The sequence below is a fragment of the Variovorax fucosicus genome (genome assembly GCF_030316825.1).
GTDB lineage: Bacteria > Pseudomonadota > Gammaproteobacteria > Burkholderiales > Burkholderiaceae_C > Variovorax > Variovorax fucosicus.
This window is the reverse complement of the sequence record NZ_JASZYU010000001.1, coordinates 1,297,067-1,353,722: the sequence shown is the minus strand read 5'-3', so window position 1 is coordinate 1,353,722 and position 56,656 is coordinate 1,297,067. Positions and strand designations below refer to the sequence as shown.

Sequence of the window (56,656 nt, the reverse complement as noted above, 5' to 3'; positions counted from 1 at the left end):
GCTTCGTGCTGATCTACAAGGCCACCGAAACCGTGAGCTTCGCGCAGGGCGACCTGATGATGCTCGGCGCCTTCGCCGCCTTTGCCGGCATGGCCATGTTCGGCATGCCGTTCTGGCTGGCCGCCGTGCTCGCGGTGCTGGCGATGGCGGCGCTGGGCGTGCTGCTCGAGCTGGTGGTGATCCGGCCGATCCTCGGGCAGCCGCAGTTCTCGATCGTCATGCTCACCATCGGCATCGCCTATGTGGCGCGCGGGTTGATCACGATGATCCCGGGCATCGGCACCGACACCAACACGCTGCCGGTGCCCTACAAGGACCAGGTCTGGAACCTCGGGGCGCTGGTGCTCAATGTCGAACAGATGGTGATCATCGCGGCCACCGCCGTGCTGTGCGGTCTGCTGTTCGCGATGTTCCGCTACAGCAAGCTCGGCATCGCGATGCAGGCCTCGTCGCAGAACCAGCTCGCGGCCTACTACATGGGCATTCCGGTCAAGCGGCTCAACGGGCTGGTGTGGGGGCTGGCGGCGGCGGTCGCGGCCATCGCCGGCATGCTGCTCGCGCCCATCACCTTCGTGCACGCCAACATGGGCTTCATCGGGCTCAAGGCCTTTCCGGCCGCGGTGGTGGGCGGCTTCGGCAGCCTGCCGGGCGCGATCGTGGGCGGCCTGGTGATCGGCGTGGTCGAGTCGTTCGCCGGTTTCTACCTGCCCGACGGTTTCAAGGACACGGCGCCCTACATCGTGGTGCTGCTGATGCTGATGATCAAACCCAACGGGCTGTTCGGCGAGAAGCTGCGCAAGAAAGTATGAGCCCCCACGTTCGGCACTTCGTGTCTTCTCTGCCCATCGGGTGGGAGGCCTGAATGCGCTTCATCTTCAAGACCAGCTACGCGCAAGACATTGCGCTTGCCAGGCACGGCGGGCACCGGCTCTGGTACGGGCTGCTGTGCGTGGCGCTGGTAGCGGCGCCCTGGCTGGTGCCCGAGTACTGGCTCGCGCAACTCACCTTCGTGCTGATCTACGGCATCGTCGGCCTCGGGCTGATGCTGCTGGCGGGCTTCACCGGGCAGTTCTCGATCGGGCATGCCGCGTTCCTCGGCACCGGTGCCTACACGCAGGGCGTGCTCACCAACATGGGCGTGCCGTTCCCGATCGCGCTGCTCGCGGCGGCGGCGCTGTCGGCGGGCGTCGGCGTGGTGGTGGCGCTGCCGGCGCTGCGCGTCAAGGGCATCTATCTCGGCATCGCGACGCTGTCGTTCGGCTTCATCGTCGAGGAGGTGTTCGCGCGCTGGGAGAGCGTCACGGGCGGCAACTCGGGCCTGCACGTGAAGGCACCGTCGCTGTTCGGCTGGCAGCTCGGGTCGGGCGAGGGCTTCTACTTTCTGTGCCTGGGGATCGCGCTGCTGGCCACGCTCGGCATCCTCAACCTGCTGCGCTCGGCCACGGGCCGCGCCTTCGTCGCGATCCGCGACTCGGAGATTTCGGCGCAGAGCATGGGCATTCATCTGGCGCGCTACAAGACGCTGTCGTTCGCGATCTCGGCTGCGCTGGCGGGCGTGGGCGGCGCGCTCTATGCGCACAAGCTGAGCTTCATCTCGCCGGATCAGTTCAACATCCTGCAGTCGATCGATCTGCTGCTGATGGTGGTGATCGGCGGGCTCGGGTCGGTGCACGGCGCGTTTCTGGGTGCGATCTTCCTGATCGCGATGCCGCAGTTGATCTCGCTCGGCAAGGATTACTTGCCTGCGTTCATCGGCCAGGCGCCGGGGTTGCAGGGCTTTGTCTACGGCGCGGTGCTGATCGCGTTCGTGCTGTTCGAGCCGCTGGGCCTGTACGGCCGCTGGTTGAAGGTGCGCACCTGGCTGCAGTTGTTTCCGTTCTACCGCAAGGGGTTGTTCAAGCGGCAGAAGTCGTTCACCAAGTCGGATCGGCTGCGATGAGAACCCGATTTTCGATTTCACGCGTGCTGGGCTACTTGGGTCGCTTTGGGCGCTGTGGGCGGGATCGCGCCGACGGCGTACTCTGCTCCGCGAATGTCCCCCGGCCTGCGGCCTCCTCCTTTATTTCGCTGCGCAGAGCACGCCATCGGCGTGATCCATCAGAGCGGTGGTTGATAGGCGGAACTGCCGCAGCGTGTCCCGTGCCGAGGGCATCGGGTGCCTCCCGCAGCGAAATAAAGGAGGAGGCGAAGCCGGGGGACATTCGCGGAGGGAGGTACCCGGTGTCCTCGGCACGCACCCCGAACGTCAGCGCCACCAAGTGGGCGCACCTGCCATGACCAGCACCGATGTCCTACTCGAAGCCAAAGACCTGAGCGTGCGCTTCGGTGGCGTGCTCGCGGTCAACAAGGTGAGCTTCGACGTGCGGCGCGGCGAGGTGTTCACGCTGATCGGGCCGAACGGCGCTGGCAAGACCACGGTGTTCAACCTCATCAGCCGCATCTACACGCCAACCACCGGCGAGATCACCTGGCATGGCGATGCCGCCGGGCCGATCGCATTGACGCACCAGGCACCGCATGAGATCGCCGCTTTGGGCATTGCGCGCACCTTCCAGAACATCGAGCTGTTCGAGCACGCGACGGTTTTGCACAACCTGCTGATCGGCCGCCACACGCACCGCCAAACCGGCTTCTGGAGCGAGGTGTTCTTCACCCCCGCCACGCGCCGCGCCGAGATCGCCGCGCGCGAGAAGGCCGAGCAGGTGATCGACCTGCTGGACTTGCAGCACCACCGCGACTCGATGGTGGCAGGCTTGCCCTACGGTGTGCGCAAGGTGGTGGAACTGGCACGCGCGTTGTGCACCGAACCCAAGCTGCTGCTGCTGGACGAACCGTCGTCGGGCCTGAACGTCGAAGAGACGGCCGACATGGCCTTCTGGATCCAGGACATCCAGCATGAGCTCGGCGTGTCGGTGCTGATGGTGGAGCACGACATGTCGCTGGTGTCCAAGGTGTCCGACCGGGTGCTGGCGATGAACATGGGCGAGGTGTTGGCGACCGGTACGCCGCGCGAAGTGCAGTCGGACGGCAAGGTTATCGAGGCGTATCTCGGGACTGTGGACGACGTGAGCAGCTTGAGGAGGGTGGCGGCGTGATTGGCGCTTCAATCTTCGTTTCCCATGGCCGGGGCGCCCGGTGTGCGGTACGGGCTGTCCGACCCTGCTGCGCCGGCCGCTTCGCGGCTGCCCCAGCGCATACCGCCCGCCGACGCACCCCGAGCACCAGGGGGGCCCAATGACCGAAGTCGTCCTCCAACTGCTGAACGTCGAAAGCGCCTACGGCCCCATCAAGGCCATCCGGGGCGTGAGCCTGAAGGTGCGCGCCGGCGAGATTGCCACGGTGCTGGGCTCCAACGGCGCCGGCAAGACCACCATCCTCAAGACCATCTCCGGCATCATCGATCCGCGCAAGGGCAGCATCGAGTTCAAGGGGCACAACATCACGGCCAGGGATCCTGCCTTCATCGTGCAGCAAGGCCTGAGCCATGTGCCCGAAGGACGCGAAGTCTTTCCGCTGCTGTCGGTGAAAGACAACCTCCTGATGGGCGCCTACACCCGCAGCGATCGTGACGGCGTCGCGCGCGACATGGAAACGGTGTTCCGCTACTTCCCGATCCTGCACGAGCGCGCCACGCAGGACGCCGGGCTGCTCTCGGGCGGCCAGCAGCAGATGCTGGCCATCTCGCGCGCCATCATGGCCGCACCGGCGCTGATCCTGCTCGACGAGCCCAGCCTCGGCCTCAGCCCCAAGCTCACCAAGGAAATCTTCGAGATCGTGGTGCGCATCAACCGCGAGCGCGGCACCACCATCCTGCTGGTCGAGCAGAACGCCAACATGGCCCTCAACGCCGCCGACTACGGCTACGTGCTGGAGAACGGCCGCATCGTCATGGAAGATACCTGCGAACGGCTGCGCGAGAAAGACGACATCAAGGAGTTCTACCTCGGCCTCAAGGACGACGGCGTGCGCGGCGAGCGGCGCTGGAAGAAAAAGAAGACCTGGAGATAAGCCGCATGCAAGGACTCTGGGATCTCTCCACCATCCAGCCCGGCAAGGACGTCGTGGTGCCGGGTGACACGCTGCCCGCGATGTTCTGGAATGCAGTGGCCATGCGCGGCGATGCCACCTGGATGCGCCAGAAAAAGCTCGGCATCTGGCGCGCCTGGAGCTGGAAGCAGACCGCCGAGGCCGTGCGCGAAATCGCCGGCGGCCTCATGGCGCTCGGCTTCGGCCCGGGGCAGTCTGCGTCGATCCTGTCCAACACCGTCATCGAATGGGTACTGTGCGATCTGGCGGTGCTGAGCTGCGGCGGCGTGTCGAACGGCATCTACCCGACCGATGCCGCGTCGCAGGTGCAGTACCTCTGCGAAGACTCGCGCACCACCGTGCTGTTCGTCGAAGACGACGAGCAGCTCGACAAGGCGCTCGAAGTGCGTGCCGGCCTGCCGCTGCTGCGCAAGGTCATCGTGGCCGACATGGAAGGCCTGCGCGACCTCCACGACCCCGGCGTGATGAGCCTCGACGCGCTGCGCACGCTGGGCCGTGAATACCTGCAGGCGCACCCCGACGCGGTCGAGCGCGGCGTGGCCTCCTGCCGGCCCGAAGACCTCGCCATCCTGGTCTACACCTCGGGCACCACCGGCAAGCCCAAGGGCGCCATGCACAGCCACGCGGGACTGGTCTACACCACGCGCGGCTACAACACGCTGGTCGCACAGGACGAGCGCGACGAGCGCATGTGCTTCCTGCCGCTGTGCCACATTGCAGAACGCATGGGCGGCGAGTACTTCGCGATGTACACCGGCGCGATCCTCAACTTCGTCGAGAACCCGGAAACGGTGCCTGAGAACGTGCGCGAGATTGCGCCCACCGTGTTCACTGCCGTGCCGCGCGTGTGGGAGAAGTTCTATTCCGGCGTGATGATCGCGCTCAAGGAGGCCAGCCCGCTGCAGCAGGCCGCCTACAAGTGGAGCATCGGCGTGGGCGAGGCCATCGCCGCGAAGGTGATGGCGGGCGAGGCGGTGGGTGGCGGGCTCAAGCTCAAGTTCCGCCTGGCGCGCCTGCTCGCCCTGGACAACGCGCGCAAGCTCATCGGCATCCACCGTGCGCGCTTTCTGGTCACCGGCGCGGCGCCGATTTCGCCGGAATTGGTCAAGTGGTACCTCGCGCTCGGCGTGCCGATGCTCGAGGTGTGGGGCATGACCGAGTCGTGCGGCGCCTCGACCGCGGTGCCGATCCAGCGCATCAAGCCGGGCTCGATCGGGCCGGCCACGGCCTACAACGAGGTGCGCATCGATGCGGCCACCGGCGAGATCCTGGTGCGCGGCCCCAACGTGTTCATGGGCTACCTGAACCTGCCCGAGAAAACCGCCGAGACCATCGACGCCGAAGGCTGGCTGCACACCGGCGACGTGGGCGTGATGGATGCGGACGGCTACTTCCGCATCACCGACCGCATGAAGGACATCATCATCACGGCCGGCGGCAAGAACGTGACGCCGAGCGAGCTCGAGAACGAGCTGAAGTTCAGCCCCTACGTCACCGACGCGGTGGTGATCGGCGACGCCAGGCCCTACCTGACGGTGATCATCATGATCGACCAGGAGAACGTCGAGAAGTATGCGCAGGATCACGACGTTCCCTTCAGCAACTACCAGAGCCTGACGCGCGCGCAGGAGGTTCTGGACCTGATCCAGGGCGAGCTGGATCGGGTCAACACCAAGTTCGCGCGGGTCGAGCAGATCAAGAAGTTTTTTCTGCTCGAAACCCAGCTCAGCGCCGAAGACGAAGAACTCACGCCCACGATGAAGCTCAAACGCAAGCTGGTGCAGACCAAGTATGCGGAGCGCATCGAGGCCATGTACAGATGATTTTTACAACGAAGGAGATGGTGATGAAGACATTGACAGCGTTGACCATGGCCGCTTCACTCGCGCTCGGTGCGGGTATCGCGTCGGCACAGCAAGGTGTGAGCAAGGACGAGATCCGCGTCGGCTCGATCCAGGATCTGTCGGGCCCGCTCGCGGGCTACGGCAAGCAGGCCCGCAACGGCATGCAGTTGCGGGTGGACGAAATCAACGAGCAGGGCGGCGTCAACGGCCGCAAGCTCACGCTCTTCGTCGAGGATTCGGGTTACGACCCCAAGAAGGCGGTGCTGGCCGCGCAGAAGCTGGTCAACCAGGAAAAGATCTTCATCATGGCCGGCCACATCGGCACCGCGCAGAACATGGCGGCAATGCCGGTGCAGTTCGAAAAGAACGTGATCAACTTCTTCCCGATCACCGCGGCGCGCGAGATGTACGAGCCCTTCCACAAGCTCAAGTACTCGTTCGCCGCCACCTACTACGACCAGGTCCGGCACGCGCTGCCGAAGATGATCAAGGACAAGGGCGCCAAGAAGGTCTGCACCATCTACCAGGACGACGACTTCGGCCTCGAGGTGCAGCGGGGTGCCGAGGCCGGCGTCAAGGTGGCCGGCATGGAGATCGCCGAAAAGACCTCGTTCAAGCGCGGCGCGACCGATTTCAGCTCGCAGGTCGCGAAGATGAAGGCCAGCGGCTGCGACCTGGTGGTGCTCGGCACGATCATCCGCGAGACCATCGGCACCATCGGCGAGGCGCGCAAGACCGGCTTCAACCCGACCTTTCTGGGCACCAGCGCCGCCTATACCGACCTGATCCACAAGCTCGGCGGCAAGCCGATGGACGGCATGTACGCCACGATGACGGTGCAGAACCCCTACACCGATGAGCAGTCGCAGCCGCTGCGCTTCTGGGCCAACAAGTACAAGACCAAGTTCAACGAAGACCCGACCGTGTTCAGCGTCTACGGCTACTCGATCATCGACTCGTTCATCAAGGTGGCGCAGAAGGCGGGCCCCAACCTCACGACCGAAAGCTTCATCAAGGTGATGGACTCGATGACCTTCGAGCCCGACATGTTCGGCGCGGCCAAGAGCACCTATACCGCCACCAAGCGCCTGGGCAACGACCAGTCGCGCCTGTCGCAGATCGTGGACGGCAAGTGGAAGGTGATCTCGGACTACGTCACGCCCTGACGCTCTCTTCGCCGGGATGGGCGCATCGTCGGCCGCGTGCTAGCTGACGATGCCCATGTGCCAGGGCACGAACTCGTGGTTGCCCAGGCCCAACAGTTCGCTCTTGGTCCTGGCGCCGGAGGCAGCGCGCAGGATCTGCTCGAAGATGCGCTGGCCCATCTGCTGCACGTCGACCTCGCCGTCGAGCACCGCGCCGCAGTTGATGTCCATGTCCTCTTCCAGCCGCGTGAACATCGGCGTGTTGCTCGCGAGCTTGATCGTCGGCGCCGGCTTGCTGCCGAACATCGAGCCGCGGCCGGTGGTGAAGCAGATCAGGTTGGCGCCGCTGGCGATCTGGCCGGTCGAGGCGACCGGGTCGTAGCCGGGGGAGTCCATGAACACGAAGCCGGCCTTGTCGATGGGCTCCGCGTACTCGTACACCGCCTGCAGCGGCGTGGTGCCGCCCTTCATGGCCGAGCCGAGCGATTTCTCGAAGATGTTGGCCAGGCCGCCCGCCTGGTTGCCGGGGCCCACGACACCGTTGAACTGGCCGTTGTGGCCGCGCGTGTACTCTTCCCACCAGGCCAGCCGGTCGAGCAGCTTCTGGCCGACCTCCGGGCTGACCGCGCGGCGGGTGAGCATGAATTCGACGCCGTGGATCTCGGGTGTCTCCGACAGGATCGCGGTCCCGCCGTGGCGCACCAGGATGTCCATCGCCGCGCCGAGGGCCGGGTTGGCGCTGATGCCGGAAAAGCCGTCCGAGCCGCCGCACTCCAGTCCGATCTTCAGATGCGCGGCACTGACCGGCTGGCGCTCGATGTCGTTGGCCGCCGGCAGCATGGCTTCGATGGCCGCGACGCCCGCTGCGATCGTGGCGCGGGTGCCGCCCGTGTCCTGCATCACGAAGGTCTTGACGTGGCTGCCCAGCGTGAGCCCTTGCGAGGCGACGAGGTCGGCCACCTGGTTGCGCTCGCAGCCCAGTCCGACGATCAGCACGCCGGCCAGGTTGGGATGGCGCGCGTAGCCGGCGATCGTCCTGCGCAGCACGTCGAAGTGCTCGCTGGGGGACGACATGCCGCAGCCGCTGGTCTGCGCAAACGCCACCACGCCGTCGATGTTCGGAAAGGCCGCGAGCCGCTCGGGCGTGAAGTGCGCCGCGATGTGGTGAATGGCGGTGGCCGAGCAGTTCACCGACGAAATGAGGCCGATGAAGTTGCGCGTCGCGACGCGCCCGTCGGGCCGCACGATGCCCATGAAGGTCGCGCGCTCGGCCTCCGGCACGTAGTCGACCGGCCGCACGTCCTCGCAGAAGCCGGGGTCGCGGTCGAAGTCGATCAGCGCGAGGTTGTGCGTGTGCACGTGTTCACCCGCTTCGATGTCGCGCATTGCCGCGCCGATCACCGTGTCGTACTTCTTCACCGGCTCGCCGGCCGCGATGCGGCATGCCGAGATCTTGTGGCCGGCCGGCACCTGTGCGCGCATGCGCAGCCCGAACTCGGGCAGCTCCTGCCCGAGGCCGATCGGCGAGCGCGCGATCAGCACGTTGTCGTTGGCATGCAGCCGGATCAGGGCAGAAGCGGGAGCGATGTTCGGGGTCGCAGGGGCGAGGGCGGCAGTCATGCGGGTCTCCAGTTCGGCCTAGGGTTCAGCTCTTGCTGATCAGTTCCTTGAGCTTGAGCCGCTGGATCAGCGCCTTCTCCTTCTCGTAGCTCGCGGCGACGTATTTCTCGTACTCCGGCGCATCCAGGTACAGCAAGGGGGCATCGATCCTGGCGCAGGCCGCCGTGAACTCGGGGCTCGCTGCCGCGACCTTGAAGGCGGCGCGCAGCCGGGCCAGCACGTCGGCCGGCAGCCCCTTCGGAGCACCGATGCCATTGGGCGCATCCACCACCACGTTGTAGCCGGACTCCTTGAGCGTCGGCACGTCCTGGAACTCGGTGGTGCGTTGCTCGCCCCAGGTGGCCAGCAGGCGCAACTTGCCGGCCTTCACGTGCGGCGCCCATGAACTCGAATCGGCCAGCACGTCGACGTGGCCGCCCATCAAGCCCTGCAGCGCTTCCGATCCGCCCTTGTAGGGAATCGCATTGAACTTGGCGCCCGCCGCGAGGGCGAACTCCTCCATGCCGACGTGCGTGGCCCCACCGAGGCCGGCCGTACCGTAGGTGATCTTGTCGGGGTTGGCCTTGGCGTCGGCCACCAGGTCCTTGAGCGTCTTCCAGGGCGCCTCGGCCCGCACGGCGATGCCGAAGGTCTGGCCCGAGACGCGCGCGATGTACGCCAGATCCTTCGTCGGATCGATCTGCACCATGCCCAGCTGCGAGAAGCGCGTCACCGAGATCGGGATCTGCCCGATGGTGTAGCCGTCTGGCTTGGCCGAGGCCAGCGCCTTCAGGCCGATCATGCCGGAGGCACCGGCCTTGTTGTCCACCACCACCGATTGGCCGAGTTCCCTGGAAGCGGCCGTGCACAGCGCGCGCATCGTCACATCCGCGGTGCCGCCTGCCGGCCACGGACAGATGAAAGTCACGGGGCGATCCGGGTAGCCGGCAGCGAATGCGCGTGCGGTGGACAAGGGAAGGATGGCAGCGGCGAGGCTGCCGAGCACGAGCTGGCGGCGATTGGATCGCATCGGTTTGTCTCCTGATGTTCGGTCGTGGAACTCCGATTGTTCGTGGGTAGAACATTACAATCCAATGAAATAAGCGACTCTCTTTATTCCCTTTGGGTTATGGAGCCGACATGGCCGATATCGACCGCGTGCTGCGCTCCAACCTGAAGCTGCGGCACCTGCAGCTGCTGGTGGCGCTGGATGAATTCCGCCACCTCGGGCGCGCCGCCGAGTTCCTTTCGGTGAGCCAGCCGGCGGTGTCCAAGACGCTGGCCGAGATCGAGCGCATGTTCGGTCTCGACCTGTTCGTGCGATCCACGCGCGGCACGGAACCCACTGCCTACGGCAACGCCGTCGTTCGCTTCGCCCGCTCGGTGCTGGCAGACTACGGCCGTACGCGCGACGAGATCGCCGCGGTGGCCGGCGGCGCAGCCGGCCGCACCAGCGTGGGAGCGATGGTGGTGGCGATGCCCTCGCTGCTCGTGCGTGCCGTCACGCTGCTCAAGCACCGTTCGGCACGCACCACGGTGCTGGTGGAGGAGGGCGACCTGACCCGGCTGCTGCCCAGGCTGCGCGTCGGCGAGCTCGATCTCTTCGTCGGCCGGCTCGAACCTGGCTATGCGTCGCCCGATCTGGACACCGAGGCGCTGTATGCCGAGCCGATGTGCATCGTGGTGCGCCCCGACCACGCACTTGCGCGCGACACACGAGTCGACTGGAAAAAGCTGGCCGACGCTCCCTGGGTCGTTCCGCCACCGTGGGCCTCGTCGCGCGTCAAGCTCGAGCAGATGTTCTACAAGCATGGCCTCGCGCCCCCCGTCGACATCGTGGAGACGGCGTCGTTCCTTGCCACGCTGACATTTGTGCGCGAGCGGCCCGCGGTCGGGTTCCTTGCGCGCGGCGTGGCGCGTCACTTCGAGTCGGAGGGGCTCGTCAAGATCCTGAAGCTCAAGGTGCCGATCGAGCTGCCGCCGGTGGGAATGATTACCTTGCGCGGACGTCTTCGCACCCCCGCGACGGAGCAGCTGATGGACTGTCTGCGTATCACGGCGCTCACCGTTGGCGCCTGATCAGGTGCGCATTGCCATCAGCGCTTTCCAAGATGCTCGGCGATGGTCTGGGCAGAAACGCCGACCTCGGCCACGGCCTTGCGAAGGTCGGCTTCGCTGACATCGAGGTGCTGCGTCCAATACCGGATTTCGTGAGGCTCGTTGATGTCGATGCGGCTGCGGTCTTGCGCGCCGGTGTTGGCGAAGTCGTCGGACATGGTGGGTGTTCTCCTTGGAAAAGTGCCACCTTCTCACGCATCGGCGCCTTCACCATGACGGCCGGCGGGCAACTTCGTGCAGGACGAGTGCCCGTCTTGGCGGAGCGACAAAATTGTTACCGGTATTGTTACTTTCGACTGACGCGGTTACAACCCTGCCTTTGTCTGCATTAATACCGCTTGAGGTCGCTCGTGCTTCCGAATGATTCGATCTACCGCTTCGACAACATCGAATTGCGTCCTTCCACCCGGCAGCTGCTGGTAGAGGGCCAGCCTGCCAGCTTGGGGGCCCGCGCCTTCGATGTGCTTTCGGCCTTGATTGCCCACCGTGAGCGGATGCTGACCAAGAACGAGCTGCTCGAGATGGTGTGGCCGAACCTGGTGGTGGAGGAAAACAACCTGCAGGTCCATGTGAGCGCACTGCGCAAGCTGCTGGGGCCCCAGGCCATCGTCACGATTCCGGGCCGTGGCTATCGCTTCGCTGCCGCGCTGGACGCGCTGCCTGCCTCGGCCACGGCCGCGACGGCCGCTGCGGCCGCCGCACCCGCACGGAGCCCCAGAGATGCCCCCATGGCATCCGCCGCCAGGGCCCTGCGTTCGGACACCGGCAACCTGCCCGCCCTGCTGCCGCCCTTGCTGGGCCGAGATACCGAGCTGGCGATGCTGCGCGAGCTGGTACAAAAGCATCGGCTGCTCAGCGTGCTGGGGCCGGGCGGCATCGGCAAGACCAGCCTCGCCCGCACCGTGGCCCGCCAGGTGGCGCATGACTTCCGGGACGGCGCCTGGATGGTGGAGCTGGCCTCCATCTCGGATCCGGCCGCGCTGCCCGGCGCGGTGGCGCTGTCCCTGAGCATCAACCTGCCCGAGCGGGCCGACGCGAGCATCGAGCTGGCCGAACGCCTGCGCGGCCACGAACTGCTCGTGCTCGACAACTGTGAGCACCTGATCGAGCCCGTGACCGCGCTCGTGGGCCACCTGCTCGAAGCCGTGCCCAACCTGCATGTCCTGGTCACGAGCCAGGAGCCCTTGAAGCTGGCCACCGAGCGGCCGGTCCGGCTCGGCGCCCTGGCAGTGCCGGACCATGCCGTCCTGGCCGATGCGGCGACGCATGGCGCCGTGGCGCTGTTCGTGGCCCGCGTCGACGCCATGCAGCCGGGCTTCCGGCTCGACGAAGGCAACCTCGACGCGGTGGTGGACATCTGCCGCGAGCTCGACGGCCTGCCACTGGCGCTGGAACTCGCCGCCGCGCGCGTGCCGCTCCTGGGCGTGCAGGGCGTGCGGCAGCACCTGGCCCAGCGCCTGCATGTGCTGAAGAACGGCGTGCGCGATGCGCCCTCGCGCCATCGCACCCTGCGCACAACGCTCGACTGGAGCCATGCGCTGCTGAGTCCGGACGAGCAGAAGGTGTTCCGCCGGCTTGGCGTGTTCGTCGGCGGCTTCGGCCTCGAGTTGGCGCAGCAGGTGGCGTTCGACGAGCACATCGATGTCTGGGCCGTGCTGGACCATCTTGGCAACCTGGTCGACAAGTCGATCGTGGTGGTCGATGCCGGGCCGGTGCCGCGCTACCGTCTGCTGGGGACGGCCCGCGCCTATGCCCGCGAGCAGTTGGAGGCGGCCTCCGAATGGGACACCCTGCGGCAATGGCATGCGCGCTGCATGCATTCGACGCTCGACCGTCGCGCCCGCACCGACCGCCTGGGCCACGAGACGACGGACCAGTGGGTGCTGGCCTGCAGCCCCGAGATCGACAACCTGCGCAGCGCGATCGAATGGGCCTGCGGCCCCGACGGCGATGCCGCGCTGGCGCTCGACCTGGTGAACATCGCCGCCGTGCTGATGTACCAGGCCGGCCGCTACCCCGAGTGCGTCCGCTGGATGCTGATGGCCGAGCCTCTGATCGACGAGGCCACGCCGGCGCAGGTGGTGGCCGAATTCAGCCTCGGCCTGGCGCTGGTCGGTCTGCACGGCGGCATCAGCGCCCAGCGGCGGATGCAGCTGCTCGACCGGGCCTGCGACATCTTCGAGCGGCAGCCGCCGCACGGCCTGCTGGCCCTCACCCTGTGCTCGAACGCCTACGTGGCAGCCGTGAGCGGCGATTTCGACAGCGCCGAGCGAAGGCTGCTGCAATGCCGCGCGCTGGTCGAGCAACCCGGCCTGCGCGCCTTCAAGGGCACCTGGCTGTTCTGCACGGGCCTGGTGCAGCGCTACCAGGACCAGCCCGTCCAGGCGCTGGCTGCCTTCACCCAGGCGCTGCCGCTGGTGCGGTCGGAGGGCAACGCGCGCACGCTGTTCCATGTGCTCAACAACCTGGCTGCCATGCATCACGAACTGGGGCACGTCGACGAGGCGGTCGCCCAGTTCCGCAGGCTCATCGACCATTTGCAGCGCTCGCCGCTGACCGATGCGCAGATGATGGCCTTCGCGCTGAACTGGTATGCGCACGCGCTGACCGGCCAGGGTGCGCTCGAGGAGGCCCAGGTCCAGGTGCTTCGAAGCCTGCCGCATTGCCGCCGTTCGGTCGGGCTGCGCCACTTCGCGGGCATGCTGGCGCTGCTGGCGGCGCGCCAGGGCCGGCTGCGCGAGGCCGCGCTGTTGATCGGCTGCGACGACGCCGCGCGCCAGCGGCGCGGCGAGCGGCGCGCGCCCAGCGACATCCGCACGATGGCGGCCGCCCTGGCGCTCATCGGCGCTGCGCATCCGGCGACCCTCATCGAGGCCTGGCGCCTCGAAGGAACCGGCCTCGACGAGGACGCCACCGTCGCGCTGGTGACCGGACCCGGTTGATCGACTGAGCTTCACGCAACTTGCGGCGCAGAAAGCCGCGTGCCCCAGTCGTGAAACACCGCGGAACCGGCTTCGCCGGGCCGCTGGTGTTGCCCCCGGAGAGGGGGTTGGCGGACCACACGAAGTGGGGGAGCCTGGGGGAGAGCTTCATCCTTTTTCGAGCTGCGCGATCAGGTAGGGGAAGACGTCCCGCGCCGCATCCCGCCCGATAAACAGATCCATGTGGGCGTAGCCGTCGAAGATGTGGCGCGTGTACAGCGCCGGGTCGTTGAAGGCCGACAGCCAGCTCTGCGTGCGGATGCAGGTTTCCGGGAAGAAGAGCTGGTTGCCGGCGCCGGCCACGAAGCTGATCGGCAGCGCCAGCCGCGGCGCTTTCTCCGGCACGACGTAGACGTTGCGCCCCTCGCTGTCCACCGCCTTGGCCTGCTGCATCATCAGGCTCAGCTGCTCGAAGGGGCGCAGCGACACGCAGCCGAACATTTCCGCCAGCGCCGTGTGGGTGGCGTTGTTCAGCTGCGCATGCGTGTACGAGGGCCCGAAGATGGAGAACACGCGGCGGCACAGCGGGTTCTTGCATTCCTCGCCGGCGGGGATCGGCACCTTCCAGGCGAGCGTGTCGATTTCGCGATCCAGGTCGGTGGTGCCGGGCACGTTGTCGAAGCGGTCCCCCAGTGGTGCATAGCCTCCCAGCAGGCGGGCCAGGCCCAGGTCGGCCTTGGCGTAGTTGAGCCAGTTCGTCACTGGATGCAGCGTCAGCTGCGAGGAGACGATCGACCGCACGCCAGTCATGCCGTCGAGCAGGGCCATCATCAGGCTCATCGAACCGACGCAGTGCGCGATCGCCTGCAGATCCCGTGCGCCCGTGGCCTCCAGGATGAAGCGCACCGCGGCCGGCCAGTCGATGCGGGCGATGTCGTCGATGGTGAAGGGGGCGATCGGGCTGCCGGAATCGGGGCTGGCCCGGTAGTCGAACAGCCACACGTCCCAGCCGCGCGCGCAGAGCGCCTCCACCAGGTTCTGCTCCACCGTGTCGGTGGCGAAGGACGACGCCCGCACCGAGAAGCCCGGCGCCAGCACCACCGGCCCGCGCGCGCCGCCGGCATAGCGGGTGAGCTTGACGCGGAAGCCATCGCCGACGTCCAGGCTGTGTGGCACCGGCGTCGGCGCGTGCAACGCGCGTCGCTGCAGCTGGGGCAGGTCGAGGGCCGGGAAATTGTTCAGATCCGCCAGCAGGCCGCCGTAGGCGCGGAACAGCGTCGTGCCGAAGAAGCCGCCGAACTTGGCCAGGTAGACGGCGTTGATGGCGTCGCGTGCGGCCGGCACCTTCCGCTCCAGCTCGCCCAGCAGGTTTGCGGGCGGCTCCAGCCGGATGGACGACGACTGCCACAGGAGGTCTTCGAGGTCGAGCGTCAGGATGCCCTGCGCGACCATCGGGCTCTCGGCGCTTTCCACGTCGTGCACCCGCACGAACAGCGTGGTGGTGTCGGTCCAGGGTGAGGATCCGGCCCACTGGTGCAGCACCTTGTGGCCCTTGAAGCGCAGCCGCGAGTCGCCGCGCTGCAGCATCATCTCGTAGGTCATGGTCCAGGTTTCCACGCGCTGCGCGTCGGCCGGCAGGAGGTGAAACACGCCGCTCGCTACCGGCATCGGCTCGTGCCACAGCGCCGGGCAGGTGACGGTGCCGGAGATGGTCGCGGCGTGGGTCGGATCCGAGACCATCGCGTACAGGTCGTGCGTGTGGATGGTCAGCTCGAAGCACATCGTCTGGTTGCGCATGCGGCCCCAGGCGCAGGCGACTTCGTAGTCGTCGGCAATGCGGCGTGCCGCGTCGGGGCGCGCGACCACCGCATCGGTGCTGATCCAGCCTTGCATGGTCTCGGTGAACTGGAAGCTCGGGCTGAGCAGCGCCGGATCCTTCTCGATGATCAGCTTGATCGCGTGCTTCGCCAGATCGATGGCGCCGGCTTCGATCTGGCCGGTCACGCTGTGGAGGAGCGCTTCGGCGTCGTGCGCGATCGACGAGATCTCGCGCTCCAGCCGCTCCAGCAGGCTCGAAGGAGGCGCGGCGGCGGGCTCGGCGGGAGGTTCAGCAGGAGGCGAGGATGCGTTGCGCGCCGGCAAGAGCTGGCGCGGCTTCAGGCCGAATTCGGTCGCCCAGCCCCGCGCGTCGCACAGGTTCTGGCAGGCGCGCTCGGCCAGCGCAGTGATGGTCAGCAGCGGATTCACGCCTGCCGCGCCCGGCAGCACCGCGCCGTCGCAGACGTACAGGCCCTCGTGCACCGCCTCGCCTTCGCTGCCCGAGAACACTTGGCTCTGGTGATTGACCACGCCATCGCGCGCGCTGTCGCCCATGCCGCAGCCGCCGAGCGGATGCACGGTGATCAGCTTGCGGCCGAGTGATTCGCTCGACAGCGGATTCGGGATGAACTGGCCCTGAACCGCGTCGTTGGCGGCCCGCAGCCACGCCTCGTCCCTGGCGATCGTGGAACTGGCGCCGGCGTTCGGCCAGTCGATGCGCAGCCGGTCGTCCTCGAGGTGCAGGCGGCCGGCCGCCTCGTCCACGCTCATCACCAGGTAGGTCTGCGTGCGGCCCACCGCGCCGCTGTAGGCCAGCCCGGTCAGGCTGCCGGGGTCGTTCTGCACCGCCTCGCCCAGAACCTGGGCATCGAGCAGACGGGGCTTGGCCTGCGCGGCGCCGTACGCGAACTCGCCGCCCAGCATCGCGTCGGCGAAGAACAGCGCGGGCGTCAGCATCGTGGCCAGCGCGCCGGGGATCACGCCTTCTTCGATCACGAGCCCGTCGCCCACCTCGGCCGTCTGGCGCATGTCGATCACGCCGGTGATGCATGGCCCTGGCAGATCGGCCGGCGCAACCTCGTTGCGCCCCATGCCGACACCGTTGATGTTGCGCTGAACCGCCTGGCCCTGTGCATCGGCGTCGGACTGCCAGTAGCTGTTGTAGCCCAGGGCGAGCACGTCGCCGTTGCCGGAGAAGCGCTGGCCGAGCCGGTCCGACAAGGGCAGGCCTTTCGCCTTGGAGCGCAGCAGGATCTCGGTCGAGCCCAGGGCGCCTGCGCCCAGCATCACCACATCGGCGGTGACGCTGCGCCGGCCGGTGGCCTCCTGCGCGGCCGGGCCCTCCGAACCCCGCAAGGCGACCTCGTCGAAGAACACACGCCAGCGCGCGCCGTCGCGCTCGACGTGGCTAACCCGCGCGCCCGTGAAGATCTGCGCGCCGTGGCTGTGCGCGTCGGGCAGGTAGTTCATGCGCGTGGTGTTCTTCGCACCCACGTTGCAGCCGCTGGTGCAATCGCCGCACAGGTTGCAGCGCGGCTGCGTCACCCCGAACGGATTCACCTGGTCGACGAAGTTCACGGCGATCGGTGGGCGCTTGAAAGGCTTCTTCATCGTCGCTGCCGATTTCTGCAGCGCCAGCAGCTTGTTCAGCGGCGGGAAGTCTTCCGAATCCTCGGGATAGGGCGAGGGGTCGAGCATCTGCCGGGCCCGTGCAATGAACGGGTCGAGCAGCTTCGGGTCGCGGCGGAACTCGGCCGGCCAGGGCGTGGCATCGAACAGGCGCGGATCGATCTCCAGCGCGACGTTGGCATTGATCAGCGAGGTGCCGCCCAGGCCGCAGCCCACCATCGCCAGCATGTCGTCGTTCAGGTGCAGGTTGTACAGGCCGTCGGGCGCGCCGAGCTTGCCGCGCGCACCGTCGATCTGCATGTCGGCCTGTGCGGTGGAGAGGTCGTTCGGGAACTGGCCGGGCAGGATCTCGCGGCCGCGCTCCAGCACGCAGACCGTCTGGCCGGCCCGCGCGAGGCGCGAAGCCGCCACGCCGGCGCCATAGCCGGAACCGACCACGACCACCGCGTAGTGCGGGGCGATCTCGCCGAGCGGGCGGGAAATGGGCTTCATCGTCATGCCTTCGCCTTTGCCATCGTCCTGGCTCCGGCCGCCATCACCGCGACCGAGGCGGTGAAGAATTCGTCGAGCAGCAGCGTGGCGCGACTCTCGGTGGCCTGCTGCGCGTTGCGCGAGAAGGCCTCCCAGGCCGGTGCTGTGCGTTCGATGCCGGCGGCCAGCGCCGCCAGCATCGGGTTGTCGCGGTCGCGGAAGCCGCCGCCGCCCCGCGCGTGCACCGGGGGCACGCGGCCGTTCACCGGGTCGTTGAAGAGCCGCAGCGACGCGATGTTCAGCGCATCGTCGATGAACATGGCCGAGGCGCCCTGCGTGGAGGTCATGGTGGGCTGGTCCATGACCCAGCCGCCGGTGTTGAAAATGCCGACCGGCCGGTCGAAGCCCGCCACCGGCAGTTCGTCCTCGAAAGGCTTGTGGCTGTGGCCGAAGACAAAGCTGAAATCCAGCTCCGACGGCTTGAGCCCGGCCTGCTCGAGCTGCAGCTTCACCGGCCCCGACAGGTACCAGCGCAGATCCGCCACGTCATCGGCACTCATCACTTCGGAGTAGCCGTCGCGCTGCGACTCGGCGCCCCGGCCCAGCGTGGCGTCGAGCGTGCCGAGCACGAGCTGGCTGACCGTGATGCCCTGGAACACATCCATGCTCCCGCTCATGCCGAAGTTCTGGTCGAGCTTGGTCACCAGCAGGGCTGCCAGCCGTTGCGAGAAGTCGTGCGATGCGGCGGCATCGCGCATCACCTCGTAGAGCTTGCCGGCGCCGGCCCCGGTCAAGCCCGAGCTGCCGAGGTCGGACCACATGAAGTCGACCCAGGCACCGTTCTGGCCCTCCAGGTCCGAGACCGTCACGGCGCGGGGGTTGCGTCCGGCGCTGCGGCCCGGGGCTTGCGCATTCAGCATCGTCATCACCCGGTACATCGGGTCGATGTAGTGCCCGTGGTGCAGCACAACGCAGCGGCGGCGCGACGCATCGAGCAGGCCAAGGTTCGGATAGGCGATGTCCACCCGCGCGTCGGCCAGGCCCGGGCAGCTGGCCGCGAGCCGCGTCAGCATCGCCGAGCCGATCCGGGCGGCCTCGGGCTCGTCGTCCGCAGGCTCGAACAGCGCGGTGTGCTTGATCAGGTCGTCCTCGATGCGGCCCTGCTGCAGCGCGTCCTGGTACTGCTGGTCCTGCGCGATGCGCCAGAGATGGTGGTCGTGGTTGCCGGGCACGTACAGCACGCGCGGGGCGAACACCGGACGGCCGCCGTCCTGCATCACCGTCTCCACGAAGCACCGGAACGCCGCCGCCACGTCGCCCATCGGCGACAGGCCCATGTCGAGCACGTCGCCCAGCAGGATCAGCGTAGGGGGCGGGCCCTCCATGGCGGACAGCAGCTGGCGCAGGGCGCTGCCGAAGGCGATCTGGGTGTCGCTCGGGCGGCCGGGGTCGGGCCGTCCCTGCGCGTCGGCATAGGTCAGGGTGCTGTAGGCGGCACCGAGGTGAAGGTCGGACAGGCAGACATAACGCGGTGCATTCAGGGCCATGGCTCGTGGGTGGATCAGTCTCAGTCGAACCCGGCTGGATCCGTGCGTGAACTGTCGCCGAAGGCGACCGCGGCGTCATCAATGCGGCCCTTAAGCGTTCTGAATTCGCAGGCTGGCGGCCGCCCTGAAGCGGGCTTCAGCATGCTTCAGTACTACTTAAGGACTGAAAAGGCGCGGCGCGGGAAGCTTGGCGCCTCTTTCACAAGCCAACGGAATAGCCCCATGCGTCATGCGAACACCACCCCTGCCGCCGCCATCGCCGCGACGCGGCGTGCCGTGGGACTGCCTCGGCACGTGCGGCTGCACAACGGCGCGCAGGCCCAGATCCGCGCCGTGCGTTCCGACGACGCGAAGCGCTTCGGCGGCTTCGTTGCCGGGCTGTCGGCGGCGTCGCGCGGCGAGCGCTTCGGCCGCGGCTTCGATGCCTGCTCGCCGGCCACGCTGGTGGACCTGGTCAACGTGGACGGTATTCGCCGTGTCGCTTTCGTCGCCACGCTGAGGCTGGACCATGACGAGGAGGTGATCGGGGAGGCGCGCTACGACGTCAACGCGGACGGCGACTGCGCGGCGCTGACGCTGGTCGTGGCCGACATCTGGCAGGGCCAGGGGCTGGCCGACCAGTTGCTCGACCACCTGCTCGGGGCGGCGCGCGATGCCGGCCTGCGCCGGCTTGTCGGCGAGGTGCCTTCTTCCAACCGCCGGACGATCCGCTTCATGCAGCGCATGGGCTTCGTCGCGTTTGCCCAGGGCGCTGATTGGGCGGAGCTGCGCATCGAGCTGAAGCGTGGCGTGGCCTCGCGGATGTCGCAGGCGCCCGCGCCGCGGCCCGTGGAGGTGGTGCGGCGCTGGCTGGACAACCAGCTCTTCCAGTTCGGCTTCTGAATGGCCTCCCATGGCGAGATAAGATGCCGCGCTTTTGGCGCGCCGGCGCACAAAGGGGCTGACATGGCGATCACCACCGATGGACCGCGTGCGGATGCACCCGTGCGTCGCATTCGCGAACTGCCGGGGCCGCGCGGCCTGCCTCTGCTGGGCAATGCCCTCCAGATCGAGCGCGAACGGCTGCACCAGAAGGTCGAGCAATGGGCGCGCGAGTACGGCGAGATCTACCGGTTTCGCATCGCCTCCCGCGAGTTCGTCGTCATCTCCAACCCGGGAACGGTCGCAGCAGTGCTGCGCGACCGGCCCGACGGATTCCAGCGCGGCGCAAAGCTCAACGCAGCGGCTCGCTCGCTGGGCTTCAATGGCCTGTTCACCGTCAACGGCGACGAATGGCGGCGGCACCGGCCCATGGTGCTGCGCGGCCTGGACCCGACCCACATCAAGGCCTTCCATCCCACGCTGGTGAAGGTCACGCAGCGCTTCGAGGGCCGCTGGCGCCGTGCCGCGGAGGCCGGACAGCCGATCGACCTGCAGGCGGATCTGATGCGCTACACCGTCGACGTGACCGCAGGCCTGGCCTTCGGCACCGACATCAACACGCTGGAGTCGGACGAGGAAGTGATCCAGCAGCACCTGGACAAGCTGCTGCCCGCGCTGGCCAAGCGCGTGCTGTCGCCGCTGCCGCGCTGGCTGACGCGGCGCGACCGGGCGGTGGAAGAGGATCTGGTGGCCGTTCACGGCGCCGTGAACGGCTTCATCGCCGCCGCGAGGCAACGGCTCGCCGACGACCCTGAATTGCGCGAGCACCCCCGCAACCTCATCGAAGCCATGGTCGCCGAGCGCGACCGGCCCGGCTCTGAGCTGACCGACGAGGACGTGTCCGGCAACATGCTGACCATGCTGCTGGCCGGCGAGGACACGACGGCCAACACGCTGGCGTGGATGATCTGGCTGCTGCATTGCCATCCCGAAGCCGCGCAACTGGCCACCGAGGAAGTTCGCCGCGTGCTCGGCACCCAATCCCATCCCACCCATGAGCAGTTGAGCCAACTCGATTTCGTGGAAGCCTGCGCGCACGAGACGATGCGGCTGAAGCCGGTCGCCCCGCTCCTCATTCAGGAGGCGGTGCGCGACACCGTGGTGGACGGCGTGGCCGTGCCTGCCGGCACGCCGGTGATGTGCCTGATGCGCCCCGGCGCCGTGAATGCCGCGCATTTCGCCGATCCCCAGGCGTTCCGGCCGGAACGCTGGCTCGCCGGCGACGGCCCGGGCCGGGCCGCGAGCTCGGCCAAGCGTGTCGCCATGCCGTTCGGCGCCGGGCCGCGCACCTGTCCCGGCCGCTACCTGGCGCTGTCGGAGATGAAGATGGTGGCCGCCATGCTGCTCGGCGCATTCGAGATCGCCGATGTCTCGACCGCTGATGGCACGAGCGTGCAGGAGCGGCTGGCGTTCACGATGTCGCCCGTAGGCCTTCGGCTGCGGCTGCGCGCGCGGGCCTAGAAGGCACCTGTGCACAGACGCGGCGAGTCGAGTCTTCGGCTAAGCCGCTTGTCGCAGGGACGCGCGCGCACAAGCCAGGAACGGCTCGATCAGTGGGCTCTCCCAATCGCTGCGCCAGCAGGCAGCGATGTCCATCTTTGCATCGACGTTACGGAAGGGCCTGAACACCACGCCCGGCGGTCGGCCGATCCGGGCGCAGGCGGGCAGGATGGCCACGCCCTTGCCTGCCAGCACGAGCGCCAGCGCCGACACCATCGTCTCGACCCGTTGCGCGATCGGCATGCTGACATCGTGCCGCCGGAGCATTGAAGCCACGACGGATTTGTCGACGTCCCCTTCGGGCATAGGGAGCCCGATGAGGGGCGTGCCTGAAAGCCGCTCCAGCGGAATGCTGGTCATCCGGGCCAGGGGCGAATCCGCATGCACGGCCAGCATCAAGGGCTGGGTGCCGATGCGTTCGACGGCAATGCCTGCCTGGACGACGGGCGGAATGCAGATCGCCACGGACACCTGCGAGTCGGTGATGGCCGAGACGTTGTTGACGGCATTCAGTTCCACATACTGGATTTCCACGTCTGGCAACTTCGCCCGAAGCACGTTTTCCAGGCGGGGGAGCACCAGATAGGACAGCACGACCATGGTTCCGACCGTGAGCCGGCCCCTGCTGCCTGACCCGATGGCCCGGGCGGCGTCGAATCCTTCGTTGGCAAGGAGCAGTGCTTCCTTCGCACGCTGGAAGAGCGCATTGCCGGCGTCGGTGATCTCCATGCCGCGCGCGGCCCTGCGAAACAGGGGCGTGCCCACCGCCGCCTCCAGATTCTTGATGTGAACCGACAACGGCGGCTGGGCCATGTTGAGCCGGCGTGCCGCCTTTCCGACGCTGCGTTCCTCTGCAACGGCCACGAAGTAGCGGAGCGTTCTGAAGTCCGGTGCTGCCATACGCTGGTCATATGCCTTTTCAGAAAAACAGTATTGGACGCGATGGTGCGGCACATCAATCATTTGCGCCATGAAAAAGTTTCCCCGTCTGCCGAAGTCCGAGATCTGCGAAATGTCGGCTGTGACGATGCGCACGCTCGTCGCGCAGCGCAAGCTCTCGCCGGTCGAGATCGTCGAAGAAGTATTGGGCCGGGCCGACGCGGTCCAGCCGCACCTGAATTGCTTCATCACCCTCTGCCACGAGCAGGCGATGGCGCAGGCCAAGCAGGCAGAAGCCGCCGTGATGAGGGGCGAGGCATTGGGCCTGCTGCACGGCTTGCCCTTTACCGTGAAGGACATCGTCGACACCGGGAACGTCAGGACGACCTACGGGTCCGTGCTGCATCGCGACCACGTTCCCGCGCAGGATGCAGTGGCCGTGGCGCGCATGCGCCAGGCCGGCGGCATCCTGATCGGCAAGACGACCACGTCCGAGTTCGGCGCCAAGTGCATGACCGACGCCCCTCTTTTCGGAAGCACCCGCAACGCCTGGAGTGCAGCGCGCACGAGCGGCGGCTCGAGCGGAGGCGCGGCTTCGTCCATGGCGGCAGGCATCGCGCCGCTGGCCATTGCGACCGACGGCGGGGGCTCGACCCGCATTCCCGCCGCCTGCAACGGCGTGGTCGGTCTGAAGCAGAGCCTGGGTGTGGTTCCCCACAGCCAGGTACAGGACGCATTCGGGAACTACACCTACGTGACACCCACCACGCGCGAGGTGGGCGACACCGCGCTCATGCTGCAGGCCATGACGGGCGCCCACGGGTCCGACCCCTGGTCGTTGGGTGTGCCGGCCCGGCGCTACTTCGACGACCTGCGCCCTGCAGGCGACCTTCGCGGAAAGCGGATCCTCTACTGCGCGACGCTCGCCGGGCGTCCGATTGCCGCCGACGTCGCCGCCGCCTTCGACGCAGCCCTTGAAACATTGCGTTCGATGGGCGCAGACCTGGAGGAGATGTCGAGCGAGGGGTATGACGTCGAGCCGTTGTGGCGGGTGATCAACCACACCAGTTGGCGCGGCCGCTTCGCCCCGCTGGCCGCCGCGCATGCGGATCAGCTGAGTCCGTCACTGCTGCAACAGCTCGCGCTCGTCGAGCACGTCGATGGGGTCGACTTCCAGCAGGCCATGTTTGCCAGGACCGTGCTCTTTCGCAAGGTTCAGGCCCAGATGGAGACGCACGACTTCATCTTCACGCCGACCCTCTCGCGTACGGCCTTGCCGATTGACCAGGATCTGTTCGGCAGCATCGAGATCGATGGCGAAGCGTTTGCCGAGGTACGACCGAACTGGTTTCCGTGGACGATGCCCTTCAACCTCACAGGGCACCCCGCCATCAGCTTGCCGTGCGGCGCAGGCCACGACGGCATGCCTATCGGCATGCAGCTCGTCGGTCGATTCCGCGAGGACATGCAACTGCTGCAGGCCGCAGCGTCTTTCGAAGACGCGCACCGTCCGGTGAACGTGCTGCCCACCCTGGCCTTCTAGGTCCACCTTCTCCGTTCTTCACTCAACTTTGCAGGTACTCCCATCATGGCCTCGTTCCTCAAGACACTCTTTCTCAGTGCGTCGATCGCTTTGATCGGCGCCGCCGCGCATGCCGACAGCAACGCGCCCATCCGGCTGATCATCGGCGTTCCGCCGGGTGGCGCTCTCGACAATCTGGCGCGCTCGCTGGCTGAGGATTTGCGCACCACGCTCAAGGAGCCCGTGCTGGTGGAGAGCCGGCCCGGCGCCTCGACCCGGATTTCCATCGAGGCGGTCAAGACCGCACGGCCCGATGGCCGCACGATCCTGATCGGCGCCACACCGCCTTTCGTCCTTTTCCCGATGACCTATGCGCGGCTGAACTATGACGTCGACAAGGATTTCATACCTGTCGCGCACCTGGCGAATGTGCCCTGCGTCATTTCCGCCGGCGCAGATCAGCCGTTCAAGACGATTCCCGAGTACGTGGCCTGGATCAAGAAGAATCCTGCCAACGCAAGCGTGGGACTGACCAACCTCGGCGGCGGGCTGCACTTCAGCGTGCTGCAGTTGTCCAAGGCCGTCGGTGTACCGCTCACGCCGGTCACTTACAAAGGGGGTGCGCCGCTTGCGACAGACATCATCGGAAACCATGTGCCGATGGGCACCGACGCACTGGCCAGCCAGCTCGAACTCCACCGCGCGGGCAAGTTGCGGATATTGGGCGTCGCAGGCACCAAGCGCTTGAGCTGGCTGCCCGACGTTCCGACGATCAAGGAGTCAGGCTATGACGCCTTCGACCGCGCCAATGCCGCCTATGCCGCCTTCGTGCCGGCGGGAACGCCGAAGGACGTGGTTGCGAAGCTGGAGACAGCCCTTCTTGCCGCAATGCGCAATTCGCAAGTGCGCGGGCAGGTCGATCGCATGGGCCTCGAGCCGACCGGGCTCCCCGGCGCGGAACTGAAGCGCATCATGGCCGAGGATCGGGTGTACTGGCGCCCCATCGTCCAGGCATCGGGGTTCAAGAGCGAAGACTAAATCGATGACCGACGACGCAGACAGGGTCGGCTGGGCGGTGCTCGTTGCCGCCAGTTCGGGCGCGCTGCTGTGTTTCCTCAATCTCAGCGCGCTCAATGTCGCGCTGCCTGCCGTGGCGCGAAGCCTGCACGCCTCACCGACGCAGGCGAGCTGGATTCTGCTGTCCTACATGCTGGTCACTACCGTTTGCATCCTCAGCTTCGGACGCCTGGCCGACCTCTGGGGACGGCGCCGACTCTTCCTCTCAGGACTCGGGCTTTTTGTGGTCGCCTGTGCGGCATGCGCCTTCGCACCCACCGCCGATCTGATGTTGGCCAGCCGCATATGCCAGGCCGTGGGCGCGGCCGGCGTCATGGCCAACGCCAGCGCATTGGTGAGTGACGCGTTCGGCCGCCGCAAGATGGGGCTGGCACTCGGCGTGCTCGCCATGGTTGCGGCCCTGGCCCAGGTCGTGGGCCCGCTGGCTGGCGGCTTCGTCGTGTCGTGGTGGGGATGGCGCGCTCTTTTCATGCTCAACGTGCCCATCGGGCTTTGCGTGCTGGCGTGGTCCTGGAAGGTCCTGCCGAATAGCGCGGCGGCGCAGTCCGAGCGCTTCGACCTTGCAGGCGCGGCGCTTTCCCTCATTGGCATCGGATGCGTGACCTATGCACTCTCGATGGCAGGAACCAGCGGATGGACGAGCACGCCAGTGTGGGCATTCATGCTCGCGGGGCTTTGCGCCATCGTCCTTTTCTCCGGAGTCCAGATGCGTGTGGCCAGTCCATTGGTCGACCCGTCGCTGTTCAGTGACCCGGGGCGCCGGATCGCCTACGCGGGCATCCTGCTTCTGTCGATGACGCAAGCTGCACCTCTGTTGCTCGTGGCCTTGTATCTCCAGGCTTGCGCGGGCCTCGAACCATCGGAGGCGGGCCTGCGCATCGCGCCGGTCGCATTCGGCATGCTGATGGCCGCGCCGGTAGCGGGCATCCTGCTTCGACGCTTCAGCGCCGAATCCATCTGCGTGGGCGGCATGCTTCTCGCAGGATGCGCACTGGCAACGCTGGCGGCGCTGCTGCAGCCAGCGATCGGCGCCGTGCAACTGTCCGTCTGCCTCTGGGTGCTCGGCCTGGGCATCGGGAGTTTCGTGACGCCGAACAACGCGTCGATCCTGCAGAGCGTGCTCCCCCGGCGTCGCGGTATCGCCAACGGCGTCCGATCGACGCTGCAGAACACGGGCATCATGGTGGGAACCGCGCTGACGTTGAGCGTGGCGATGGCACAGCTTCCTTCCGGCTCGCAACGCATGATTCTGGGCAATGGCAGCCCGGGACTTTCGAATCTCGATGTAGCCACCTTTACCCAAGGGGCCAGTTCTGCGCTGGCCTTGCTTGCAGTCCTTTGTCTGGCCGGCGCGGCCCTGATCGCGAATAGCTGCCGTCAAGCCGGGCAGCCGCAATCAGCGTGAAGCAGAAATTTTTGGACGCTCCAGGCGTCAGGCAACGTATTCAGTATGGGCGGCCAATCGCCCCCGATCCAGTAGCTCGATGTGCCGGTAGCCAACCCGCAGCGTGCCGTCCTCGTCCCACATCTTGAGCAGCCGGTTGACGCTCTGGCGCGACACGCCGAGCATGAAGGCCAGATCCTCCTGCGACACGTCGAGCGAGACTGCACCCGCCGCGCCGGCGGGCCGCGGATCGAGCGTCAGCAGCCGATGCGCGAGCCGCACGGGCAGTGGCATCAGGATCGCATCGTCGATCCACGCGAGCGCCTGGCGCAGCCGCATGCACACCAGGCGCGTGAAGGCCATGTGCACGTCGAAGCGTTCGGCCACCAGGCGATGAAAATCTTCCGCCTGCACGACGGCCATCTCGGTCGCGGCGAGCGCGCATGTGTCGTACACCCGCTCACGGCCGACCAGCAGCGAGACCTCGCCGAACCAGTGACCCGGCTTCAGGATCGCGATCACCGCCTCGCGCCCGCCTGGCGCGACGACGCTGACGCGAAGTGAGCCGCTCAGCACGCCGAACAGCGCGTCGGGTGCGGAGCCCTTGAGAAACACCGAGTCGCCGCGTGCCAGCGACCGGCGGTGCGCAACCTCGAGCAACTGCTGCTGCACGTCGTCGGGCAGCATCTGGCGGTCATCGGATTCCGACGCGTCGGTCATGCGGGTTTGTCTCGATCGGCAATTGCCAACAACGGACAGTCTACGCGCGGGGCACCGTGGATAGTGCAGCCACTTCCTCTCAACAAACCGCCCCGCCATGACAACCGACCTCTCTCTCCAGACCCGCCGCGAACGCCTCGTGCTGGACCACTTCGCCGACGAAACCCGGCAGGACTTCGACGCCGTGCTCGACACGTTTCCGCACCCGCACTACGAACTGATCGCCAGCGGCGAGGTGCACGATGGCCTGCATGCCGTTCGCAAGTACTACGCCGATACGCGCACCGCTTTTCCCGACCAGCGCCACGAAATCATCAAGCTGCGGCACGCCGCGGATTCGGTCATCGTCGAGTTCTGGCTGCTCGGCACGCATCGCGGCCCGTTGCGCAACCTGCCGGCCACCGGCAACACGTTTCGCTGCCGGATGATTGCGCTGTTCATCTTCGATGGCGACCGGCTGGTTTGCGAGCGCGTCTATTTCGACACGCTGACGATCCTCAAGCAGTTGCTCGTCGGCGTGCCTCCCGCGGCCCTGCCGGCGATCGTCAGCGGGCTGCTGACCGGTCAACCCGCGGCGGCCACGGCATGAGCCTTGCGGCCGCTCCCGGCGACCTGCACGGCCACCATGCCGTCATCACGGGCGGCGCGCAAGGCATCGGGCTGGCGATCGCGCGGCGCTACCTTCGCAGCGGCGCCTCCGTCTCGCTCTGGGACGTATCGGCCAGCAAGCTCGACGAGGCCGTGAACGCGCTCGCCGCGCCGGGGCGCGTGCAGGCGCTGGTGGTCGACGTGCGCGACGAAGCGCAGGTGATGCAGGCCGCGCAGCGCTCGCTCGCGGCGCTGGGCGCCGTCACCGTGCTCGTCAACAACGCCGGTGTGCTCGGCCCCACGGTGAACACCTGGGAGACGACCCCCGCGGACTGGCGCAATGTGCTGGACATCAACCTCACCGGCGCCTACCTGTGCTGCCGCGCGCTGGTGCCGCAGATGCTGGGCATTGCGACGCCCGCGCGGCGCGTCATCAACATCGCATCGGTCGCGGGCAAGGAGGGCAATGCGATGAACGCGGCGTACTCCGCCTCCAAAGCGGGGTTGATCGCCTTGACCAAGTCGCTCGCGAAGGAGCTCGCCACGGCCGGCGTGCTCGTCAACTGCATCACGCCGTCGGCGGCCGACACCGCGGTGTTCGCCGGCATCCCGCCGGAGCACCGCGAGCAGTTGGACAAGATCCTGCTGGCGCGTGTGCCGATGGGCCGTTTTGTCGAAGTCGATGAGGTTGCTGCGATGGCCGCATGGCTCGCCTCTGCCGACTGCTCGTTCAGCACGGGCGCGGTGTTCGACATCACCGGCGGCCGTTCCGTCTACTGACCTCAAGGATTCGCCATGATGCGTGATGCCCCAATCCACGGCCTCGTGCCGATCACCGACTTCGATGGTGCGCGCGATGCCGCCGGGCCGCAGGATCGCCTGCGCGAACTGCGCAAGCGCGGCCGGCAGTTCCGCGAGCGCTTTCTCGAAGAGCCCGCCGTGCGCTACGCGCGCAGCTTCGACCTGCTGCGCATCCCGTACCCGGCCTGGTACTCGTTCACCGGGGTGTATGCCCAGCAACTGCTGAAACCGCACATGGTGCACCTGCTGACGCGCCTGGTGCTGATCCAGTTCGACGACTTCGACGGCCGCCTGCGCCACCTGCTGTTCTCGCCGGCCGACTTCGAGACCGGCAGCGAGACGCCGTACTTCAAGCGCCTCGGCGAGCAGACGCCGAAGTTTCTGCACAGCACGATCGCGCCGATGTATGCGACCGTGCCGCAGGCGCTGCAAAGCGTGGGTGTCGCGCCCGAGTCCATCGACTACATCACGTACGACCACCTGCACACGCAGAACGTGCGACGCTGGCTGGGCGACAAGAGCTCCCCCGGCGTGTTCCCGAATGCGCGGCTGCTGGCGCACCGGCAGGAGCTGGCGAGCGTGCAAAGCCTGCTGCCGATCCAGGCCGACTGGTACTGCCCGCAAGGGCTGGACGGCGTGCCGCCGGAACGCATCGTCGCGTTCGACGGCAGCGTCCAGCTCGGCCGTGGCATCGCGCTGGTGCACACGCCAGGGCATACCGAAGGCAACCACTCGCTGGTTTACCGTGCCGAAGACGGCCTGCGCGTCAGCAGCGAGAACGGCGTTTCCGCAGACAGCTGGGCGCCCGACCGCTCGCGCCACAACGGCATCCGCCGCTATGCCAAGGCGACCGGCGCCGAGGTGATCCTGAACGGCAACACGCAGGAAAGCAGCAACGCGCAGTACCTGTCCATGGTGCTGGAGAAAACCATCGCCGGCGATTCGACGCGCCACGAATTCACCAACGTCGTGCCCTCCAGCGAGTGCTCGCCGCACTGGCTGTTTCCGGGCGCACCGACCAGCCACCTTTGGGGCTGCACTGAATTTGGCACACTCGCGCGCGGCTGACCCACATCCGAGGAGAACAAAACAATGAACACTGCCACCTTTGCCGCAGGCGCAACCGCGCCATCGCTGGCCGAGACCAGCGACGACGCGCTCTTTCGCAAGATCACGTGGCGATTGCTGCCGCTGCTGTTTGCCTGCTACGTGCTGAACTACCTGGACCGCACCAACATCGGCTACGCACAGTTGCAGATGAAGGATCAGCTCAGCTTCAGCGATACCGTCTTCGGCCTCGGTGCCGGCATCTTCTTCATCGGCTATGCGGTGTTCGAGATCCCGAGCAACCTGATGCTCGCGAAGATCGGCGTGCGCGCGACGCTGTTGCGCATCATGGGCCTGTGGGGGCTGACTTCGGCCGCGATGATGTTCGCGACGACGCCAACGCACTTCTACGTGCTGCGTTTCCTGCTCGGCGTGTTCGAGGCCGGTTTTGCGCCGGGCATCCTGTTCTACCTGACGCTCTGGTTCCCAGCTGGGCGCCGCGCCAAGGCCACCGCGCTGTTCTTCATGGGCCCCGCTGCGGCGCCCCTCTTCGCGGGGCCGCTGGCAGGCATCGTGATGACCAGCCTGGACGGGGCATACGGCCTGGCGGGCTGGCAATGGCTGTTCCTGGTCGAAGGCGTGCCGAGCGTGGTGCTGGGCGTGGCCGTGTTCTTCCTGCTCTCGAACACGCCCGCCGACGCGCCCTGGCTGAACGATATCGAGAAGCAGCGCGTGCGCCATCTGCTGGAGCACGATCTTGCGGCGCACGGTTCACACGAGCGGCAGACGATCGCCAGCGCGCTGCGCGACGGGCGCGTCTGGCTGCTCGGCTTCATCTCGTTCCTGGTCATCCTCGGCGTCTACGCAATGGCGTTCTGGCAGCCGACCATGCTCAAGGGCATGGGGCTGACGGTGCTCCAGGTCGGCTTCTATTCGATGGTGCCGGCGCTGGCGGGCATCGCCGCGATGATCATCATCGGCGGCCACTCGGATCGCCAGGGCGAGCGCCGGTGGCATTTCGCCATCACCGCCTGCGTCGGTGCGCTCGGACTTTCGCTGACGACGCTGTTCATGAAGAGCCCCGTGCCCGCCGTGGCCTGCCTCGCACTGGCTGCCATTGGCATTTCGAGCGCGTTCACGATCCTGTGGACGGTGCCGGGAATCCTGCTGTCGAAGAAAGCGGCAGCTGCTGGCATCGCGCTGATCTCGACCATCGGCGGCTGCGCCGGACTGGTCGCACCGTTGGTGGTGGGTGCGATCAAGACCGCTACCGGCGGCTTCACGCTGAGCCTGTATCTGCTCAGCGGCGCACTGGTGCTGGCGGCAGTGCTGATGCTGGTCGGGCTGCGTCTGCACAGCAAGCCCGGTTGAGCTGCCGGAGCCGGACGAGCGCGGCATCGCATGGCGGCGCTGTCGAGGGTCAACCCTAGAAGTGCGCCACCGGAATCCGTCAAAATCCGGAAATGCCAAACATTGCAACCGTCCTGAAAGCCGAGATCTCCCGCGTTGCCCGCAAGGAAGTGCGCACAGAGGTCGAGGCTCTGAAGAAAGCCAGCGCGCAGCACCGCAGCGCCATCGCGACATTGCGTCGCCAGGTCGAGTCCTTGCAAAAGGAACTCAAGCGCGTTGACAAGCGCGCAGCGGCGCCTGCCCCGGCGGCCCGGGAAAGCCAGGCCGATGAGGAGGGCCCACGCCGGCGCTTCAGCGCGGCGCGCCTGGCCGCGCACCGCAGCAAGCTGGGGTGGTCGGCGGCGACGTACGGCAAGCTGGTGGGCATCGGCGGGCAAACCATCTATAACTGGGAGCAGGGCAAGTCCAGGCCCAATGCCTCGCAGGTTCAACAGTTGGCCGTGGTCAAGGAACTTAGCCGCGACGACTTGCTGAAACGACTCGAAGCCAGCGCGGCGGACTAGCGAACCAGCCTGCGGCGCGCCGAGTCATCGGTGGAAGCGCCGTGGCGTGCAGGCGCGGCCGTCGTTCTGAGGCAAGGCGAATTCGTTCAAATTTGAGAACTATTGCCCTATCTTGTTTGCAGCAAGTAATCAATACTTCTGCGCCGGATATCCGAAGCAGTAGAGCGGAATCGCGAGCGACCTCAGGGATTGAAGTTTGGGCGAGTCGCACGCCCAGGGCAGGGCAAAGACCCAGCCTGGCCCATCGCGTCTCCGATGAATTACCGTTTCCCCGCACAGCCCGCAGCGAACCCGCACGCCCGCCAGATCGTTTCCATCGCAATCCTGACCATGTCGGCCGGCCTTTTGCCGAATGCCGCCTTGGCAGCCTGTCCCGGAGTTGCAGGCATCCGACTCCAGGCCAATGCGGGGTCGACCTGCGCTGCCTCAGGCGGCTACACCGGCATCGGCGTGGCGTCGGGCAGGGGCGCCGTCTCTTCGTTGACCGGAGGCGTGGTCAACGCGGCTGCCGCCCTGACGATGCCTCTGGCCCAAAACAGCGTGTTCGGTGCGTCCGCCGCCGGTGCGGGCTCGCAAGTCAACCTGCAAGCTGGCGCTACCATCAGCAGGACTGGCGCGACCACCGGAAACGGGGGGCTTCGTGCGGGCGCTGGTGGTGCCATCACCGTCAACGGCCCGCTGTCGATCACCTTGTCCAACGGGTCGGGCAACCATGGCGTGCTCACGGAAGACAGCGGCACCCTCATCACGCTGAACGGACCCGTCGACATCACCATGGGCAGCGGCACCGCATTTGCTCCAGGGATCCGCGCCCTCACCAGTTCGGCCGTGGTTGCCAATGGCGCTGTAACCATCAACACCGCCGGTGACAACCGGTCGGATGCCATTGCGGCGGCCACTTCGGCCACGATCACATTGAATGGCTCGTTGAATCTCACCACCAGCGGTGTGCAGTCGTCCGCGCTGAAAGTCACCAGCGCGGGCCGCATCGTCTACAGCGGGCCGGCCACGATCAACATCAGCAGCATCAACGGATCCGGGATCCGCGCGGTCACCGGCGGTATCGTGGATGCGAACGCGTCTTCGGCCACGTCGATCAACGTCACCGGCGTCAACGGCCAGGGCATCTCTTCGCGGGACGCCGGTTCCCAGGTGAACCTGGCGGGCAGCACGCTCATCAACGTGAGCGGCGCCACGCAGGCAGACTTCCCGAGCGGCAATCCGGAGTCCTACGCTGCCGGCGTGTTGGCCGACCTGGGCGGCGCCATCACGGCGACCGGCGCGCTTCGGATCAACACCACCGACGCCACGAGCTATGGCGCGCTGCTGGCCGGGAGCAACTCCACCCTCGCGGCGACGGGCGGCGGCACGGTCAACGCAGCCGGCGTCGCACTGGGTTTTCTGGCGGGCGCAGACCAGAACGCTCGCTTTGACGGCTTCGCCATCAGCAACACCTCGGGCGATCTGATTCAGGTCAATGGGGCAACCGGCAACTCTGCGCTCGTGCTGAACAACAGCACGGCCTCGGCCGCCTCGGGCAGCAAGCTGTTGAATGTCACGAACGGCAGCACGTTTGCGCTGACCGCCAATCGCAGCACACTGACCGGCGACATCGTGACGGATGCCGGCAGCGCCGTCAGCCTGAGTCTGCTGAACGCCTCGAGCCTGACGGGCGCCATCGATCCGGTGACCCTGAACATCGATGGCACCAGCCGCTGGACGATGACCGGCGATTCCTCCCTGAGCGGCCTGACCCTTGCCGGCCGCATCGACTTCCAGGCACCCGCTGCGGCATTTGTTCCCAAGACCTTGACCGTCAACGGCAACTGGGTCGGCCAGGGCGGTACGGTGCGGCTCAATACTTCGCTGGGAAATTCCGGCTCGCAGACCGACCGGATCGTCATCAATGGCGGTGCGGTCAGCGGCAACACCCTCCTGCAGATCAACAACGTCGGCGGCCTGGGGGCCCTGACGACCGGCAACGGCATCGAGGTGGTGAGCGCGGGCAGCGGCGCCACCACCACTGCGCAGACCACCAAGGACGGTTTCGCGCTGAGCGGCGGCCATGTCGATGCGGGCGCCTACGAGTACCGCCTGTATGCGGCCGATGCCCAGGGCGCCGGCGAGAACTGGTACTTGCGTTCGGCAACGACCGTCGCGCCGACCATCCCGACCATCCCGACCACCCCCGCCACGCCCACTCCGACCGCGGACACGCCCGCCACGCCGACCCTGCCGCAGCTGAGCGTGCCGACCTACCGTGCCGAAGTCCCGCTCTTCGCGGCGCTGCCGGCGCAACTGCGCCAGGCCGACCTCGGCATGCTGGGCAACCTGAACCGCCGCATCGGCGACGAGGCCGCGACTGCACCCGGCGATGCCGCCGACACCAGCGCGCTGCGCCGCGCCTGGGCCCGCGCCGTCTACAGCGGCCTCGACATCCGCCAGGCCGGCGTCGCCCGCGCGCAAAGTCGCGGCCACGTCAGCGGCCTGCAGGCCGGTACCGACCTGCTGGCCAGCGGCAACTGGCGCGCGGGCGTCTACGTCGGCACCCTGGACGGCAGTGCCGACGTGAGCGGCAACGCGCGCGGCATCACCGCCAAGGTCGGCCACAACGAACTGCAATCGCGCTACCTTGGCGGCTATGCGACCTGGATGGACGCGAGCGGCCTCTATGCCGATGCCGTGGTTCAGGCCGGCAGCCATCGCTACGGCGTGCGGCCCGACAGCAATCCGGGCGCCTCGGGCAAGGCCCGCAGCCTGACGGCGTCGATCGAGGTCGGCCAGTCCTTTGCGCTGGCCGAGGGCTGGCGCATCGAGCCGCAGGCGCAGCTGATTCACCAGCGCACGCGCTTCGACGACGTGCAGATCACCGGCGCGACCGTGCGGCAGGACGCCGACGGCGGCTGGATCGGCCGCCTGGGCGTGCGCATCAAGGGCGACATCGCGACCGGTGCCGGCCGGCTGCAGCCCTACGCGCGCGCGAACCTGTACCGCACGGGCCGCGGCGCCGACGTTGCCGAGTTCATCGGCCCGGCGGCCAGCACGCGCATCGCCAGCGCCAGCGGCTACACCTCGGCCGAACTGGCCGGCGGCTTCACGCTCGCCGTGACGCCCGCCGCCAGCGTCTACGGTGAAGTGGGGCGCCTGTTCAGCACCGGCGGCGATGCCCGCGTGAAGTCCTCGGTGCAGGGCGCCGTCGGCCTCAAGGTGCGGTGGTAGATCTGGCGCGCGCCGTCTTCCGGTGGCTCTCGCCGCGCGGCACGTCCGCACCCGCCGGGGCGCCGCCTGCATTCGCCTGATCGATCCACAGCAGGGCGTCGACGTACGCCATGAACCGGTGCAGGTACTCCGGCGACAGCTCGCGCATCAACGTGAGCGACCGGTGCACGAGCTGGTGCGAGTTGAGCGGGCCGGCATTCTCCGGCAGCTTCGCCAGCGATTGCGTCAGCCGCCGCTCGGCGCTGAGCCGGGACCAGGTGCTTCTGAAATAGCTCAGCGTTTCGACGTCATGGGTCGATGCATGCCGGCCGATGTGGTCGACCAGCTCCGCGAGCGCGCTGCGATCGGGTGGCGTTGGTAGTTTCGCGGTGGCGTCCGCACACGAGTCTGTTGTGCCAAGCTCCTCGCCATACGCCGCCAGCAGGCGGGCCAGCCTGTCGTCGAGGATGCGTCGTGCATCGCCGCGCTGCGCGGCTGCCCGCGTGGCGAGCGCCTCGATGAAACGGAAGCGGACGGGATCGTGGTGATGGTCGCCACGCTCGCGCCAGGCGTCGAGCAGGGCCCCGGCGTCGGTGCTACTCACGGGGCTTCTTCAGGATTGCGTCGGATCGTTTCGGCGTCGGCGCCATTTCCACGCGCCGGTTCTTCGAACGGCCGTCGGCATCGGCATTCGAGGCCACTGCCTGCTCCGCGCCGAAGGCCGCGGCAAAGACCGAGGCCGAGGGCAGGCCTTCCTCGATCAATGCCCGGGTTACCGTCAAGGCCCGCTGGGCGGACAGCTCCCAGTTGTCGGCGAACTGGCGGTTGCCGCCGCGCACCTGCCGGTCGTCGGTGAAGCCGCTCACCATCAGGATCTCGTCACGGGCCTGGAGGTAGGCGGCCAGCGGTGCGGCCAGGCTCTTCAGCAGTTGCCGGCCTTCGGGCTGCAGTTCAGCGGAGTTGAGGGCAAACAGCACGCTGCCGCTGATGCCGATGCGCCCGTTGTTCAGCGTCACCCGGCCCGCTGCCAGCGGTCCCGCGAGGGCCTGCTCGAGCGTCTGGAGGCGCTGCGCCTCCACCTGCCGCTGCTTGACCTCGGCTTCCAGCCGGGTCGCGAGTTCCAGCTGCATGCCCAGCACGCACACCAGAATCAGCACGAAGGCGCCCAGCAGCCCCGACATCAGGTCGCCGAACACGGCCCAGACCGGCACCGACGACTCCATGCCGCCGTCGCCGTGCTCCGTCATCTCGGTCATCACGCTTCGCTGCCCGCGAGTGCCTGCTGGCTGGCGAGCCGCTGCAGGTCCTCGACGATCTGCCTTTGCGACAGCATGCTCAGGTCGACGACTTCCCTGGCCTGCGCCACGTAGTAGGCGAGTTGTTCGTCACTGCGCACCATCGACTTGCCGAGTGCGCCTTCGATGCGCTGCAACTGGGCGCCCAGCTTGTCGTTCGATTGACTGAACAGCTGCACGGCCAGGCCGAAGGCCTCGCCCATGCTCGCCACCTCGACGGCACTGCCGGTGAGCTGTGCGGTGACCTCGGCCATCTTGCCGGCTTCGGCATCGACCCTGTCGGTGAAGCGCGCGCCGACCCGGTCCAGCAGGTCCGCCGATGCGCCGACCAGCGCGTCGATCGCCGTGCGCTGCTCGGTCGATGCATGGTTCACCGCATTGAGCAGTGTCTCCAGCGTGCCGAGGATGCGGCTGCGCTCCTCCAGCATGGCGTTGTCGTGCACCATGCTGTCGGAAAGTTTCTGCCGCAGTTCCGCAATCACTTCGGCCGCGGCACGTGGTGCTTCCGAAGCGGTCTGCATGAGCTGGGCGATTTCGGCGATGGTGCTGCGCGCGTGCGCTTCGGTCTGGGCGGTGATGTCGCTGGCGGTCTGTGCCAGCGTCTTGCAGATTTCCTGCTGCTGGCTCTCGCTGCGCACGCCCGCCTGCTGCCATTCCTGCTGGAGCGACACGGCCATCGCCTCGAGCGCCTGGGTCCAGGCCGCGAGCCGCTGCTCGTCTCGCGACGCGATTCCGGTCTGCAGGTCGGCATGCGCCTGGCTCACGGTGCCCAGCAGGGAGGCCGAGTGCTGCTCGAAGGTCGCCGCTGCCGCCGTCAGGGCGCGCTGCGTGTCACCCGACAGGCTCTCGCTCACGCGCTCATGCTGCGCGAGCGCACTGCGCCAGGAATCCGACACGCGCTCGACCGTGGTTTCCAGGCGGGCAGAGACGCCGTCCACCAGCGATGCCGAGCGTTGCTCGAAAGTCTCGGTGAACTGGTCGAGCGAGCTGCGCAAGTGGCTGGACTGCGCCTCGCTCGCACGCTGGTGCCCGGCGAGCGCGGTCTGCCAGATGTCCGCCACGGTGGTGGTGGTGGCCTCGAAGCGGGTCGACAGTCCGTCGAGTTGCTGCTGCACGCTGTTCTCGACGGTCTTGTGCAACGAAGCCGTCTCGCGCGCGATGCCGGCCATCGTGGCCTCGACAACCGGCTGGATCGTCGCGCCGGCCGCGCGGGCGCTTTCCGTCAGGCTGTCCTTCAGCGATCGGCCGACGGAAGAAGCCAGGCCGGCATACGCGGCCTCGGCCTTGCCGTGGAAGCTGTCCTGGTTGGCGATCAGGCGCTCGTTCAGCGCCTGGCTCTGCCGTTCCATCGCCGCCATCATGGCCTGCAGCCGATCGACCAGCACGGGCATCGCCTCGCCCTGTCGCTGCAGCAGCTTGAAGGACTCCTCGCGCTGATGCGCGAGGGAGAAGACGCGCAAGGTGGTCGCGATCCGCGTGTCGAGCAGCTGCGCGGTCTGCAGGCGGTCGCGCCGGCACAGGGCGGAGATCAGGCCGAGCATCGCGGACGCAGCCACGCCCGCGAGCGAGGTGCCGAACGCCAGCCCCAGGCCCTTGACCGGGGCGGCCAGGGACGAGCGGATGGCCAGCAGATCCGATGCGCTCTCCAGCGCCGTGCCGGTGCCGTTCAGCGTGACCACCATGCCAACGAAGGTGCCGAGCATGCCCAGCAGCACCAGCAGGCCGGTCAGGTAGGGCGTCAGGGCCGGGCCGGGCAGGCCGACGCGCTCACCCTCGATGCGCAGGCGCACCGCGTTGCGCAAGGAGGGATGCAGCTGGTCGAGCCATTGGCCCAGGTTCGCCGGCGGCTCGGGCATGTCTGTCACGGCGCGCGCCAGGGTGGCGGTGGCATCGTGAAAGCGGTGCAGCTCCAGCGCGCCCATCAGGTAGAACGCGCCGACCAGCAGCGTGATCATCAGCGCCAGAGGGTTGGAGCCGATGTAGCCGGCGCCGACCCAGCCGATGGCGGCAAGGCCGATGAAGAAGGCGGTGTAGTGAAGAGATCGGGTCATGGCAGTCTGGTTAGCGGGCAGCAAGGGCTTCGAGCAGCCCTTCGACCGGTTGCAATCGGATGTCCAGCTCGGCGAGCAACACGCTTTGCATGTCCTGGCCGAACACGTCCAGCCACGCTCTGGGCTGGACTTCAGGGTTGTCTGGCGCGTCCGGCGCCGGGTCGGCCGGGCGCAGGCGCTTGAAATGCTTTTCGAGCAGGGCGGGCACGGTGGCCAGCAGGCGGTGCTCGTGCGCGCCCAGCACCTGCTCCATGACGGCATCCACCGCGGCCAGCCGGGCCATCGCCGGCGATCGGGCCGCCAGCGTCTCCCGCAGACGGCCGCGCAGCGCGCCGATGCTCGTCGCCATCGCCTGTTGCCGCGCAAGGTAGCGCTGGCGCCAGGGCGAGAAGCCGGTGGTTGTGTCCGTGTCCATGGCGGCGCCGCGCATGTCTTCGGCGATGGCGCTCGCCGCCGCGCTGCGCACGCGCGCGCACTGGGCTCGTTCGGCGCTGGCGTCAGCCGCCGCGCCCGATCGCGCCGCCGCCGAACTGCCGCTCAACGCCGCGGACAGCGAAATCGCGTCCGTCCAGCCAAGCCATTGGCTCAGTCGATCAGCGAACGCTTGTTTGGATTCGGGGGCCTCGGTGTCGGCCAGTCGAGCGAGCAAGCGAACGAGCGTCGAACCGGTAACCCCAGTACGCCGTGACACTTGCACCATACCGCCCAGAGCGAAAAACCTAGCAGTCTACACGCCCCACCCCACAAGAGAAAAGCCGCCCAAGGGCGGCCTTTCTGTTCGTGAGACACCGCGGAACCGGCTTCGCCGGGCCGCAGGTGTCGCCCCCGGCAGGGGGTAGGCGAAGCGACACGAAGTGCGCGCAGCCTGGGGGCGAGCTAGTCCTCCACAAACGCCTCTTCGCGCTTCGCCTTGATCGACGGCAGCAGCACGATGCCCAGCAGCAGCACGGCGGCCACCAGCAGGCCGGCCGAGAGCGGCCGCGTGACGAACACGCTCCAGGTGCCGCGCGACAGCAGCAGCGCGCGGCGCAGGTTCTCTTCCATCATCGGCCCGAGGATGAAGCCCAGCAGCAGCGGCGCCGGCTCGGTCTTGAGCTTGAGGAAAAGGTAGCCGATGAAGCCGAAGGCCGCGACCATCCAGATGTCGAAGGTGTTGTTGTTGGTGGAGTACACGCCAATCGCGCAGAACAGCACGATCGCCGGAAACAGGAACTTGTAGGGCACCGTCAGCAGCTTGATCCACATGCCGATCAGCGGCAGATTCAGGATGATCAGCATTGCGTTGCCGATCCACATCGAAGCGATCAGGCCCCAGAACAGCTCCGGGTTGCTGGTCATCACCTGCGGGCCGGGCTGGATGTTGTGGATGGTCATGGCACCCACCATCAGCGCCATCACGGCGTTGGGCGGAATACCGAGCGTCAGCAGCGGAATGAACGAGGTCTGCGCCCCGGCATTGTTGGCCGATTCCGGCGACGCGACGCCGCGGATGTTGCCCTTGCCGAACGGCACTTCGCCTGGCTGCATCTTGATCTTCTTTTCCAGGGCATAGGCCGCGAAAGCCGCCAGCAATGCACCGCCGCCGGGCAGGATGCCGAGCGCCGAGCCCAGCGTGGTGCCGCGCAGCACGGCCGGCGCCATGCGCTTGAAGTCGTCCTTGGTCGGCCACAGGCCCGTGACGTTGGCGGTGAACACCTCGCGCTCGTCGTCGGGCTGCGAGAGATTGCCGATGATTTCGCCATAGCCGAACACGCCCATCGCAATCACGACGAAGCCGATGCCGTCGGTGAGTTCCGGGACGTCGAAGCTGAAGCGTGCCACGCCCGAATTCACGTCAGTGCCGACGATGCCGAGCAGCAGGCCCAGCACGATCATGGCGACTGCCTTGAGCAGCGAGCCCGAAGCCAGCACCACGGCGCCGATCAGGCCCAGGATCATCAGCGAGAAATACTCGGCCGGACCGAACTTGAAGGCCAGCTCGGTCAGCGGCGGCGCGAACGCAGCCAGGATCAGGGTGCCGACGCAGCCGGCAAAGAACGAGCCCAGGCCGGCCGCCGCGAGGGCGGGCCCCGCGCGCCCCTGGCGCGCCATCTGGTAGCCGTCGATGCAGGTCACCACCGAGGACGACTCCCCGGGCAGGTTGACCAGGATGGCGGTGGTGGAGCCGCCGTACTGCGCGCCGTAGTAGATGCCGGCCAGCATGATCAGCGCCGACACGGGCGGCAGCGCATAGGTGGCGGGCAGCAGCATCGCGATGGTCGCGACCGGGCCGATGCCCGGCAGCACGCCGATCAGCGTGCCCAGGATGCAGCCGACCAGGCAGTACAGCAGGTTGGTGAAGGTGAACGCGACACCGAAACCGATCGAGAGGTTGTGAATCAGATCCATGGTGCAGGTCTCCTCAGCCCGAAATGAAAGTGGGCCAGACCTGGATCTGGAGTTTGAGCGCCCAGATGAACGCGATGTAGCTGCCAATTGCCAGGATGGTCGACAGCACCAGCACGTCGCGCAGCTTGAAATGCTGGCCGGCCAGGCTCGAGATGATGGTGAGCGCGTAGATCGCGATGATCATCCCCATGGCCGGAACACCGATGCTCGGCAGGCCGCCGAGCAGCACGCCGAATGCCAGGTTGGCCGCGATCACGAAGAACAGCGGCTTCCAGGCCCATTTGCCGATCGGTTCGCCGTCGGCGGTTTCGACCGTCAGCGCCTGGAACATGATGATGGCGCCGAGCGCCGCCAGGATGATGCCGAGCATCAGCGGGAAATAGCCGGGCCCCATGCGGGCGCCGTCGCCGACGTTGTAGGTGGTGGCGCCGATGGCGAAGGCGCCCCCGACACTGGCGAACATGACTCCTGAAAAGAAGTCGGTCTGACTCTTGATACGCATGGCTTGGATGTCCCCGAAATAGTCAGGGGAGCATCGTTTCCGCTGCCTGACTGTCGGCTGACCAAGGTCGTACGCACTAACGCGTAGCGCCGCTTCGGCGCTATCAATTCAATAGCAGAAACGCAGCGCTACAGCCACTGCCCGCTGCTTGGCATCCGGATCTCGGTTTCGGGCGGACCGCCGACGAAGAAGCCGCCGATCACGATGCTGAGGATCGAGATGAACAGGCTCGCGAACAGCGCCGTCCAGAAGCCCGACACCTTGAAGCCGCGCACCAGCGCCGCCACCAGCAGGATCATCAGCGCGTTGATGACCAGCAGGAAGAGCCCGAACGTGATCAGCGTGAGCGGCAGCGTCAGCACGATCAGCAGCGGCTTCACCACCGCGTTGGCCAGGCCCAGCAACAGCGCCGAGATCACGAGCGACCAGGTGCTCGAGAACGAGAGCCCGCGAAACAGCAGGCTCGCGATCCAGAGCGACACCGCGGTGATGGCCCAGTGCAGCAGGAACGGCGTGAGGTTGGCCATCATGGTGCGATTCCCAGCATCTTGCGGTTGGCGGCCGTGTCGGCGCCACCACCCGCGAAGTCGTCGAAAGCGCGGTCGGCCACGCGGATGATGTGATCGGCAATGAACAGGGCGCCTTCGCGCGCACCGTCTTCCGGGTGCTTGATGCAGCACTCCCACTCCAGCACGGCCCAGCCCGGAAAGTCATAGGCGGCCATCTTCGAGAAGATCGCGCCGAAATCGACCTGCCCATCACCGAGCGAGCGGAAGCGCCCGGCGCGGTTGAGCCAGGTCTGGAAGCCGCCGTACACGCCCTGCTTGCCGGTCGGGTTGAACTCGGCGTCCTTCACATGAAAGATCTTGATGCGCTCGTGGTAGTGGTCGATGTAGGCCAGGTAGTCGAGCTGCTGCAGCACGAAGTGGCTCGGGTCGTAGAGCAGGCAGGCGCGCTTGTGGCCGCCGACGCGTTCCAGGAACATCTCGTAGGTGACACCGTCGTGAAGGTCCTCGCCCGGGTGGATCTCGTAGCAGACGTCGACGCCGGCTGCGTCGAAGGCGTCGAGGATCGGCCGCCAGCGGCGTGCGAGCTCGTCGAAGGCCTCTTCGATCAGGCCCGGCGGGCGCGGTGGCCAGGAGTAAAGATAGGGCCAGGCCAGTGCGCCCGAGAAGGTCGCATGCGCCGTCAGGCCCAGGTTGGCCGAAGCCTTCGCGGCCAGGTGCAATTGTTCGACCGCCCATTGCTGCCGTTTGACCGGATCGTTGCGCACTTCGGCCGCGGCAAAGCCGTCGAAGCCCGCGTCGTAGGCCGGATGCACCGCCACCAACTGGCCCTGCAGGTGCGTGGAGAGTTCGGTGATCGAGAGCCCATGCGCGGCCAGCGTGCCCTGCACCTCGTCGCAGTAGGTCTTGCTTTCGGCGGCCTTCTTCAGGTCGAAGATGCGGGCATCCCAGCTCGGGATCTGAACGCCCTTGTAGCCGAGGCCGGCCGCCCAGCCGGCGATGGCGTCGAGCGAGTTGAACGGTGCGGCGTCACCCGTGAACTGGGCCAGAAAGATGGCCGGGCCCTTGATCGTCTTCATGCGGTGTCTGTCCTTGGCTGAGTCAACAGCCGGCAGGCTACCAGCCCAGCTGCTTCGCTGCCAGTTCCTTCATGATCTCCTCGGCGCCACCGCCGATCATCATCACCTTGACCTCGCGGTAGATGCGCTCGCTAACGGTGCCGCGCATGAAGCCCATGCCGCCGAGGATCTGCACCGCCGCGTCGGCACAGAACTGCATGGTTTGCGTGGCGTGGTTCTTCAGCAGGCAGATCGCAGCCACCCATTCGGGCGCGTTCGCGCTGCCCTGCGCTTCGAGCGCATCGCCCTGCGCGGCAACGGCGTCGACCCACGCTTCGGTCGATGCGATGCGCATCTGCATGTCGGCCAGCTTGTGGCGGATCGCCTGGTGGTCGAGCAGCGATGCTCCGAAGGTCTTGCGCGCACGCGCCCAGGCCAGCGCCTCGTCGAGGCAGGCCTGCGCGAAGCCGAGCGCGCCGGCCGCCAGCGCCAGCCGCTCGCCGTTGAAGTTGGCCATGATCATGCGGAAACCCGCGCCTTCGGCGCCGAGCAGGTAGCGCGCTGGCACGCGCACGTTGTCGAAGTGCAGTGTGGCGGTGTCGGAGCAGAGCCAACCCATCTTGGCAAGGCGTGTGCGCGAGAGGCCTGCCGCATCGCCCGGCACCAGCAGCATCGAGATGCCGGCCGCGCCGCGCGATTCACCGGTGCGCACCGCCACGCTGATCCAGTCGGCGCGCACGCCGGAGGTGATGAAGGTCTTCTCGCCGTTGACGACGTAGTGGTCGCCTTCGGCATCCGTGGCACGCCGTGCCGTGGTGCGCAGCGCCGCCACGTCGGAGCCGCCGCCCGGTTCGGTGATCGCCAGCGCTGCGATCTTCTCGCCGCGCAGCACGGGCGGAATCACCTCGTGGCACACGGCTTCGCTCGCATGCAGCAGCACCAACGGCAAGCCGATGTTGTGCGAGAACAGGCTGGCCAGCACGCCGCCGCTGGCGCCATGGCGCGCGATGGCGACGGTCATTGCCATCTTCAGCGCATGGGTCGCCGGCGTGCCGCCGAGCGACTCGGGGTAGCCGAGGCCGAGCAGCCCGAGACCAGCGGCCTGCGTGTACAGCGCGCGCGGAAACTCGCCTGCCTCGTCCCACGCCGTCACATGCGGCGCGATCTCGGCTGCGGCAAAACGCCGCACCGTGTCGGCCAGCGCCGTGCGGTCGGCCTGCAGTGCGTCGTTCATGGCCGCGGTGGCCGCTTCGCAATGCCCATGGTCTTGGCCAGGATGCCCAGCATCACCTCGTCGGCGCCGCCGCCGATCGAGCCGAGCCGGCCGTCGCGGTACAGGCGCGACACGCGGTTCTCCCAGGTAAAGCCCATGCCGCCCCAGAACTGCAGGCAGGTGTCGGCCACGACGCGCGTGAGGCGGCCGCACTTGAGCTTGGCCATCGAGGCCAGTTCGGTCACGTCGGTGCCCTGCACATGCAGTTCGCAGGCGCGGTAGGTGAGGGCGCGCAGTGCTTCCACTTCGGTCTTGAGCTCGGCCAGCTTGAACTGCACCCATTGCTGGTCGGCCAGCGTGCCGCCGAACAGCTTGCGCTGCTGCGCCCATTCGATGGTGTCGGCGATGCAGGCGTCCATCGGCTCGAGCGAACTCGCGGCGCACCAGAGGCGCTCTTCCTGGAACTGCTGCATCTGGTAGACGAAGCCCTGGCCTTCCTCGCCGATGCGAAAACGCTGCGGCACGCGCACGTTGTCGAAGTAGATGAGGCCGGTGTCACTCGAATGCATGCCGATCTTGCGGATCTTCTGTGCTTTCTCGATGCCGGGTGAATCCATCGGCACCATCACCAGCGACTTGTTGCGGTGCACGGGCCCGTCGCTGGTGTTGACCAGCATGCACATCCAGTCGGCCTGCAGGCTGTTGGTGATCCACATCTTCTGGCCGCTGATCAGGTAGTCGTCGCCGTCCTTGCGCGCTTGGCTCTTGAGGCCGGCCACGTCGCTGCCGGCGCCGGGCTCGCTCACGCCGATGCAGCCGACCGTCTCGCCCGCGATGGCAGGCGCCAGGAACTCGCGCCGCAGTTCGTCGCTGCCGAAGCGCGCCAACGCCGGGGTGCACATGTCGGTCTGGACCCCGATGGCCATGGGCACGCCGCCGCAGTTCACGTGGCCGACCGCTTCGGCCAGCGCCATCGCATACGAGTAGTCGAGCCCGGCGCCGCCGTAGGCCTCGGGCTTGTTCAGGCCGAGCAGGCCGAGCGCGCCCATGCGCTTGAACACCTGGTGCGCGGGAAAGGCCTCGGCCGCTTCCCATTCGTCGACATGCGGGTTGATCTCCTCGTCGATGAAGCGGCGCATCGTCTTCTGGATCTCGAGGTGTTCGTGGGTGTATTGCATGGCCGTTTCCGTCAATCGTTCGGTTCGTCTTCGCGCTCGGCGAACACACGCGGCGTGGCCGCGCGATGGAAGCCGTCGCAGGGGCGCACGGCGGCGCGCTGCTGTGCGGCGGCGTCGGGCAGGGCCATCGGCCAGCCGATGCGCGCTTGCGGCCGCGCGCCGTCCACGCGCAGCACGCTGCCGCTGATGAAGCTGGCGCCCGGGCCCAGCAGAAAGACTACTGCGGCCGAGGTTTCGGCCTCGTTGCCGAAGCGCCCGGCCGGCACGGTGTGGCGCATGGCGCGCAGCATGTCGCCCGCTTCGGGCGGGTAATGGTCCATGCCGCTCGATGCGATGTAGCCCGGCGCCACCGCGTTCACGCGCACGCCGCTGGCCGCCCATTCGAGCGCTGCGGTTTCGGTGAAGCTCACCATGCCGGCGCGTGCGGCGCCGCTGTGCCCCATGCCTGGCATCGAGCCCCACATGTCGGCCACGATGTTGACGATGGCGCCGCCGCCCGACTGCATCGCCTGCACGAAGCACTCGCGCGCCACCAGGAAGCCGCCGGTCAGGTTGGTGTGGATCACCGCCTCCCAGCCCTTGGCCGAGATCGCGGCCAAGGGCGTGATGTACTGGCCGCCAGCGTTGTTGACCAGCGCGTCGATGCGGCCATGCGTCGCGACAACCGAGGCAATGGCGGCACGCACGGCCGCCTCGTCGCGGATGTCGCACACCTCGAAGCTGGCCTGGCCGCCGTCGTCGCGGATCTCGCCGGCCGTGCGCTCGAGCTTCTCGCGATTGCGCCCGACCAGCACCACCTGTGCGCCGAGCGACGCGAGTTCATGGGCGATGCAGCGGCCGATGCCGGAGCCGCCACCCGTGACCACGGCCACCTGGCCGGCGAACAGGCCGGGTGCGAACACCGAGCGATAGCGTTGCATCATGTTTTGACACCTTCACCGATTTCAGCCAGCAACTGGCGCGCGGCGACCTGTGCACCGGCCGCCACATGCAGCGCCGCGACGCGGCCGGCCCGCGGTGCTGCATGCACATGTTCCATCTTCATCGCCTCCAGCGTCACGAGGGGTTGCCCGGCCGCGACGGTGTCGCCTTCGGCCACGAGCAGCGCGACGACGCGGCCGGTCATCGCGGCGCGCAGGCTGCCGTCGCTGGCGGTGGCGCCGGCGCGCGCCACGGGCGCGAGGCTCAGGTCGACCGCCTCGTGGGCGCCATCATCGGCGTGCAGCAGCAGGCGCTGGCCCTCGCGCACGAACACGGCGCGGCCCCGCAGGCCGTCGCACACATAGTGCACCGTGTTGCCGTTGTGTGCGACAAGTTCGATCTGTGCCGGCGGGGCGTCATCGCAGTGCACGCGCCAGCGCGCGTTGCCCAGTGCCGTCACCTGCGCGCCGTGCAACTGGCCGTCGAGCGCAAAGCGCTGCGATGTCGGCAGGCGGCTTGCCAGCGGCGAGTGCGCGCCGAGCTGCAGCAGCCAGGCGGCCAACAGGGCCGATTGCATGTGCGCCGCGGGGTCCGGTGCGTGCAATGTCTCGCCCTCCGCACCGATGAATGCGGTCGTGGCTGCGCCGCTGGCGAACACCGGATGCGCCAGGCAGCGCTGCAGAAACTGCTGGTTGGTCGGCAGCCCCAGCGCGACCGTGTCGGCCAGGCCCGCGAGCAGGCGGCGCCGCGCCTCCTCGCGCGTGCGGCCGGCGCCAACCAGCTTGGCGATCATCGAGTCGTAGAAGGGCGGCACCATGGCGCCGCTGCGCAAACCATGCTCCACGCGCAGCGCGGGCGAGGGACGCCACAGCACCAGCGTGCCGCTCTGCGGCATGAAATCCTGCGTCGGGTCTTCCGCGCACAGCCGCACTTCGATCGCATGGCCCTCGATGCGCACCTGCTCCTGCGTCAACGGCAGGGGTTCGCCGGCTGCAATGCGCAGTTGCAGCTCGACCAGGTCGAGCCCCGTCACGGCCTCGGTCACCGGGTGCTCGACCTGCAGCCGCGTGTTCATTTCCATGAACCAGTAGTGGCCCGCGCCATCGAGCAGAAACTCCAGCGTGCCTGCGCCTTCGTAGCCGACCGCTAGCGTCGCCGCCACCGCGTCGCGCCCCATGCGTTCGCGCAGCGCGGGCGAGACGGCGGGCGAGGGCGCTTCCTCGATGATCTTCTGGTGCCGGCGCTGCACCGAGCAGTCGCGCTCGCCGAGGTGGATCGCGTGGCCGTGCCGGTCGGCCAGCACCTGGATCTCGATGTGGCGCGGCTCGACGATGGCGCGCTCCAGCAGCACCTCATCGTCGCCGAATGCGCTCATCGCTTCGGAGCGCGCGCTGCGCAGCAACCCGGTGAACTGCGCGGGCCCGTCCACCAGTCGCATGCCGCGGCCGCCACCGCCGGCCGTGGCCTTGATCATCAAGGGGTAGCCGACGCGATCGGCCTCCGCGGCGAGCCGCGCATCGCTCTGGTCGGCGCCCGCGTAGCCGGGCACCACGGGCACGCCGGCCGCGTGCATCAACTGCTTGGCGCCGGCCTTGTGGGACATCGCGCGCATCGCGTCGGGCGAGGGGCCGACGAACACCAGGCCGGCCGCGCGGCAGGCGGTCGCGAACGCCGGGTTCTCGGCCAGGAAGCCGTAGCCCGGATGCACCGCATCGGCACCGCTGCGTTGTGCCGCCGCGATGATCGCCGGGATGTTCAGGTAGCTCTGTGCCGGCAGCGCCGCGCCGATCGGCACGGCCTCGTCGGCGGCGCGCACGTGTTCGGCATCGGCATCGGCGCTGGAATACACGGCGACCGTGCGCAGGCCCATGGCGCGGGCGCTGCGGATCACGCGCATCGCGATCTCGCCGCGGTTGGCGACGAGCAGCTTGCGGAAAGGCGTGCTTTTCACGGCCGTGCGACACCAAATTGCATGGCCTGCGGCGTGCGCGCATCGGCCTCGCGGCAGATCGCGAACACCTCGGCCAGCACGGCGCGCGTGTCGCGCGGGTCGATCACGCCGTCATCGAGCAGCAGCGCGCTGGTGGAGAACACGCTCATCTGGCCTTCGAAGCGCTCGACGATCTTCTGCTGGATCGCGTCGAGCTTGCCCTGGTCGACGGCGCCCTGGCGCGCCATCGCGGCCTCGGCCACGATCGCCATCGTCTTCGCAGCCTGCTCGCCGCCCATCACCGCGGTGACGGCGTTGGGCCACGAAAAGCAGAAGCGCGGTGCGAAGCCGCGGCCGCACATGCCGTAGTTGCCGGCACCGAACGACGCGCCGCAATGCAGGGTGACCTGCGGCACGCTCGCGTTGGTCACGGCCTGGATCATCTTGGCGCCGTGCTTGATGATGCCGCCCTCTTCGTGCGCAACACCGACCATGTAGCCCGTGATGTTGTGCAGGTAGAGCAGCGGCGTGCGGCTCTGGCAGCAGGCCTGGATGAAGTGCGTGGCCTTGGTCGCGCCGGCCGCATCGATCGGGCCGTTGTTGGTAATGATGCCGACCGGCCAGCCTTCGAGTCGTGCATGGCCGCACACGGTGGCCGGGCCGTAGTCGGGGCTGAAGGCCAGGAAGTCCGAGTCGTCCACCAGCCGCGCGATCACCTCGCGCATGTCGACCGGGCGTTTCCAGTCGGCCGGCATCACGCCCATCAGCTCTTCGGCGGCATGGCGCGGCGGCTTGAAGTCGCGCGCGGAACGCGATGCGGGCCAGTCGATGTTCGCCAGGATCTCGCGCGCGATGCGGATCGCGTCGCGGTCGTCCTCGGCCAGGTAGTCGCCCAGGCCCGATACCGAGGTGTGCATCACGGCGCCACCGAGCGCTTCTTCGCTCGCCACCTCGCCGGTCGCGGCCTTGAGCAGCGGTGGCCCGGCCAGGAAGGCACGTGTGCGGTCACGCACCATCACGATGTAGTCCGACAAACCCGTCTGGTAGGCGCCGCCCGCGGTCGACGAACCGTGCGTGACGGTGATCACCGGCAGGCCCGCAGCCGAGAGCCGCGCGAGATTGCGAAAGATGTTGCCGCCGCGCACGAAGTCCTGCACGCGGTAGGCCATGAGATTGGCCCCGGCGCTCTCGACCAGCTGCACATACGGCAGCTTGTTTTCGAGCGCGAGCTCCTGCACGCGCAACTGCTTGTCGAGCCCCATCGGCTGCAGCGCGCCTGCATCGATGCCGGAGTCGGATGCGCTCACCATGCAGCGGATGCCCGAGACGAAGCCGATACCCGCGATCACGCCCGCGCCGGGCACGCTGCGGCTCAGGTCGGGCTGGTCGTGGCCGAGGCCGGCGAGCGAGGCGATCGGCAGGAAAGGCGAGCCGGGATCGAGCAGCAGCGCCACGCGCTCGCGCGGCAGCAACTGGTTGCGCTTGGCAAAGCGCGGCGCCGAGGCTTGCGAAGCCGCGACCGCGCGCTGCTCGTGCGCGCGCAACTGGCCGAGCAGCGCGTGCATCGCCGTGCTGTGGGACTGGAAGGCTTCGCTGTCCGGCTGCAGCCGGGATTCGATGACGGGCATGACCCGGCCACTCTAGGCCGCGTCATGGGTTCGGGCTTGCGGCAATTGGCTGCAAGCTCCGATCGGGGGTAGGCCGCTGGCGGCGGGTGGCCCCTTCCGCGAATGTCCCCCGCCCTGAAACCAAACCGATCTCAGCCCCGGGCCGGAATCGTCAACCCCTTCGCCACAGCAGGCCGTGCGACGAACGCCGCCAGCACGCGCGCCACATTCGGAAAGTCCTGGAAGCCGACCAGTTCACCGGCCTCGTAGAAACCGATGAGGTTGCGCACCCATGGAAAGGTGGCGATGTCGGCGATGGTGTATTCGTCTCCCATGATCCACTGGCGGCCCACCAGCCGGCCATCGAGCACCCCGAGCAGGCGCTTCGACTCGGCCACGTAGCGATCGCGCGGGCGCTTGTCTTCATAGTCCTTGCCGGCGAACTTGTTGAAGAAGCCGAGCTGCCCGAACATCGGGCCGATGCCGCCCATCTGCCACATGAGCCACTGGATGGTTTCGTAGCGGCCTGCGGCATCCTTCGGAACGAACTTGCCGGTCTTGTCGGCCAGGTACAGCAGGATCGCGCCGGACTCGAACAGCCCCAGCGGCTTTCCGCCCGGCCCGTCCGGATCAACGATGGCCGGGATCTTGTTGTTCGGGTTGAGCGACAGGAAGGCCGACGACATCTGGTCGTGGCTGCCGAAGTCGACCAGGTGCGGTTCGTAGGGAAGGCCGGTTTCCTCCAGCAGGATCGACACCTTCACGCCATTGGGCGTGGGCAACGAGTAGAGCTGCAGGCGATCGGGGTGTTGCGCGGGCCATTTGGCCGTGATGGGGAAGGAGGAGAGGTCGGTCATGGGCCTCTTTATACGGTGGTTGCAATGGCCTTGCCCCGGCGCCCCGCACGTCAGCGTTGCGGACGGATCCGGTACAGCGCGTTGTTGCGGTCGGCGCTCATGTAGATGGTGCCGTCGCTGCCGACCGCCACGCCGGTCGGCACGTAGGGCGGCGGCATGCCGGGGCCGCCGGGCAGGCCGATCGGCAGGTTCTCGGCCACCGTGCGGCGGCTGCCGTCGGCGGGGTTGATCTCGACCAGGCGCCTCGCCGCGCTCTCGGCCACGACGAAGCTGCCCCAGGGCGTCTGCGCCAGGCCCTCCGGCAGTGCCAGGCCTTCGGCGATGGCGCGCAGCGGTGCACTCGCATCGAGCGGAATCCGCAGCAGCTTGCCGGCCGCCTCGGTCACGTAGAGCGCGCCATCGCGGCCCAGCACCATCTGCACCGGGCCAGCCAGGCCGGTGGCGATCACGCGCTTGTCGCCGAACTTGGGGCCGCTCGCCTGCGTGATGCTGCCGGTGGCGATCTCTGCATAGATCACGCTGCCGTCGGCCATCGGGATCGCGTCGAAAGGCGCCTTCAGGCCATGGATCGTTTCCACCGTCTTCAGCGTCTTCCGGTCTACCAGCTGCACAGTGCCGGTGAACCACGAGGTCAGCGCAAAGCGCGTGGCCGACAGGCCGACAGAAAAGGGGTAGTCGAGATCGGGGTCGCGCTGCATGCGGAACACGTCGCGCACGGCGCCCGTGCGCGCATCGACCTGGCGGAAGCCGAAGATGTCGGCCACCCAGAGGTCGTTGCCGTCGATCTTCAGGCCCGCCGGCACCGCGAGCTTGCCGCTGGTGAGCGTGCGCAGCGTGCCGGTCGGGGGATCGAAGGCGTCGATCTGGTTGTTGGCCATGTTCGACACGTAGATCGTTCCGTCGGGCGCGATCGCGAGGTTGTCGATCGAGGGCGTGAGCTGCTTCGCCACGGTCTTGCGACCGGTCGCCAGGTCGACCCGCACCAGCTCGCCGCTGCGCGTGTCGACCACCCACAGGTTGCCCTTGCCGTCGAGGTTGGCGGCGGCGGGGATCTTGAAGCCGTCGGCAATCACCGTGAGGTTGCCGTCAGCCGGGTTGATCTTCACCACCTGGCCCTTGAACCACAGTGGGCCGTAGAGCATGCCGTCGGGCCCGACCTCGAAACCGTTGAAGCCGCCCATGTCCTTCTTGATCAGGCGCGGCGGCTGCTGGCCCGCGCGGTCGATCTCCCAGAGTGCATCGCCCAGGAACACCTGCGACGCATAGAGCTTGCCGTTGCGGCGGTCGAAGTCGACCGAGTTGAGGCCGGGCAGATCCTTGGCGAGCACGCGCAGCGGTGCGCTGTCGTTCTCGCGGTAGCGCAGCATGCCCATCAGGTAGTTGGTCCAGGCGAGTTCGCCCTTGGGCCCGACCGCGATGTCGTCGGCCTGCCCCTCGGGGCCTTCGACCAGCACGCGCGCGGCACCGCTCTGGCGGTTGACTTCCCACAGCGTGTTGCCGACCACCGAGCCGGCCAGCAGGCGGCCGCTCTGGTCGACCGCCAGCCCGTGGACGCCGTTGAAGGCTGAGGGCGCGACCAGCGCCTCGGGCGCGGCCCAGCCTGCAGGCCGGGTGGCGGGCGCCTGGGGCGCGGTGAGGGTGGTGCAGGCGCCGAGCGCGACGGCGGCTGCGAGCAGGGCGCTCTTGATGAAGATTGCGTGCATGTCTGTCTCCTTCTTTTTGAGGGGGTCGCCGGCGCAGTCTAAGAGCGCCGGCCCACGGCACGGTCACGCGCGGGACACCGCGCCCCGGTGCGGCGCGCTCAGGTCCGGAACCGTTTGCGCGTGAGCGCCAGCGCCACCCAGAACGCCACCACCGCATACACCACCAGCACCACCGCGTGGCGCACCCAGTCGGTCGGCCATTGATCCATGAACAGCGGCCGCACCAAGGCCACCGCGTTGGCCAGCGGCAACCAGGCGGCCACGGCGCGCACCACGCCGGGCAACTGTTCGAGCGGAAAGAACACTCCGCTCAAAAACATCATCGGCGTCATGAAGAGCGTGAAGTAGTAGGTGAAGAAATCGTAGCCCTTGGCCAGCGCGTTGAAGATCAGCGCGATCGACGAAAACGTGATGCCGGAGCCGACCAGCACGGCCCAGGCCACCACCAGTTTCGGACTGTGGCTGATGCCAAGCGCCAGCATCACGAACAGGATCGCCGTCACGGTGAAGATGGCCTTGAACGCGGCCCACAGCATCTCGGCCAGCACCACGTCGTCGAGGCCGACCGGCGCGTTCATGATGCCGTCCCAGGTCTTCTGCACATGCATGCGCGAGAAGGCGGAATACAGCGCCTCGAAACTCGCCGCGTTCATCGCGCTCATGCAGATCGAGCCGCTCGCCAGGAACAGGATGTAGGGCACCTTGGTGCCGCTCACCTCGACTTGCCCGACCAGCGCGCCCATGCCGTAGCCGAAGGCCACGAGCCAGATCAGCGGCTCGGCGATGTTGCCGATCAGGCTCGGGATCGCGAGCTTGCGCCACACCAGCAGGTTGCGCAGGAACACCGGCCACCAGCGCATGGAAAGTGATGGTGGCCGCCAGATTGACGGTGTTGTGGAAGTCATTTCATTCGGGGAATACCGCGGAACGGGCTTTGCCCGGCCGCTGGTATTGCCCCCGGAAGGGGGTTGGCGAAGCGACACGAAGTGCGCGCAGACTGGGGGCGAGCCATATTCCTAGCCGTCTTCACGAATCTGCCTCCCGGTGAGTTTGAGGAACAGGTCTTCCAGGTTGGCCGGGCGGTGGAAGGTGCGCAGGCCCGGGTGCGATGTCAACGCCTGCAGCAGCCCGCGCGCATCCTGCGTGTAGAAGAACACGGTCTCGCCGCTCACTTCGACGCGTGCGGCCAGTGCCTTCAGCTCGGGCCGCTCGGCCAGGGCGAGCGCGCCGTTGCCGTAGACCTCGACCACGTCGGGTTCGAGGTGCTGCGCGATCAGGTCGCGCGGCTTGCCTTCGGCGATCTTGCGGCCGTGGTCGAGCACGATGAGGCGCGAGCACAGCCGTTCGGCCTCGTCCATGAAGTGCGTGGTCAGCAGGATCGACTTGCCCTGTTGCAGCAGCAGCTGCAGGCGCTCCCACATCAGGTGGCGCGCCTGCGGATCGAGGCCGGTGGTGGGTTCGTCGAGCAGCAGCAGCTTGGGGTCGTTCACCAGCGCGCGCGCCAGCGACAACCGGCGCCGCATGCCGCCCGACAGCTCGCCCGGCTTGGCATCGGCCTTGTGCGAGAGCGCGGCGAACTCCAGCAGCTTCGGCACCCGCGGCAGGATCTGCGACTTGGAAAAACCGAAGTAGCGGCCGTACACCACGAGGTTCTCGGCGCAGCTGAAATCGGGGTCGAGCGTGTCGAACTGCGTCACCACGCCGAGCTGCGCCTTGATGGCCAGCGCATCGCGCGGCATCTGGAGCTCCTGCGCGCCGCCGTTGCGGTAGGCGATCCGGCCCGCATCGGGCATCGTCAGGCCGAGGCACATGCGGATGGTGGTGGTCTTGCCGGCACCGTTCGGGCCGATCACGCCCAGGCACTCGCCAGGCACGATCTCGAACGACAGGTCGTCGACCACGGTGGTGTCGCCGTAGCGCTTGCTGAGATTCGATGCGTGGAAGAGCGAGGGGGAGGTCACCGGGGCATTGTCATTCACGCGGGCCGGCGGCTCTCACAGTGCGAACCCGCTGAACTCCTGCTTCATCCAGTCGACGAAGGCGCGGGTGCGCGCCGGCATCAGGCGCGCATGCGGGTAGATCACGCTCACCGGCCGCGAGGGCGATTCGAAGTCGGGCAGCACGATCTGCAGCCGGCCCTGTGCAATGTGCGGCAGCACCTGGTACGAGAAGAAGCGGCCATAGCCCATGCCGGCCGCGCAGGCCTCGATGGCGGGCGCGATGTGGTTGAAGGCGAGGCGGCCGTCGACCGGCACGGTATGCACCCGGGTGCCCTCATGGAAGGTCCATTGCGACGGCCCGTCGACGCGCCCGCGCACACAGGGCGCATGCGCCAGGTCGCGCGGATGGCGCGGCTCGCCGTTGCGGCGCAGAAAGTCCGGGCTCGCCACCACCAGGCTGCGGATAGTGCCCAGTTGCTGCGCCACCATCGACGAGTCGTCCAGCGGGCTGATGCGGATGCCCACGTCGACGCCTTCCTCCAGCAGATCGACCTTGCGGTCGTGCAGCAGCACGGTGCAGCGCACCTTGTCGTGGCGCTGCATGAAGCGCGTGATGGCCGGCGCCACGTACATGTGGCCGAACAGCACCGGCGCGGTGATGGTGAGCTGGCCTGCGAGTTCGCGCGATTCGGCCTTGAGCGCGAAATCGGCTGCATCGGCCGCGGCCAGCACGTCGCGCGCGCTCTGCAGATAGTGACGGCCTTCCTCGGTCAGCGCATTGCGGCGCGTGGTGCGGTGGAACAGCCGTACGCCCAGGTGCGCCTCGAGCGCGGCGAGCGAGCGCACCACGGCGGGCAGGGAGCTGTCGAGCGCGCGGGCCGCACCGGTGAGGCTGCCCTGGTCGGCGATCTGCACGAAGGTCTGCATGGCTTTGAGGCGATCCATGGGCGGATTAAACCGGAAATCGCAGCAGTCCTGTGCGTTCTGCATGATTCCTCCAGAGGGCGAAAGAAAGAAGAATGGGTCCATCACTTCACCGAGAGCCCACGATGACCCCCACTCGACCCATCCGCCTCTACGGCTTTGCGCTTTCCGGCCACTCGCACCGGGTCGCGCTGTTCCTGTCGCTGCTCGGCCTGCCGTTCGAGACGATCGAGATCGACCTGACCCAAGGTGTCCAGCGCACGCCCGAATTCCTGCAGCGCAACGCCTTCGGCCAGGTGCCGGTGATCGAGGACGGCGACGTCACGCTGGCCGACTCGAACGCGATCCTGGTGTACCTCAACGAACGCTATGCGCCCGACCCGGCGCGCTGGCTGCCGCGCGATCCGGTTGGCGCCGCGCGAGTGCAGCGCTGGCTCTCGGCCGCTGCCGGCCCGCTCGCAGGCGGCCCCGCGGCGGCGCGCGTGGTGCAGCTGTTCGGCCGGAAGGCCGACCCCGCCGAGCTGATCGCGCGCTCGCACAACCTGCTGAAGGTGATGGAAACCGAACTCGCCGCCACCGGCTACCTGGCCGGCCCGGCCGCGACGCTGGCCGACATTGCCAACTACAGCTACGTGGCCCATGCACCCGAGGGCAGGGTGTCGCTCGACGACTACCCGCGGCTGCGCGGCTGGCTGGCGCGTATCGAGGCGCTGCCCGGTTTCGTGCCGATGCCGCGCTCGGCGATCGGACTGGTGGCCGCATGACCGCCGCTGCGGCGGCGTTCCATGAGGGCGAGCAGCGCATGCAGGCGCGCGCCGGCGTGCGCGATCGGCTGGCGGAGATCGGGCCGCGCGTGATCCGGGTGCACATGCCGGATCAGCACCGCAGCTTCTTCGGACAGCTGCCCTTTCTCGTGCTGGGCCTGGTCGACGCGCAGGGCCAGCCCTGGGCTTCTGTGCTGGCGGCGGCGCCGGGGTTCGTGCAGTCACCCGACGACACACGGCTCGATATCGCGGCGCTGCCGTTCGCGCCCGATCCGGTGCAGGCCGGGCTGGTGCCTGGCGCAGCCGTCGGCCTGCTCGGCATCGAGCCGCACACGCGCCGCCGCAACCGGGCCAACGGCGTGGTCGGGCGCGTCGATGCAGCGGGCTTCTCGGTGCACGTGACGCAGAGTTTCGGCAATTGCCCCAAGTACATCCAGCCGCGCAAGGCCGAGTTCGCGCCGCGGGCGCGGCCAGCGGCAGCGCTGATGGAGCGCTCGGACGCGCTCGATGCCGAGGCGATGCGCTTCATCGCGCAGGCCGACACGTTCTTCATCGCGACCGCACACCCCGCTTCGGTTGCGCAGGACAAGGTGCGCGCGCAGGGTGTCGATGTGTCGCACCGTGGCGGCCCGGCCGGCTTCGTGCGTGTGAACGACGCGCACTCGCTCACCGTGCCCGACTTCATTGGCAACTTCTTCTTCAACACGCTCGGCAACCTGCTGCTGAACCCGCGCGCCGGGCTGGTCTTCATCGATCCGGTGCGCGGCGACCTGCTGTACCTCGCGGTCGAGGTGCGGATCGAAGAGGACAGTGCAGCGCTGGCTGCCTCCGAGGGTGCGCAGCGCCTGCTGCAGATGCGGGTGACGCAGATGCAGCGTCTTCGCGGCGCGCTGCCGTTGCGCTGGCGCTAGCCGAAGCGGGGCATGCGGCCGTTGACCGACGCGTGATAGCCCCAGCCGATGCGCGCGATGGCCGTCGTGTCGAGCCCCTGTTCGTCCAGCACCTGCAGGCCCGCAGCCGCCAGCACCAGCGCCAGTGCCTGGCCCGGACAGCCATGCGGGCCATGCCCGAAGCCCAGCGTGCGCCGCTCGGCCCGGTCGAGCCGGAACGCGTCGGGCGTGGGGTTCAGT

The 56,656-nt window shown here is 67.7% G+C and carries 47 protein-coding genes (2 of these 47 cut by a window edge); 21 read left to right on the top strand and 26 right to left on the bottom strand.

Going from position 1 to position 56,656, the window contains the following annotated elements; translation table 11 throughout:
* The 6 genes from QTI05_RS06260 to QTI05_RS06235 all read left to right on the top strand — a co-directional run.
* Nucleotides 1–809, top strand: the 3' portion of a protein-coding gene (locus QTI05_RS06260) for a branched-chain amino acid ABC transporter permease (protein ID WP_286541374.1). 67 nt of this gene lie to the left of the window's left edge; 809 of the gene's 876 nt are visible here — the last part of the coding sequence; the start codon falls outside the window, past its left edge; its stop codon occupies nt 807–809.
* A gap of 53 nt (nt 810–862) precedes the next feature.
* Entirely contained in the window at nt 863–1,939 is a 1,077-nt protein-coding gene (locus QTI05_RS06255; RefSeq protein WP_286541376.1) for a branched-chain amino acid ABC transporter permease, read from the top strand.
* Between the two features lie 334 nt (nt 1,940–2,273).
* Complete coding sequence (locus QTI05_RS06250; protein WP_286623451.1) at nt 2,274–3,095, top strand: ABC transporter ATP-binding protein; 822 nt, start codon at nt 2,274–2,276, stop codon at nt 3,093–3,095.
* A 139-nt stretch (nt 3,096–3,234) separates the two neighbouring features.
* Nucleotides 3,235–4,008, top strand: a complete 774-nt coding sequence (locus tag QTI05_RS06245) for an ABC transporter ATP-binding protein (protein ID WP_286623449.1) — start codon at nt 3,235–3,237, stop codon at nt 4,006–4,008.
* Nucleotides 4,009–4,013: 5 nt separating this feature from the next.
* Complete coding sequence (locus QTI05_RS06240) at nt 4,014–5,870, top strand: AMP-dependent synthetase/ligase (RefSeq protein WP_286623447.1); 1,857 nt, start codon at nt 4,014–4,016, stop codon at nt 5,868–5,870.
* 23 nt (nt 5,871–5,893) lie between these two features.
* Nucleotides 5,894–7,057, top strand: a complete 1,164-nt coding sequence (locus QTI05_RS06235) for an ABC transporter substrate-binding protein (RefSeq protein ID WP_444812868.1) — start codon at nt 5,894–5,896, stop codon at nt 7,055–7,057.
* A 39-nt stretch (nt 7,058–7,096) separates the two neighbouring features.
* Here the strand turns inward: QTI05_RS06235 and QTI05_RS06230 are convergent, their stop codons facing one another.
* Together QTI05_RS06230 and QTI05_RS06225 are read right to left on the bottom strand one after the other, a co-directional pair.
* Complete coding sequence (locus QTI05_RS06230; protein ID WP_286623446.1) at nt 7,097–8,656, bottom strand: UxaA family hydrolase; 1,560 nt, start codon at nt 8,654–8,656, stop codon at nt 7,097–7,099.
* A gap of 25 nt (nt 8,657–8,681) precedes the next feature.
* Entirely contained in the window at nt 8,682–9,665 is a 984-nt protein-coding gene (locus tag QTI05_RS06225) for a Bug family tripartite tricarboxylate transporter substrate binding protein (RefSeq protein WP_286623444.1), read from the bottom strand.
* Between the two features lie 110 nt (nt 9,666–9,775).
* Between QTI05_RS06225 and QTI05_RS06220 the strand changes: the two genes are divergently transcribed.
* Complete coding sequence (locus tag QTI05_RS06220) at nt 9,776–10,714, top strand: LysR substrate-binding domain-containing protein (RefSeq protein WP_286623443.1); 939 nt, start codon at nt 9,776–9,778, stop codon at nt 10,712–10,714.
* Nucleotides 10,715–10,731: 17 nt separating this feature from the next.
* Here QTI05_RS06220 and QTI05_RS06215 read toward each other — a convergent pair whose 3' ends face one another.
* Complete coding sequence (locus tag QTI05_RS06215) at nt 10,732–10,911, bottom strand: DUF3606 domain-containing protein (protein WP_286623442.1); 180 nt, start codon at nt 10,909–10,911, stop codon at nt 10,732–10,734.
* 192 nt (nt 10,912–11,103) lie between these two features.
* On the opposite strand from QTI05_RS06215, the gene QTI05_RS06210 reads away from it, so the two are divergent.
* On the top strand, nt 11,104–13,695 hold the full coding sequence (locus QTI05_RS06210; protein ID WP_286545400.1) for an ATP-binding protein: 2,592 nt from the start codon (nt 11,104–11,106) through the stop codon (nt 13,693–13,695).
* A 147-nt stretch (nt 13,696–13,842) separates the two neighbouring features.
* On the opposite strand, the gene QTI05_RS06205 is transcribed toward QTI05_RS06210, so the two are convergent.
* Nucleotides 13,843–17,613, bottom strand: a complete 3,771-nt coding sequence (locus tag QTI05_RS06205) for an alpha/beta fold hydrolase (protein WP_286623440.1) — start codon at nt 17,611–17,613, stop codon at nt 13,843–13,845.
* Between the two features lie 2 nt (nt 17,614–17,615).
* On the bottom strand, nt 17,616–19,139 hold the full coding sequence (locus QTI05_RS06200; RefSeq protein WP_286545398.1) for a metallophosphoesterase family protein: 1,524 nt from the start codon (nt 19,137–19,139) through the stop codon (nt 17,616–17,618).
* Between the two features lie 222 nt (nt 19,140–19,361).
* Here QTI05_RS06200 and QTI05_RS06195 point away from each other — a divergent pair, with 222 nt between their 5' ends.
* Nucleotides 19,362–20,021, top strand: a complete 660-nt coding sequence (locus tag QTI05_RS06195; RefSeq protein ID WP_286623438.1) for a GNAT family N-acetyltransferase — start codon at nt 19,362–19,364, stop codon at nt 20,019–20,021.
* Between the two features lie 63 nt (nt 20,022–20,084).
* Nucleotides 20,085–21,521, top strand: coding sequence for a cytochrome P450 (locus QTI05_RS06190; RefSeq protein WP_286623437.1), 1,437 nt, complete (start codon nt 20,085–20,087; stop codon nt 21,519–21,521).
* A 39-nt stretch (nt 21,522–21,560) separates the two neighbouring features.
* Here the strand turns inward: QTI05_RS06190 and QTI05_RS06185 are convergent, their stop codons facing one another.
* Nucleotides 21,561–22,532, bottom strand: coding sequence for a LysR family transcriptional regulator (locus QTI05_RS06185; protein WP_286623436.1), 972 nt, complete (start codon nt 22,530–22,532; stop codon nt 21,561–21,563).
* Between QTI05_RS06185 and QTI05_RS06180 the strand changes: the two genes are divergently transcribed.
* Genes QTI05_RS06180 through QTI05_RS06170 form a run of 3 tightly spaced genes read left to right on the top strand, consistent with a single transcriptional unit; the run spans nt 22,531 to nt 26,443 of the window.
* Nucleotides 22,531–23,982, top strand: a complete 1,452-nt coding sequence (locus QTI05_RS06180) for an amidase (protein ID WP_444812867.1) — start codon at nt 22,531–22,533, stop codon at nt 23,980–23,982. The two genes, QTI05_RS06185 and QTI05_RS06180, sit on opposite strands and share 2 nt — an antisense overlap.
* A 45-nt stretch (nt 23,983–24,027) precedes the next feature.
* Nucleotides 24,028–24,999: a tripartite tricarboxylate transporter substrate-binding protein gene (locus tag QTI05_RS06175; RefSeq protein ID WP_286623435.1), complete on the top strand. Its 972-nt coding sequence runs from the start codon at nt 24,028–24,030 to the stop codon at nt 24,997–24,999.
* Between the two features lie 4 nt (nt 25,000–25,003).
* Nucleotides 25,004–26,443 (top strand): MFS transporter, encoded by a 1,440-nt coding sequence (locus QTI05_RS06170; protein WP_286623433.1) that lies wholly within the window; start codon nt 25,004–25,006, stop codon nt 26,441–26,443.
* Nucleotides 26,444–26,470: 27 nt separating this feature from the next.
* On the opposite strand, the gene QTI05_RS06165 is transcribed toward QTI05_RS06170, so the two are convergent.
* Nucleotides 26,471–27,142, bottom strand: a complete 672-nt coding sequence (locus tag QTI05_RS06165) for a Crp/Fnr family transcriptional regulator (protein WP_286623432.1) — start codon at nt 27,140–27,142, stop codon at nt 26,471–26,473.
* A gap of 97 nt (nt 27,143–27,239) precedes the next feature.
* On the opposite strand from QTI05_RS06165, the gene QTI05_RS06160 reads away from it, so the two are divergent.
* The 6 genes from QTI05_RS06160 to QTI05_RS06135 all read left to right on the top strand — a co-directional run bounded on the left by QTI05_RS06160 (nt 27,240) and on the right by QTI05_RS06135 (nt 34,710).
* A complete protein-coding gene (locus tag QTI05_RS06160) occupies nt 27,240–27,731 on the top strand; it encodes an ester cyclase (protein WP_286545391.1) in 492 nt (163 codons plus the stop codon).
* Nucleotides 27,728–28,510: an SDR family NAD(P)-dependent oxidoreductase gene (locus QTI05_RS06155; protein WP_286623430.1), complete on the top strand. Its 783-nt coding sequence runs from the start codon at nt 27,728–27,730 to the stop codon at nt 28,508–28,510. Before QTI05_RS06160 ends, QTI05_RS06155 begins: the two co-directional genes overlap by 4 nt.
* A gap of 15 nt (nt 28,511–28,525) precedes the next feature.
* On the top strand, nt 28,526–29,599 hold the full coding sequence (locus QTI05_RS06150; protein ID WP_286623429.1) for an MBL fold metallo-hydrolase: 1,074 nt from the start codon (nt 28,526–28,528) through the stop codon (nt 29,597–29,599).
* A 24-nt stretch (nt 29,600–29,623) separates the two neighbouring features.
* Nucleotides 29,624–30,949, top strand: a complete 1,326-nt coding sequence (locus QTI05_RS06145) for an MFS transporter (RefSeq protein WP_286623427.1) — start codon at nt 29,624–29,626, stop codon at nt 30,947–30,949.
* Nucleotides 30,950–31,041: 92 nt separating this feature from the next.
* Entirely contained in the window at nt 31,042–31,491 is a 450-nt protein-coding gene (locus QTI05_RS06140) for a helix-turn-helix domain-containing protein (protein ID WP_286623425.1), read from the top strand.
* A 255-nt stretch (nt 31,492–31,746) separates the two neighbouring features.
* The gene (locus QTI05_RS06135) at nt 31,747–34,710 is read left to right on the top strand and encodes an autotransporter family protein (protein WP_286657791.1); all 2,964 of its coding nucleotides are present in this window, start codon (nt 31,747–31,749) and stop codon (nt 34,708–34,710) included.
* Here the strand turns inward: QTI05_RS06135 and QTI05_RS06130 are convergent.
* The 18 genes from QTI05_RS06130 to QTI05_RS06045 form a co-directional block, all read right to left on the bottom strand.
* The gene (locus QTI05_RS06130) at nt 34,694–35,293 is read right to left on the bottom strand and encodes a DUF2894 domain-containing protein (RefSeq protein ID WP_286623422.1); all 600 of its coding nucleotides are present in this window, start codon (nt 35,291–35,293) and stop codon (nt 34,694–34,696) included. The genes QTI05_RS06135 and QTI05_RS06130 overlap by 17 nt on opposite strands.
* Nucleotides 35,286–35,936, bottom strand: a complete 651-nt coding sequence (locus QTI05_RS06125) for an OmpA family protein (RefSeq protein WP_286624624.1) — start codon at nt 35,934–35,936, stop codon at nt 35,286–35,288. Before QTI05_RS06125 ends, QTI05_RS06130 begins: the two co-directional genes overlap by 8 nt.
* Before the next feature lie 8 nt (nt 35,937–35,944).
* Nucleotides 35,945–38,035 (bottom strand): DUF802 domain-containing protein, encoded by a 2,091-nt coding sequence (locus QTI05_RS06120; RefSeq protein ID WP_286623420.1) that lies wholly within the window; start codon nt 38,033–38,035, stop codon nt 35,945–35,947.
* A gap of 10 nt (nt 38,036–38,045) precedes the next feature.
* Nucleotides 38,046–38,735: a DUF3348 domain-containing protein gene (locus QTI05_RS06115; protein ID WP_286545383.1), complete on the bottom strand. Its 690-nt coding sequence runs from the start codon at nt 38,733–38,735 to the stop codon at nt 38,046–38,048.
* A gap of 176 nt (nt 38,736–38,911) precedes the next feature.
* Nucleotides 38,912–40,423, bottom strand: a complete 1,512-nt coding sequence (locus tag QTI05_RS06110) for a tripartite tricarboxylate transporter permease (RefSeq protein ID WP_286545382.1) — start codon at nt 40,421–40,423, stop codon at nt 38,912–38,914.
* A 13-nt stretch (nt 40,424–40,436) separates the two neighbouring features.
* Nucleotides 40,437–40,925 carry a tripartite tricarboxylate transporter TctB family protein gene (locus QTI05_RS06105; protein ID WP_286545381.1) on the bottom strand — a complete coding sequence of 163 codons (489 nt, stop codon included), beginning with the start codon at nt 40,923–40,925 and terminating at the stop codon, nt 40,437–40,439.
* Between the two features lie 128 nt (nt 40,926–41,053).
* Complete coding sequence (locus QTI05_RS06100; protein WP_286623419.1) at nt 41,054–41,455, bottom strand: phage holin family protein; 402 nt, start codon at nt 41,453–41,455, stop codon at nt 41,054–41,056.
* Nucleotides 41,452–42,510, bottom strand: a complete 1,059-nt coding sequence (locus QTI05_RS06095; protein ID WP_286623418.1) for a sugar phosphate isomerase/epimerase family protein — start codon at nt 42,508–42,510, stop codon at nt 41,452–41,454. Before QTI05_RS06095 ends, QTI05_RS06100 begins: the two co-directional genes overlap by 4 nt.
* A 37-nt stretch (nt 42,511–42,547) precedes the next feature.
* A complete protein-coding gene (locus QTI05_RS06090) occupies nt 42,548–43,723 on the bottom strand; it encodes an acyl-CoA dehydrogenase family protein (protein WP_286623417.1) in 1,176 nt (391 codons plus the stop codon).
* A complete protein-coding gene (locus QTI05_RS06085; protein ID WP_286623415.1) occupies nt 43,720–44,880 on the bottom strand; it encodes an acyl-CoA dehydrogenase family protein in 1,161 nt (386 codons plus the stop codon). The genes QTI05_RS06090 and QTI05_RS06085 overlap by 4 nt, the downstream gene beginning before the upstream one ends.
* An 11-nt stretch (nt 44,881–44,891) precedes the next feature.
* Complete coding sequence (locus QTI05_RS06080; protein WP_286657790.1) at nt 44,892–45,803, bottom strand: SDR family oxidoreductase; 912 nt, start codon at nt 45,801–45,803, stop codon at nt 44,892–44,894.
* Nucleotides 45,800–47,752: an acetyl/propionyl/methylcrotonyl-CoA carboxylase subunit alpha gene (locus tag QTI05_RS06075; protein ID WP_286623412.1), complete on the bottom strand. Its 1,953-nt coding sequence runs from the start codon at nt 47,750–47,752 to the stop codon at nt 45,800–45,802. Before QTI05_RS06075 ends, QTI05_RS06080 begins: the two co-directional genes overlap by 4 nt.
* Nucleotides 47,749–49,359 carry an acyl-CoA carboxylase subunit beta gene (locus QTI05_RS06070; RefSeq protein ID WP_286623411.1) on the bottom strand — a complete coding sequence of 537 codons (1,611 nt, stop codon included), beginning with the start codon at nt 49,357–49,359 and terminating at the stop codon, nt 47,749–47,751. Before QTI05_RS06070 ends, QTI05_RS06075 begins: the two co-directional genes overlap by 4 nt.
* Before the next feature lie 131 nt (nt 49,360–49,490).
* On the bottom strand, nt 49,491–50,195 hold the full coding sequence (locus tag QTI05_RS06065; RefSeq protein WP_286545371.1) for a glutathione S-transferase N-terminal domain-containing protein: 705 nt from the start codon (nt 50,193–50,195) through the stop codon (nt 49,491–49,493).
* Nucleotides 50,196–50,245: 50 nt separating this feature from the next.
* Nucleotides 50,246–51,898 (bottom strand): Vgb family protein, encoded by a 1,653-nt coding sequence (locus QTI05_RS06060; RefSeq protein WP_286623409.1) that lies wholly within the window; start codon nt 51,896–51,898, stop codon nt 50,246–50,248.
* A 98-nt stretch (nt 51,899–51,996) separates the two neighbouring features.
* Nucleotides 51,997–52,758, bottom strand: a complete 762-nt coding sequence (locus tag QTI05_RS06055) for an ABC transporter permease (protein ID WP_286623407.1) — start codon at nt 52,756–52,758, stop codon at nt 51,997–51,999.
* 156 nt (nt 52,759–52,914) lie between these two features.
* Nucleotides 52,915–53,859 carry an ATP-binding cassette domain-containing protein gene (locus QTI05_RS06050; RefSeq protein ID WP_286657789.1) on the bottom strand — a complete coding sequence of 315 codons (945 nt, stop codon included), beginning with the start codon at nt 53,857–53,859 and terminating at the stop codon, nt 52,915–52,917.
* Nucleotides 53,860–53,892: 33 nt separating this feature from the next.
* A complete protein-coding gene (locus QTI05_RS06045) occupies nt 53,893–54,783 on the bottom strand; it encodes a LysR family transcriptional regulator (protein WP_286623403.1) in 891 nt (296 codons plus the stop codon).
* Nucleotides 54,784–54,887: 104 nt separating this feature from the next.
* Here QTI05_RS06045 and QTI05_RS06040 point away from each other — a divergent pair, with 104 nt between their 5' ends.
* Complete coding sequence (locus QTI05_RS06040; protein ID WP_286623401.1) at nt 54,888–55,526, top strand: glutathione S-transferase family protein; 639 nt, start codon at nt 54,888–54,890, stop codon at nt 55,524–55,526.
* On the top strand, nt 55,523–56,437 hold the full coding sequence (locus QTI05_RS06035) for a pyridoxamine 5'-phosphate oxidase family protein (RefSeq protein ID WP_286623400.1): 915 nt from the start codon (nt 55,523–55,525) through the stop codon (nt 56,435–56,437). Before QTI05_RS06040 ends, QTI05_RS06035 begins: the two co-directional genes overlap by 4 nt.
* On the opposite strand, the gene QTI05_RS06030 is transcribed toward QTI05_RS06035, so the two are convergent.
* A protein-coding gene (locus QTI05_RS06030; RefSeq protein WP_286623398.1) for a cytochrome P450 crosses the window boundary here: on the bottom strand, nt 56,434–56,656 show its 3' end. It continues 938 nt past the right edge of the window; 223 of the gene's 1,161 nt are visible here — the last part of the coding sequence; the start codon falls outside the window, past its right edge; its stop codon occupies nt 56,434–56,436. The two genes, QTI05_RS06035 and QTI05_RS06030, sit on opposite strands and share 4 nt — an antisense overlap.

Excerpts from the sequence above, each read along its gene's own strand:
- QTI05_RS06245 (WP_286623449.1), top strand. The coding sequence starts at position 3,235 with ATGACCGAAGTCGTCCTCCAACTGCTGAACGTCGAAAGCGCCTACGGC.
- QTI05_RS06165 (WP_286623432.1), bottom strand. The coding sequence starts at position 27,142 with ATGACCGACGCGTCGGAATCCGATGACCGCCAGATGCTGCCCGACGAC.
- QTI05_RS06100 (WP_286623419.1), bottom strand. The coding sequence starts at position 41,455 with ATGATGGCCAACCTCACGCCGTTCCTGCTGCACTGGGCCATCACCGCG.
- QTI05_RS06195 (WP_286623438.1), top strand. The coding sequence starts at position 19,362 with ATGCGTCATGCGAACACCACCCCTGCCGCCGCCATCGCCGCGACGCGG.
- QTI05_RS06095 (WP_286623418.1), bottom strand. The coding sequence starts at position 42,510 with ATGAAGACGATCAAGGGCCCGGCCATCTTTCTGGCCCAGTTCACGGGT.
- QTI05_RS06160 (WP_286545391.1), top strand. The coding sequence starts at position 27,240 with ATGACAACCGACCTCTCTCTCCAGACCCGCCGCGAACGCCTCGTGCTG.
- QTI05_RS06105 (WP_286545381.1), bottom strand. The coding sequence starts at position 40,925 with ATGCGTATCAAGAGTCAGACCGACTTCTTTTCAGGAGTCATGTTCGCC.
- QTI05_RS06125 (WP_286624624.1), bottom strand. The coding sequence starts at position 35,936 with ATGACGGAGCACGGCGACGGCGGCATGGAGTCGTCGGTGCCGGTCTGG.
- QTI05_RS06040 (WP_286623401.1), top strand. The coding sequence starts at position 54,888 with ATGACCCCCACTCGACCCATCCGCCTCTACGGCTTTGCGCTTTCCGGC.
- QTI05_RS06200 (WP_286545398.1), bottom strand. The coding sequence starts at position 19,139 with ATGGCCCTGAATGCACCGCGTTATGTCTGCCTGTCCGACCTTCACCTC.
- QTI05_RS06185 (WP_286623436.1), bottom strand. The coding sequence starts at position 22,532 with ATGGCGCAAATGATTGATGTGCCGCACCATCGCGTCCAATACTGTTTT.
- QTI05_RS06190 (WP_286623437.1), top strand. The coding sequence starts at position 20,085 with ATGGCGATCACCACCGATGGACCGCGTGCGGATGCACCCGTGCGTCGC.
- QTI05_RS06055 (WP_286623407.1), bottom strand. The coding sequence starts at position 52,758 with ATGCGCTGGTGGCCGGTGTTCCTGCGCAACCTGCTGGTGTGGCGCAAG.
- QTI05_RS06255 (WP_286541376.1), top strand. The coding sequence starts at position 863 with ATGCGCTTCATCTTCAAGACCAGCTACGCGCAAGACATTGCGCTTGCC.
- QTI05_RS06220 (WP_286623443.1), top strand. The coding sequence starts at position 9,776 with ATGGCCGATATCGACCGCGTGCTGCGCTCCAACCTGAAGCTGCGGCAC.
- QTI05_RS06175 (WP_286623435.1), top strand. The coding sequence starts at position 24,028 with ATGGCCTCGTTCCTCAAGACACTCTTTCTCAGTGCGTCGATCGCTTTG.
- QTI05_RS06240 (WP_286623447.1), top strand. The coding sequence starts at position 4,014 with ATGCAAGGACTCTGGGATCTCTCCACCATCCAGCCCGGCAAGGACGTC.
- QTI05_RS06180 (WP_444812867.1), top strand. The coding sequence starts at position 22,531 with ATGAAAAAGTTTCCCCGTCTGCCGAAGTCCGAGATCTGCGAAATGTCG.
- QTI05_RS06065 (WP_286545371.1), bottom strand. The coding sequence starts at position 50,195 with ATGACCGACCTCTCCTCCTTCCCCATCACGGCCAAATGGCCCGCGCAA.
- QTI05_RS06150 (WP_286623429.1), top strand. The coding sequence starts at position 28,526 with ATGATGCGTGATGCCCCAATCCACGGCCTCGTGCCGATCACCGACTTC.
- QTI05_RS06215 (WP_286623442.1), bottom strand. The coding sequence starts at position 10,911 with ATGTCCGACGACTTCGCCAACACCGGCGCGCAAGACCGCAGCCGCATC.
- QTI05_RS06085 (WP_286623415.1), bottom strand. The coding sequence starts at position 44,880 with ATGCAATACACCCACGAACACCTCGAGATCCAGAAGACGATGCGCCGC.
- QTI05_RS06120 (WP_286623420.1), bottom strand. The coding sequence starts at position 38,035 with ATGACCCGATCTCTTCACTACACCGCCTTCTTCATCGGCCTTGCCGCC.
- QTI05_RS06205 (WP_286623440.1), bottom strand. The coding sequence starts at position 17,613 with ATGAAGCCCATTTCCCGCCCGCTCGGCGAGATCGCCCCGCACTACGCG.
- QTI05_RS06060 (WP_286623409.1), bottom strand. The coding sequence starts at position 51,898 with ATGCACGCAATCTTCATCAAGAGCGCCCTGCTCGCAGCCGCCGTCGCG.
- QTI05_RS06070 (WP_286623411.1), bottom strand. The coding sequence starts at position 49,359 with ATGCCCGTCATCGAATCCCGGCTGCAGCCGGACAGCGAAGCCTTCCAG.
- QTI05_RS06110 (WP_286545382.1), bottom strand. The coding sequence starts at position 40,423 with ATGGATCTGATTCACAACCTCTCGATCGGTTTCGGTGTCGCGTTCACC.
- QTI05_RS06035 (WP_286623400.1), top strand. The coding sequence starts at position 55,523 with ATGACCGCCGCTGCGGCGGCGTTCCATGAGGGCGAGCAGCGCATGCAG.
- QTI05_RS06090 (WP_286623417.1), bottom strand. The coding sequence starts at position 43,723 with ATGAACGACGCACTGCAGGCCGACCGCACGGCGCTGGCCGACACGGTG.
- QTI05_RS06170 (WP_286623433.1), top strand. The coding sequence starts at position 25,004 with ATGACCGACGACGCAGACAGGGTCGGCTGGGCGGTGCTCGTTGCCGCC.
- QTI05_RS06225 (WP_286623444.1), bottom strand. The coding sequence starts at position 9,665 with ATGCGATCCAATCGCCGCCAGCTCGTGCTCGGCAGCCTCGCCGCTGCC.
- QTI05_RS06080 (WP_286657790.1), bottom strand. The coding sequence starts at position 45,803 with ATGATGCAACGCTATCGCTCGGTGTTCGCACCCGGCCTGTTCGCCGGC.
- QTI05_RS06145 (WP_286623427.1), top strand. The coding sequence starts at position 29,624 with ATGAACACTGCCACCTTTGCCGCAGGCGCAACCGCGCCATCGCTGGCC.
- QTI05_RS06045 (WP_286623403.1), bottom strand. The coding sequence starts at position 54,783 with ATGGATCGCCTCAAAGCCATGCAGACCTTCGTGCAGATCGCCGACCAG.
- QTI05_RS06140 (WP_286623425.1), top strand. The coding sequence starts at position 31,042 with ATGCCAAACATTGCAACCGTCCTGAAAGCCGAGATCTCCCGCGTTGCC.
- QTI05_RS06230 (WP_286623446.1), bottom strand. The coding sequence starts at position 8,656 with ATGACTGCCGCCCTCGCCCCTGCGACCCCGAACATCGCTCCCGCTTCT.
- QTI05_RS06235 (WP_444812868.1), top strand. The coding sequence starts at position 5,894 with ATGAAGACATTGACAGCGTTGACCATGGCCGCTTCACTCGCGCTCGGT.
- QTI05_RS06250 (WP_286623451.1), top strand. The coding sequence starts at position 2,274 with ATGACCAGCACCGATGTCCTACTCGAAGCCAAAGACCTGAGCGTGCGC.
- QTI05_RS06155 (WP_286623430.1), top strand. The coding sequence starts at position 27,728 with ATGAGCCTTGCGGCCGCTCCCGGCGACCTGCACGGCCACCATGCCGTC.
- QTI05_RS06115 (WP_286545383.1), bottom strand. The coding sequence starts at position 38,735 with ATGGTGCAAGTGTCACGGCGTACTGGGGTTACCGGTTCGACGCTCGTT.
- QTI05_RS06135 (WP_286657791.1), top strand. The coding sequence starts at position 31,747 with ATGAATTACCGTTTCCCCGCACAGCCCGCAGCGAACCCGCACGCCCGC.